The organism is Kocuria sp. GQ42, from assembly GCF_059758435.1.
In genome coordinates this window covers 56,966-113,617 of the sequence record NZ_JCAXEN010000003.1, presented here as the reverse complement: position 1 = coordinate 113,617, position 56,652 = coordinate 56,966, and the positions used below count along the sequence as shown (strand labels likewise).

Below are 56,652 nucleotides of genomic sequence, written 5' to 3'. Positions count from 1 at the left end.
GCCGGTCCTCGGTCCTCGGCGCGCGGGCGCAGGGCGTTGCTGTGCGGGCACCGAGTCGGCGGGGCGGCGCGGTGACCTGTGCGGGGGCGGTGGCTGCATCGGGGCACCCGGGTCTCGAACGGTCCGTGGTCCTGGTATCCACGGCTCGGTGGGCGCATTCTGAACCCAGGTCAGCAGCATGACCGGAGGGAGACCGATACCGATGACGCGTCCACGGCACTCCAACGCCTCGCGCACCCGTGACCTGTGGGCGGATCCGCTGGGGAGGGCGACCACCCGGGCCCTGCAGGGGCTGGTGCTGCTGAGCGCGGGGGCGGTGGTGGTCTACGGGCTGATCCAGCTCAAGCTGCTGGTGATCCCGCTGCTGGTCGCACTGATCCTGGCCGCTGCGCTGCACCCGGTCGTGGCCCTCTTGCACCGGCGGGGCGTGCCCGGGGCGCTGGCGACCTGGATCGTGTTCCTGGCGGCGATCGTGCTCCTGGGCGGGGTGGTCACCGGCATGGTCTTCGCGGTGCGCAACGAATGGAACGAACTGGTGGCCTCCGCGGTGGGCGGGCTGGAACGGCTGCGGGAGTTCATCGTGGCCGGGCCGGTGCCTGTCGGCCAGCAGGCCCTGGACGAGGCCATCACCGCGGTCGTGGACTTCATGGCCAGCCCCCAGTTCGGCGCCGGGGCGCTGCTGGGCATCTCCGCGGCCACCCAGGTGGTCACCGGGACAGTGCTGGTGGCCGTCATCCTCTACTTCTTCCTCCAGGACGGGTCCAGGATCTGGGCGTTCTTCCTGCGTCGTTTCCACGGCGAGACCCTGGAGAAGCTCCTCACCTCGGGCAGCACGACCCTGCACGTGCTGGGGGGCTATGTGCGCGGCACCGCGGTGGTGGCGCTGCTGGAGGCGGTGGTCATCGGGGCCACCCTGCTGGTGCTGGGGGTGCCCCTGGCCCTGCCCCTGTCGGTGCTGATCTTCCTGGGCGGCTTCATCCCCATCGTGGGGGCCGCCCTGATCGGGGGTGTCGCGGCTCTGGTGGCCCTGGTCGCCAACGGCCCCGTGGTGGCGCTGGTCGTCGTGGCGGTGGTGGTGGCCATCAACCAGCTCGACGGCCGGGTGCTCCAGCCGATGGTGCTGGGCCGGGCCCTGAGCCTGCACCCGCTGGTGGTGCTGCTCGCCCTGGCCGCCGGCGGGATCCTCTCCGGCATCGCCGGGGCCGTGCTGGCCGTGCCGCTGACCGCGGTGGGCTGGGCCCTGATCCAGATCTGGTTCCCCGACCCCCGCGCCCCGGAAGCGCCCGCCCGACCAGCCTCGCTCCCCGGGGCTGTGCCGCCGGACCCGCCCGCACCCACCGGCGCTTGAAAAGCGCCGCCGCGCCGCATCTCGGTTCCCGCCGTCACTCGCAGGCCAGGCCCTCAGCCCCGCCCCGGTCCAGCTCCGGCCGGTAGCCGGGCTGGTCCGAGCGCAGGGGCGCCGCACCCGCGGCGCGGACCGCGGCGCAGTCGGCGTAGTGGACCTCCTCCGCCGGTGACGGCCCCGCGGCGGCGTTCCCGGCCGGCGGGACGTCGGTGGGCACGTCCTGGTCCGGGCACCCGGCCAGCACGTCCGCCATGGCGTCCCGCTCGGGAGCCGTCACGAACAGCTCGTAGCGGGTCTTGACCGCGATCTGGGTGGCCACGTACTCGCACCGGAAGGACTCGTTCGGCGGCAGCCACCCGGCGGCGTCGGAGGCGGACTTCTCCCCGTTGGTCGGCCCGTCCACGGCCCGCAGGTTGAGCGGGTCGTTGGCCAGGGCCGTGCGCTCGTCCCGGGTGAGCCGGTCGGCCCCGGAGATCCACGCGTTCTTCAGCGCCACCACGTGGTCGATCTGCACGTCGGCGGAGGTCAGCGGTCCGCGGACGAACTCGATCGTCCGCCCGGTGTAGGGGTCCTCGAGGGTCCCGGAGAGGACCCTGCACCCGTCGTCGTGGAGGACGTCACCGGTCAGGTCCCGGGCCAGGACGTCGTTGCGGGCGTCGCAGCCGTTGCCGTCGGGATCGGCCCAGTCCCCGAACTGGGCGAGCCGGTCGTAGTCCTCCCCGCTGCCGGCGTTCTCGACGGGCAGGGCCGCGAGCGCCCGTGCGGCGGGGGAGGTGGCCTCCACGGCCTGCGGCGTGCAGCCGGTCAGGACGCCCAGGGCGACCGCGAGCGGGACGAGCACGGTCCGCCGGGCACGGGTCTGCGGTGGCTCGAACCTGCGCACGGTGTTCCCTCCGCTCCGGCCGGTGGTGTCGGGACCCCTATTCTCGCAGGTCAGCCGTTCGGGGTAGATTGCGGCACCGGAGGAAGGCAGACATGAGACGGTGCTTCGCCGCGGCCCGCGTGCTGATGGGCCTGGCCCTGGTCGTGGCCGTGGCCGGGCGGCTGCAGGCGTACCTGCGGTTCTGGATCGAGCGCGGGGACCGGGCCATCGCGGTCGACGTCGCCAACTTCTTCAGCTACTTCACCATCCAGACGTCGCTGTTCCACGCCGTGGTTTTCGGGTTCGGCGCGTGGTCGCTGCTCGCACGGCGGGGCGCCGACCCGCCGTGGTTCGGGGCCCTGCGCGCCGCGGCCACGACGTACACCGTCACCACCGGGGTGGTCTACAACGCGCTGCTGCGCGCTCTGCCGCAGGAGGCGGCCCTGGAGCAGCCGTGGGCCAACGAGGTGCTGCACACGATCGTCCCGGTCTACGCGCTGCTGGACTGGCTGCTCGCCCCGGGGCGGAGCCGGATCCGGTGGCGGACGGTCGGCGGGATCGTGGTCTATCCGGTGCTGTGGGCCGGCTACACGCTGGTGCGGGCGCCGTTCGTGCTGGACGAGGGCACCGGCAACCCCTGGTGGTACCCCTATCCGTTCCTGGACCCGCACGAGGCGGCCGGCGGCTACGGGTCCGTGGCGGTCTGGATCGCGGTGCTCGCGTTGGCGATCACGGCGACGGCCTCGGTCCTCGTCGGGTTCTCCCGGCTTCGCACCAGGGCTCCCGCCGACGACGACGGGGCCGAGCGCCGCCGGTGACCGGCCGGGCCGCGCAGGGGCCGCCCGGTCCGGCCCGGGCGGCCCCTGGAGCGCCGTCGTCAGGACGGGGCGCCGGAACGGGTCGTCAGGACCGGTCCTCGAGGGCCGCCACCGCGAGGTCCGGGTGGTCGGAGAAGAGTCCGTCCATGCCGGCCTCCACGAAGGCCCTGATCTCCCCCGCCAGGTCGCCGTGCGCCCGCGGATCGGCGCCGGCGCGGTGCTCGGCGGGGAGGAAGAAGTTCTCCGCCCGGAAGGTCCAGCCGTGGACCTCGAGACCCGCGGCGTGGGCGTCGGCGATCACGGCCGTCGGCTCGCCGAGGGTGTCGTCGGCCTCCCGCGGGATCATGACGTCCTTGCAGGCGCCGAGGATGTCGGCGTAGGACGCGATCTCCGCCAGGCCCTCTGCCGTCGTGAGGTCCGCGTAGCCGCGCGGATCGCCGGCGGCGGCGAGGTCGAACGGCGCGCCCGAGCAGTCGACCAGCTGGGCGAGGCGCACGTCGGTCATCCCGTCGAGCTCGCGCAGGTTGGCGGTCTCGAAGCTCTGGAGGACCACCGGGTCCGTCTCGTCGCCGTAGCCGTCGGCCTCGAGCACCTCGACCGTCCTCTCCTCCAGGGACAGGCCGATCGAGTCGAAGTACGTGGGGTGCTTGAGCTCGGGCGCGATCCCCACCGGCTCGCCGTCGCAGGTGCGCGAGCGGCGGGCGAGGTCCACGACTTCCTCGAACGTCGGGATCGGGTACAGGCCGTCGAAGGCGGTGCCGTCCGGGCGCAGCTCCGGGATGCGCTCCTCCGCGCGCAGGGTGCGCAGCTCGGCCAGCGTGAAGTCCTCGGTGAACCAGCCGGTGACCTCGGCGCCGTCGACCACCTTGGTGGTGCGCCGCTCGGCGAACTCGGGGCGGTCCTCGACGTCCGTGGTGCCGCCGATCTCGTTCTCGTGCCGTGCCACGAGCTCGCCGTCCTTGGTGGGGACGAGGTCGGGTTCGATGACGTCGGCGCACTGGGTGATGGCCAGCTGGTAGGAGGCCAGCGTGTGCTCGGGGCGGTAGCCGGAGGCGCCGCGGTGACCGATCACCTCGGGGCCCGTCCCGGCCGCGGGCTCGAGGCGCTCGCGGTCCAGCACGATGAGCTCGGTGTCGTCCGGGGTTCCCGGGACGCGGGCGTCGTTGCCCGGGTAGTTGTTGTCGTTGCCGACCAGCAGGCGGCCGTCCCGCAGCTGCAGGACCACCTCGACCGACTGCTGGGGGAAGGAGAACTGCTCGCCCACGCCGTAGGCGCCGGGGGAGGTCCCGGTGCCGATGCCGGCCGGGTTGTCGATGGCGAGCAGGTCGGCCACCAGCTCCTTCTCGAGGTGGCCCGAGTCCTCCGTGCGGCGGAGGTCGACGGCGTAGACGCGCTTGGTGACCGCCGCGGGACCGTCGAGGTCGTCGCGCTCGAGGACCAGGAGCCGGTTCTGACCCGTCAGGAACGCGTCGCCCACGAGGTTGGCGTCGGTGTCCGTCTCGTAGTCCCACGTGCGGCCGGTGTACTCCCGCGTCCTCGTGTCGAACTCCAGGACCAGCCGGCGGCGCGGATCGTCGTCGTCGGCGAGGGCGCCCTCCAGGATCGGGTAGAGGTAGCGGCCGTTCCTCGAGCCCGCCATGGCTTCGAAGCCCTTGCTGGCGCCGACGGCGGGCTGCTCCCCGTCCTCGAGGTAGGGGCTCTGCGGCGACTCGAGCGTGCCCGTCCCGCCGTCGCGGACGTCGGCCAGCGGGACGGGCTCCTCGAGCACCACGCCCTCGGCGTCCACGTGCAGCAGGAAGGGCCCGAACTCCTCGCCGATCCAGAAGGTGCCGTCCGGCTGGCGGACCACGGACTCGACGTCGAAGTCGTTGCCGGTCAGCAGCCGCTCCTCGGTGTCCTCGTGCACCACGGGGAAGGGGATGCGGTGGTGCGGGTCCCGCAGCGACACGTGGCCCTGGACCTCGATCTCGCCGCTCCCGCCCTCGGCGGTCTCCCACTGCGGGGCGATGCGGTAGAGCCGCAGCAGGAAGTCGGCGGAGTTCTCCTGGTTGCCGAACCCGTTGTCCGGCATGGCCCAGAACGTGCCGTCGCCGTTGTCGACCATGGCGGAGAAGCCGGGGATCACCTGACCGTCGAAGGGGCCGGTGCGGCCGTTCGCCGGCGTGGCCGCCGCCCCGGAGGGCGGGCCCTCGGCGAGGTGGTCGGCGGAGAGGGTGGCGCGCTGCTCGAGCACGGGCGCGCCGGCGGGCCCGCGGCCCGGATCGCCGCTGTGGGCGAGCGCCCCCGGCGTGGAGGTGAGGAGGACGGCCGCGGCCAGTGCGGCGGCTGCTGCTGGGACTCTGCGCATGCGCCGAGCGTAGGACCGGGGCGTGGCCGGCCGGTGGCATCCGGGGAACATGTCGGCGAACGACGCCGCGCCGCTCGTTCACCCACCGGGCGTCCGCCCACCGCGCTCCGACCTGCGGCTCCGCTCCGGATCCGGGCACGGCGGGCGGCACGCCGGCGCGGTCCGGGTCAGAGCCGCGGCACGCACGGCCCGGCGCCCAGCTTCGCCAGGCCGGCCCGGTCCCCGGCCGAGAGCACCGTGGCCCCGCCCGCCGGGTGCATCATCTGGGTGGGGTCGTCGACGTGGGCGAGCCCCACCACGTGCGCCAGCTCGTGGATGACGGTCGCGCGGACGTGGGCCGCTCCGTCCGGGTGCTCCAGCACCGGCGCCAGACCGGGGGCGTCGAGGGCGACCTGACCGGTGACGTAGGCGAACGGCCCCCCGGGCGCCTGCCGGGCCGTGCTGCCGCCGAGGCCCACCACGTTGCCGGCCAGCCCCGGCACCTCGGTCTCGTCGGACCACGCGATGAGCACGGGCGCCCACTGCCGGCCGTACCGGTCCGGCTGATAGGGCGCGCGCTGCTCGGCGGGCGCCTCCGTCGTCGTCCCCGCGGGGACGAACCGCAGACCGGTGGCCGCGGAGATCTCGGCGACCGCCTCCTCGACGAGCTGCCGGCCGCCCGGCGGGGCGCCGTCCGGGCGCACGACGTAGTGCACCGGACGGCACGGGTCGTAGGCGACCATCGGCTGGGCGGGGTCCGGGGAGTCCATGAAGCGGTGGCCCCCGACGTCCTCGACCACCGGGGGCGCCCCCAGCGGCGCCGGTGCTGCCCCGACCCCGGGCGGGGGCGCCGACGCGTTCGGCAGGTAGGGGCGGATGACCGGCAGCGCGTAGTCCTGGAGGAGCCCGGGCGTGAACCAGAGCATCAGCAGCACCACGACGCCCACGGCCGGGGTCGCCCGCCACGCCGTGCTGCGCCTGCGCGGCGCCCTCGCCCAGCGGCGGGCGGATCCCCTGGCCGCCCGGGCGGCGCGCCGGTCCCGGCGCCGGCGCGCGCCCGGGCCCAGCAGGGCCTCGCGCTGCTGCTCCAGCGTCTCCTCGAGCACCCACTGCGGCGTCCGCCCGCTCGGGGACCGCGGGAGGCGCGCGGCGGCGGCGTGCTCGTCGCGGGTCCGGGGCGACGCTCCCCGCTGCGGCGTGGTGCCACCGGGCTGGTGCATGGTTCCTGGCTTCTGTGCTGGATCGGGCCGTCACCCGGCCCACACTGAAGTGTACGAAAGCAAATGCCTCGGAGGATCCCGCACCTGCCCTGTGATGGGGAATCGCCTGTCCACACTCCTGCCTACACTGGCCCGACGCAGCCCCGATCCGAAGGAGCACCGCAGTGGAGACCACCCCGCACCAGAACGTCACCTTCCCCTCGGCCGGGGGCCGGGCCCACGGCTACCTGGCGCTGCCGGCCGCCGGCCGCGGTCCCGGCGTGCTCGTGATCCAGGAGTGGTGGGGGCTCACCGACCACATCCGGGACGTGGCGGACCGGCTCGCCGCCGAGGGCTTCGTGGCCCTGGCCCCCGACCTCTACGGCGGGTCCATCACCCACGACGGCGAGGAGGCCGCCGAGATGATGTCCCGGCTGCCCGAGGAGGAGGGCGTGCGGCTGCTCGCCGGCTCCGTCGACTTCCTGCTCGGCCACGAGGCGGTCACCAGCTCCACGGCGGGGGCGATCGGCTTCTGCATGGGCGGCGGGTTCGTCCTGGCCCTCGCCGCCGACCAGGGCGAGCGGATCGGCGCCGCGGTGCCGTTCTACGGCGTCGGCCAGGGCGTGCCCGACGCCTGCCACGGGGTGCGCGCCGCGGTGCAGGGCCACTACGGCCGGGAGGACTCGTCCTACCCGGTCGAGAAGGCGCAGGCGCTCGAGGAGCAGCTCCGCCGCGAGTCCTCCGCACCCGTGGTCGAGTTCCACTACTACGACGCCCCGCACGCCTTCCACAACGACCGGAACCGGGCGAACCACCGCCCCGACGCCGCGGCCGCGGCCTGGGAGCGCGCGGTCGCCTTCCTGCGGGAGCACGTCCGCTAGCCGGGGACGACGGCGGTCCCGCCGCCGGGGCCCGGACGGACGCCCAGGCGCCGCCGGTCGCGGTGACAGCTCCGGCACAGCCTGCCGTGCCAGGCTCGGCCCCGGAGCACGCCCGAGACCACCCAGGGAGAACCGATGACGCAGACGACCACCCGGACCATGACGCGCACCGCGACCGCCGTGCTCACCGCGGCACTGGTCGCCCTGGCGGTGGTGCTGCAGCAGCCGGAGCCCCTCACCGCGGCACTGCTCGTCGTCGTCCTCGGCACCGGCTGGGACCTGCGCCTGACCCGGGAACTGGCCCGGGTGCGGGTGCGCCCCTGACCCACCGCCCCGAGCACGCCGGGCGCCCGAGCACCGAGGAGTCCCCATGACCGAGATCTGGCCCGTGGTCCACGCCGAGCGCCGGGCGCTGATCCGGGACCTGGAGGACCTCCCGGCGCAGCAGTGGGCGACCCCCTCGCTGTGCCCGGGCTGGGACGTCCACGACGTCCTGGCCCACCTCGTCGACGACGCGCGGACCACGCGCCTGGGCTTCCTCCGCCGCCTCGCGGCCGCCCGCTTCGACTTCGACCGCTGCAACGCCCGCGGCGTCGCGCGGGAGCGCCGAGCGGACCCGCGGGACACCCTGGCCGCGTTCCGTGCGGTGAGCGCCCGCACCACGAGCGCGCCGGCGGCGCCGGCCACCCGGCTGGTGGAGGCGTTCGTGCACGGGGAGGACATCCGGCGCCCGCTCTCGCTCACCCGGGACCGTCCGGCCGGGCCGGTCGCCGAGGCCCTGCGCCACCAGCTGCGGACCAGCACGAAGCTCGGCGGCGGGAAGGAGCGAGCGGCGGGCCTGCGGCTCGTGGCCACCGACGCCGACCTCGACACCGGAACCGGCCCGGAGGTGCGCGGCGGCGTCCTCGCGCTGCTGCTGGCGGTGTCCGGGCGCCCGGTCGGCCCGGAGGAGCTCACCGGCCCCGGAGCGGCGGCCCTCGCGCGCTGAGCGCTCGCCGTCGCTCACGGCTCCCGATGCGGTCTTGTGACGACCCCGCACTGTGATCCTTGACACCTCGCCCCGGATGTCCCTACTCTCCTAACACGTGTCAGGAACCTGACACGTGTTAGTTCAGCAGAGTGAGGACACGCGGATGACTGCAGCGAGCAGCATGACCCGTCGCGCGCTACTGGGGGTCGGGGGCGTCGCCCTGGCCGGGGCCACCGTCGGGGCGTGGCCGCGCCTGACCGCCTCCGACATCCCCGGTCGCGGGGAGGACGTCCTGACGGTGGCGATCCAGGGCACGTCCCAGGACGCCGCGAAGCGCCAGCAGCTGGTGGACGAGTTCCGGGCCGAGCACCCGGACATCCCGGTGCGGATCCAGGCCGTCCAGAGCGCGGACTGGGGAGACTTCTTCTCCAAGATCCTCACCATGGTCGCGGCCGGCCAGGCGCCGGACCTGGTGTACGTGGCCACGGAGGGCACCCAGCTGTTCGCCGACCGGCTCGCGGTGCCCCTCGACAGCTTCGTCCAGCGGGACGCCGCCACGATGGGCGAGTACTTCCGCGACGTGCACCCCAGCCTCGTCGAGGCCTTCATGTACAAGGGGAACCTGTACCAGCTGCCGCTGGAGTTCAACGCGGCCAACATGTACCTCAACACGGCGGCGCTGCGCCGGGCCGGAGCGGAGCGGCCCGCCGACGACTGGACCAAGGACGACTTCACGGGGCTCATGCGCGCCATGCAGCGCTCCAACGAGGGCTCCTTCCGCCCCTACTACTGGACGAACCGCCTGTTCGGCGGCGTGGTCCCCTGGCTCTACGCCAACGGCACCAGCTTCCTCACCGAGGAGAAGGCGCCGGGCGGCGGATGGCTGTGGAACGGCTTCTACGGGGACCACCCGGCGGGCGCCGACCGCAGCGGCGGCTACCTGTGGACGGGCTCCAACGTCCGGGACGAGCGGGTCACGGAGACGTTCGACTACCTGCGGGAGCTCGTGCAGGAGGGCCTCGGCGTGCGCCCCGAGGAGGGCGGCGGCAACGCCCTGATCGGCCTGTTCGCCTCCAACCGTGTGGGCGCCACCCCGGCCGGCGGGTACTGGGCGCAGGGGCTGAACGAGGCCGGGATGGGGCCGGAGGCCTTCGACGTGCAGTTCTTCCCGCGCTGGCGCACGCAGCGGCACCAGTTCGGCGGCGCCGGCTACGCGCTGATGAAGACCTCGGAGCGCAAGGATCAGGCGTGGGAGTGGATCAAGTTCACGGCCCGCAAGGAGTCGATGCAGCTGGCCACCCCCGACCCGAACACCACGCCGAGCCGGCGCTCCATGGTCACGGCCGACTTCTACCGCGGGGCCGGCCCGGAGCACTGGCAGGTCTTCTACGACACGCTGGACCGCTTCCCCAGCACCGGTCCCATTCCCGCCCCGCCGCAGCAGGCCGCCGTCGAGTCCGCGCTCATGAAGAACGTGGCGGTCGCCATGGGCGGCGGCGCCGGCCAGATGACCTCGGCCCTCGACCGGCTCGACACCGAACTCGCTCTCATCCTCGGGGAGGACTCATGACCACCATCGCACCGGCACCGGACGTCGCCTGCACCACGGTCTCCGCACCGGTGCCGTCGCCGCGGCGGACCCGCTCCCGGGCCGAGAAGTGGATGACCGTCGTCTTCCTGGCCCCGACCGTCATCGGGATGGGCGTCTTCACGGTGCTGCCCATCCTGGCCTCCGTGGTGCTGGCCTTCTTCCAGTGGGACATCATCTCCGCGCCCGAGTTCGTGGGGCTGCGCAACTTCACCGAGCTCGTCACGGACCGGACCGTGCGGGTCTCCTTCCTGAACACGATCGTGTTCGTGGTGGTCGCGGTGGCCCTGCAGCTGTCCCTCGCGATGACCCTGGCGGTGCTGGTGCAGGGGAGGATGCCGGCCTGGTTGCGGCTGTTCTTCCGCTCCACGTTCTTCTTCCCGCTGATCCTCTCCGCGGCCAGCGTCTCGATCTTCATGCGCTACATGTTCAACGAGCAGTTCGGCGTCGTGAACTGGCTCCTCACCAATGTCGGCCTGCCCGCGGTGCCCTGGCTGACCACCACGACCGGGGCCTCGCTCGTGGTGGTGCTCGTCTACGTGTGGCAGAACTTCGGCTTCACGTTCCTGATCCTGCTCGGCGGGATCGCGTCCATCCCCAAGGAGCTCTACGAGGCGGCCGACCTCGACGGCGCCAAGGGCTGGTCCAAGTTCCGCAACGTGACCCTGCCCCTGGTCAGCCCGACCCTCCTGGTCGCGTCCGTGACGGCGATCATCACGGCGCTGCAGGTCTTCGACCAGCCCTACGTGCTCACCCGCGGCGGCCCCGGGGACTCGACCCGCTCCGCCGTGATGGTCGTCTACCAGACGGCGTTCCAGCAGCTGGAGTTCGGCAAGGCGTCCGCCATCGGGCTCGTGCTGATGGTGCTCATCATGCTCGTCACCCTGGCGCAGTTCCGCCTCTCCCGGCGCTACGTCCACTACCAGTGAGCTCTCCCGACCGACGAAGGACCACCTCATGTCTGCACCCGCTCACACCCCGTCCCGGACGGCCGGCTCCGCGCCCCGCCGTCGTCGGCGCCGGGGGCTGCCCACCCCGGGACGCGTCGCCGGCTTCCTCTTCCTGCTGGTCGCCGCCGTCGCGGTCCTGGGACCCGTCATGTGGACCCTGTCGACGTCGCTGCGCAGCCCCAGCGAGGCCTTCGACCTCCCGCCGAAGTTCTTCCCGACCGACCCGGACACCACGGCCTACGCCGAGGTCGCCCGGCAGATCGACCTGGTGCGGCTCGTCCTCAACAGCGCGCTGGTCACCGCCCTCATCGCCGCCGGGCAGATGCTGACGGCGGCCATGGCCGGGTACGTCTTCGCCCGCATGCGCTTCCGGGGCTCCGGGCTGATGTTCGGCGTGGTCCTGGCCACCATGATGGTCCCGGTCCAGGTGACGATCGTGCCCGTGTTCATGCTGGTCCGCGGCATGGGCCTGGCCGACACCCTCCTGGCGCTGATCATCCCGGCCATCCCCACCGCGTTCGGCACGTTCCTGATGCGCCAGTACTTCATGGGGCTGCCGAACGACTTCGCGGAGGCCGCCGCCCTGGACGGCGCGAGCCCCTGGCGGACCTTCTTCTCCATCTACGCGCCGCTGTCCCTGCCGGGCATGGCCATCGTGGGCATCCTGGCGTTCAACTACCACTGGAACGAGTTCTTCCGGCCACTCATCCTGACCATCTCGGAGCAGAACTTCACCCTCCCCCTGGGCCTCGTGTCCCTGCAGGGGAACCTGGGTACGGGCTCCATCTCCGTGGTCCTGGCCGGCGTCGTGATCTCCATGATCCCCGCACTCATCGTCTTCGTCTTCGGGCAGCGCTATCTGCGCGAGGGCCTCACCGCAGGAAGCAGCAAATGACCCTCTCTCCCAGCACCGCCTCCGCCGTCCTGCCCACCGGCCGGGCCTTCCCCCGCACCCACCCCCGGCCGGCCCGGGGCTGGCTCAACGACCCCAACGGGCTGTGCCGGGTCGACGGCACCTGGCACGTGTTCTTCCAGTACAACCCCGGCTCCGCGCGCCACGACGCCATCCAGTGGGGGCACCTGTCCTCACCGGACCTGGTGACGTGGCAGGAGGAGCCGGTGGCCCTGCGCCCGCAGCAGCACGGCCCCGACGCGTTCGGCTGCTGGTCCGGGGTGCTCACCGTCGACGAGGGGCGCCCGGTGGCGGTCTACAGCGGTGTCGAGGCCGGCGACGACCGGTCTCGCGTGACGCTGGCCACCGGCTCGGAGGACCTGCGGTCCTGGCGGCAGGAGGGCGTCACGGCGGCGGAGATGCCCGAGGACCCCGACGTCGTCGCGGTGCGCGACCCGTTCCTCTTCCGCTGGGCGGGGCAGCGGTACGCCCTGCAGGGCGCGGGGCTGGCCGACGGTCGGGCGGCGATCCTGCTCTACGACGCCGCCGACCTGGAGCACTGGTCCTACCTGGGCGTGTGGCTGACCTCCGACGACCCCGTGCTCAGCGCTGACCTCGGGGCCTCGATCTGGGAGTGCCCCCAGCTCTTCGAGGTGGTCGAGGGCGAGGTGTCCCGCTGGGTGCTGATCGTCTCCCGGTGGATGCGCCAGGAGGACGGATCGGGCCGGCTGCAGGACGTGCGCTACGTCGTCGGGCGCATGGACGAGGACCCCGACGACGACGGGGGCCGGGCCCGGGGAGCCGTCCCCCGCTTCTCCCCCGAGGCCTGTGGCGCCGTGGACACGGGGCCGGCCTTCTACGCGCCCCAGGTGCTGGCGCTGGGGGACCGCACCCTGCTGTGGGGCTGGTCGTGGGAGACGCGGCCGGAGGAGGTCAGCGACGAGGAGGGGTGGGCCGGTCTGCTCACCTGGCCGCGCGAGCTCCGCCTGGACGGCGACGTCCTCGTCCCGGCACCCGCCGCCGAGTGCGCGGGGCACCGGCGCGAGCCCCTCGAGCTGACGTCCGCGGACGGGACGGTCGAGCTGCCGGACGCCGCCGAGCTCCGCGCCACGGGCCCGGACGCCGCCGTGCGCCTGCTGCTGCGCGGTCCCGCCGGCGAGCGCGAGATCTGGTCGGGGCGCGCGGCGACGGTCGTGGTCGACGGATCCCTGGTGGAGGTCTACGCGCAGGACGGGCCCTCCCACACCCTCCGGGCCTATCCGCAGGACGGCGAGACCTGGTGCGCGGCGGTCGAGCCGGGCGCGGTCACCGGGTGGGCGCTGGGCCCGTCGACGCCCTGACGATCAGGGGGCAGTCGATGCGCTCCACCGCGGGCGGGACCTCGAGGCCGTGGAGCTGCTCCAGGAGCAGCTCCACGGCGCGCGCCCCGATCCGCAGGTGCGGCAGGGCGACGGTCGTCAGCGCGGGGACGAGCTGGTCGGCCACGCTCTGCTGGTCGTCGACCCCCACGAGGGAGAGGTCCTCCGGGACCCGCAGGCCGGACGCCGCCGCGCAGAGCAGCACGCCCGTGGCGGTGCGGTCGTTGGACGCGAGGACCGCCGTCGGCGGCTCGGGCAGGGCGAGCAGCCGCTGCGCCGCCCGGTAGCCGTCCTGGATCTCCCAGCCGGTCGGCTCGACCGTGAGCCGCAGGCCCTCGCGGCCGAACTCCTCGCAGGCCGCCTCGAAGCCCTGCCGGCGCAGCGGCGTGGCCGGCGAGTCGGACGTGCCGGTCAGCAGGGCGATCCGGCGGTGCCCCAGACCCAGCACGTGCTCCGTGGCGCGGCGCATCCCGGTCACCTCGTCCGGGATCACCGCGGCGAGCCGTTCCTGCGGGTCGTAGCAGTTGGCGAGCACCGCGGGGCGGTGCAGCAGCGGCTCGGGGGGGTCCAGCTCCACGAGGCCGCCCGTGGCGTAGACCAGCCCGTCGACGTGCCGGTGGATCAGGGCCTCGGCGAGCTCGAGGTCGCGCCCCGGCACCCCCTCCGTGTCGGCCACGGTCAGCACGTAGCCCGCCGGGCGGGCGACGGAACCGGCGCCGCTGATGATCCGGCCGGCGAAGGGACTGGTCACGATCTCGTCGGTGATCACGCCGATGGTGTTGGTGCGCTGGCTCTGCAGGGCGACCGCCACCGCGTTCGGCACGTAGCCCAGCCGCTGCACGGCCTCCCGGATCCGCTGCTGGGCGGTGGGCGAGACGTTGCCGTCGGCGTTGTTGTTGAGGACCATCGAGACCGCGCTCCGGGAGACCCCGGCCTCGCGCGCGACATCGGCGGCAGTGGGGTTGCGGGCCATGTTCCTCCGGCGGTAGCACCGGTCTCGAACCGGGTCGGTGTGCGGTCCCCAGTCTATCGGGGAGGTCCCGTCCGGGGCCGGGGACTCAGCGGACGAGGGTGAAGAGGATGCCGCTGATGGCCACGAGCCCGGCGACGGTCACGAACACATTGGAGAGCTGCCCCCGGTAGGGCGCCAGCGCCGGGATCCGGCGCACGGCGTACATCGGCATGAGGTACAGGATCACGGCGATGACGGGTCCGGCCAGGGACTCGATGAGGGACAGGATGCTCGGGTTGAGCACCGCGGCCGCCCACGTGGTGAGGAAGATGAAGACCGCGATCCCCCGGCGCAGCGTCCGGTCCTGCGGCTGCCGGATCCGGGCGGGGAGCATGCTGCGCACGATGCCGGCCGCGCCCTCGCTGGCGCCCAGGTAGTGGCCGAAGAACGAGGAGACGATCGCCACGATCGCCACGGCGGGGCCGAGGTAGCCGATCCAGGGGTTGTCCTGCACGTTGGCCAGGTGGGAGAGCACCGGGAGGTTGGCCTCCCGGGCCTCCTGCAGCCCGGTGGTGCCCAGGGACAGGACGCAGGACCAGACGAAGCCCATGGTGAACAGCACCAGCAGGACCGTGGTGCGGCGCAGCACGCGGGACGCCGCCGCGGGCGCGCCCGGCCCGTGCTCGCGCTGCATCGCCAGGGAGAACTGCGAGATCGCGGGGGAGTGGTTGAACGCGAACACCAGCACCGGGATGATCAGCCACACCGACAGCGTGAGCTCGCCGGCGGACGGCACCACGGCGAGGTCGCCCACCTGCCAGGTGGGGACGAGGTACACCGTCACCCCCAGCAGGGCGAGGATCAGCGGGTAGACCAGCCACCGGGTCACCGCTAGCATGAGGCGCTGGCCGGCGACCATGACCAGCATCATCAGGGCGATCAGCACCCCGGAGAGCAGCACGCGGGGCACCTGCGGCAGGCCCAGCTGGTTGACCAGCAGGCTCTCGACCGTGTTGGTGATGCCCACCCCGTAGATCAGGACGATGGGGTAGATCGCGAGGAAGTACAGGACGGTGATCACCCGCCCGGCGCCGTCCCCGAAGTAGTCGCGGGCCACGACCGTGATGTCCTCGCCCTTCCGCGGCGAGGCGCAGACGAAGCGTGCGAGGGCCCGGTGGGACAGGTAGGTCATCGGTCCGATGAGGACGGTCACCACGAGCAGCGGCCACAGGCCGCCGGCCCCCGCGTTGATCGGGAGGAAGAGGATGCCCGCGCCGATGGCGGTGCCGAACAGGCCGAGCATCCAGCCGGTGTCGACCGCGGAGGGCCGGCTCCGGGCACCTGGTGCCGTGGCCGAGCGGTCCGGGGCGGGGTTCGTGGTCGTCGGGGAGGGAACAGGTTCTGCGTCGGCGGAGATCGTCCGCGGGGCAGGGGAGCGCGACATGGTGGTCCTCGCTGGGTGCACATGGGGGTGGACCTCAGGGACGATACCAGCCGGACCTCGTCCCTCCGGGCCTCCGGCGGCGTCACTGCCGGGCAGCGGCACCCGCGCCCCGGAACCGCCACCGGGACGACGGCCCGGCGCGGCCGGCGTGCCGGGCCGCCGCCGCGCCGGTGGGTCAGGACCGGCACCTCAGAGCCGGCGGGTCAGTGCTGCCGCAGGGGGCGTCCCACGATCCCGGTGGACACCGCGAAGTACGCGGCCGCCGCGAACAGCAGCGTGGCCCACCCGTAGGCCTGGGACCCCAGGGCCAGGACGGCGCCGTTGGCGACGAACAGCATGACGGCCGCGACCGTCAGCCACTGCGCCACCTGATTTCCGCGAACCTCTCGAACCCCTGCCACTGTCATCCCCTTCGTCGATCGCCTCCCGCCTGCGACCGCAGCCGGGATGAGGCCAAGTTAGGTGCCTTTCGGGACATATGTCAGTCGACTTAAGTCCAGACCTCGTGGGGACCGCGCCAACATCGCGCCTGGTCAGGGGCAACAGGCGAACATGACGAAAGATGGCGCGGCCGGCGCCCAAGCGAAGGAGCCGGCACGGGAAGGGGCGGGGACGTGGTGTCCACGTCCCCGCCCCGGGTCCCTCCGGTGTGCTGCCGCCTACGGCGCCGCGGGCACCGCCCCGGCGTCGGCGCCCGGCACGGCCTGCCCGGCGGCCGCGCCGGCGCCCGGCTGGACGGTGTCGGTCTGCCCGCTCTCCGACTCCTGGCCGCTCGTGTCCGGGAGGGTGCCGCCGGTCGTGGTGTCGTCCTCGGTCACCGCTCCGTCCGTGGGGGCGATCTCGCCCGGAACGACTCCACCCGGTGCCACGGTGACCTCCGCGTCGGGGACGGTCCCCTCGGCGGGGGCCACCTCGCCGGTGCCGACGGCCGGGTCCTCGGCCGGGGCGGGGGTGACGTCGCTGCGCACGGACACCGACTCGCTGCCGGTCACGGTGCGCTGGATCGTGCCCGTGCCCCCGGAGAGCTCGGTGCCGGTGAGCGCCTGGATGCCGAAGATCGCCGCGACCGCGAGGCCGAGGACGGCGCCGGTGGTGACCAGGATGGGCTTCAGGCGCGGGCGCAGGGCGCTCCAGCGGCTGCCGGCGGCCACGGCGGTGCTGCCGTCCGACTCGGAGGCGTCCAGGCCGGGGCGGGCGAGCACGTGCTGGGCCACGGTGGTCTTCACCTTCTTCAGGCCCCGGCGGCTCTTCTCGAGCGAGGCCGAGTAGAGCACGATGGCGATGCCGGAGACGATGCTGGTCAGTGCGGCGCCGAGGACGGTGCCGACGACGCTGAGGTGGCCGCCGATCACGGACATGGTCGCGGCGGTGGCGGCGCCGGCGAGCAGGCCCGGGATGTTCAGGGCCGGGCTCTTCTTCTCGGGCTGCTCCTCGGCCGGTGTCTGCGGATGGTCCTCGGCCGCGGGGGCCTCGGTGCGTGGTCTTTCCAGAGTCATGCTGTCCTGCTTCGGTTGCGGGGAAGGGGGTGCTGATCCCCGCGACGATGCTCGGGCCAGCCTTCCCCATTATCCGGACTGACCTGGGAAAGCACAGGCCGAGTGGGAACTCTCACACCTCGCGGTCCCCTGTGCGCGCAACGTGACGTCAAAGGCCCAGGTCACCGTCCGGTCCGCTCCGGGCGCCCGGACCGCCGGCCACCGGGGGTCACCCGGCCGCCGTGGCCGGGCCGTCACACCCGCGGCCCCGGAGCACGGGTGAGCTGAGTGCGGTCATCATGGAGGGGCGGGGTCGCTCGGCCTCACCCGGCCAGGGCTGGCAGACGGTATCGGGAGGAACGCATGATCACGAACGTGGCGGCAGCGGTGCTGTACGTGGGCGACCAGGACGAGGCCCTGGCGTTCTACCGGGACACCCTGGGGTTCGATGTCGTGACGGACGCAGACATGGGCGGGGGCGCTCGCTGGATCGAGGTCAGGCCCCGCGGTGCGCAGACGTCGATCGTCCTGTCGGCGGCCTCCGCTTCCGGCAAGAACCCCGGCGAGGGCGCCTACCTGACCTTCACCGCCGACGACGTCGCGGCGACCGTGGCGGAGCTGCGCTCCAGGGGTGCCACGGTGTCCGATCCGGTCAGCGAGCCGTGGGGGACCTACGCCACGGTCGACGCGCCGGACGGACACCGGCTGCAGTTCCACGGACCCCCGGGGCGCTGACGGGGGCGGTCCAGTCTCAGTGCAGCGGCAGCCGCATGAGCACGCGCGGGAATCCGTTGAGGACCGAGGTGGTGTCGGCGGCCTTGGTGAAGCCGGCGCGCTCGAACATGGCGCGGGTGCCGACATAGGCCATCGTGGTGTCGACCTTTTTGTCCCCGTTGTCCACCGGGTAGCCCTCGACGGCCGGCGCGCCGTGGCCGCGGGCGTGCTCCACGGCGCCCTCGAGCAGAGCCTGGGCCACACCCCGGCCCCGTTGCCCGCCGCGCACCCGGAAGCACCACACGGCCCAGACCGGGAGGTCGTCGACGTGGGGGATGCGCCTGCTGTGGGCGAAGGAGTGCAGCTCGGCCCGCGGGGCCACGCCGCACCAGCCGACCACCGCCCCGCCGTCGTAGGCGAGGACGCCCGGTGGGATCGGCCGGGCGCACAGCTCCTGGACCCTCTGCGCCCGTTCCCGGCCGGTCAGCGCGCGGTTCTCCTTGGAGGGGAGCCGGTAGGTGAGGCACCAGCAGACCGCCGAGTCGGGGTTGCGGGGGCCCAGGACGGTGGCGACGTCGTCGAACCTCTCGCTCGTCGCCGGTCGGATCGTGAACGCGGTGGAAGTCATGGTCGTTCCTCGTTGCTGGGCGGAGTGGCGCCGGCCGTGCTCCTCACCCTAGGGAGAGCCCGCCGTCCGGACCACCCTACGGGCGGCGGTCCCAGGTCAGGACCACGTGGTCGCCCTCGAACGTGCTGACGTCCGTCAGGTCGAACCGGGCGGGTGAGAACTCCCCAGCGTCGAAGGCCGGCCGCCCGGCCCCGGCGAGCACCGGGTAGAGCTTGACGACCACCCGGTCGATCTCCGGGAGCACCGCCGCGGCCAGCGACGCACCGCCGACGAGACAGACGTCGAACGGCGAGTCCTCGGCCTTGAGCGAGCGCACGAGCCCGACCGGGTTCTCGCGCACGACCGTCACCTCCGGGGTGAGCTCCTCCTGCGTGGTCGACACGACGTACTGGCGCAGGTGCGCGTACGGACTGACCACACCGATCGCCAGGGCCGGTTCGTAGGTGCGCCGGCCCATGACCACGGTGTCGAAGTGCCGGTGGGGCACGTCGTCGATGCCGAGGTGGGTGCGGACGTGGGTCGGGAGGGTCTCGGGGAACTCCTCGCCCAGCCAGGCGCCGTAGGCGTCGGAGAGCGGGAAGAAGTCGGTCTCGTCGTGCGGACCGGCGATCCGGCCGTCGATCGAGACGCCGATGAAGTAGGTCAGTCGTCGCATGCTCCCATTCTCGACCGGTGCGCCGGGCGACGTCACGGGAGCACCGGACGACGACGGGCGCGGTGCCGCGCGGTCACCGCCGAGGGGCGGCGCCGGGGCCCAGTTCACCGACCGCGCCGGACACGGTCGAAGGTCTCCCGGGCGACATCCCACGTGGTCTTGCCGACGTCGAAGTGGTCGGTGAGCATGTACACCCCGATCCAGCGCTGGTACGTCCAGGCGCGGTCGAGGAGGCCGGGGTCCCTCGGCCCGGTGTAGCGCTCGTGCACCGCGCGGACGAAGTCCTCGCCGTACTCGTGCAGCTCCGCGAAGTCCACGGCCGGGTCACCGCGGCACATGTCGCTGAAGTCGATCACGCCGAGCCGGGCGTCGTCGTCGTCCCAGAGCAGGTGCCGGCTGTAGACGTCGTTGTGGACGACCACCTCCGGGAGGTCGGCGGCGAGGAGCGCGTCGACCTCGGTCAGGATCCGTTCCACCTCGTCCAGCTCGGCCGGGGTCAGCGCGGCGGGCAGGTGCGCGGCGGCCGCGCTGCGGACGTCGTCCTGGTCCTCGGCCAGGAAGGACGCCGGCACCTGCTCCAGCGGCGTGCCGGGGACGGGTGCGGTGTGCAGGGCCGAGAGGAAACCGGCCAGCTGGTCCACGAGCGCGTCGCGCGCCGTTCCGTCCAGGGAGGCCAGCACCTCCGGCTGGAGCGTGCGGCCGGGCAGGAGCGGGTACCCGGCGAACGAGCCGTCCGGCGCCACGCGGTCGTAGCGCGGGATCCGCACCGGCAGTCGCGGGGCGAGGTGGTCCAGGACCGCGACCTCCCGGCCGAGCGCCTGCGCGTAGGGCGCCTCCTGCGGGAAGCGGAACACGAGGGCCTCGTCCAGGACGACGACGACGTGGTCCCAGCCCTCGGTGATCCGCCGCGCCCTCGACCACGTCAGCCCGGGGAACGCCGCGGCGATCCGCTCCAGCTCGTCCATGCCGGTCCTCCGTCCTCCTCCGGATCCGTCCGGCGCGGGCTGGCCTCCGAGCGATGGTGCCGGTGCCGAGCGCGTGGGTCAGGTGCGGTAGCAGTAGGAGTCGGAGGACGCGTCCCCGCCCTGCAGCCGGATCTGGTGGACGCGCAGACCGCGGAAGTCCTCCTGGGAGAGGAAGAAGTCCTCGTCGATCGACAGACCGCCGGTGTCGGTGTCGGCGTCGATCTTGGCCATCCAGGCCCCGATCCCGTGGGGGTAGAACTGGTCGTCCCAGGCCCCGTAGAGGGAGTTGGTCACGTAGACCCGCTGGCCGTCGCGGCTGGTCTCCACCATCTGCGGGCCTCCGCCGAGCCATGTGCCCGGGGCGGAGGGGTGGGCGGCGCGGTCCCCGATCCCGCCCAGACGGACCGATCCGGTCTCGCGCGGGTGGGCCGGATCGGAGACGTCGTACTGCTTGAGCTCCCCGGTGCCCCAGCAGGAGACGTAGAGCCAGCGGTCGTCCACGGACAGGGAGATGTCGGTGACCAGCGGCGGCACCGCCCCGAACGGGCGCAGCAACTCCGGCAACTTGTCCGCGTCGAGGGGTTCGGCCGGGATGGAGACGACCTTCTCCGCCGTCCACTCCCCGGTGCCGGTGCGGTGCCAGTGGAAGATCGAGGCCGAGAGGTCCTGCGTGGAGATCGCCGTGTCCACCAGCCCCCAGGTCGCCTCCGGATCGTGCGCCGGTCGCAGCTCGAGGGCCATCTGGTGCTCGGGCCCCAGCTCCACGCGCTGCAGGTGCTTGCCGGCGGCGAGGTCCCAGAAGTGCAGGGCGTGGCCGTACTCCTGGTTGAGCAGCTGCTCGGCGACCACGCCGTTCTCCACCATCGCCGGGGTGCCCCACTCGCTGGTGACCAGGGTGTTGTGCATCAGGTGCCACCAGGCGTCGTAGGCCAGGTGCTGGGGGCCGCGGTCGGTCTCCCACCGCCCGACCACGTCGAAGGTGTCGTGGTCGAGCACGGCGATCCCGCCTGGCCCGCCATCCCCGGACGCCGCCCCCAGGCAGGAGAGGTAGACCCCGTCCGGGCCGCAGTGCAGGGTGTGCGGGCGGGAGTACCCGGCCTTCTCGGCCAGCTCCTGCGCCGTGATGGTCTTGATCACCCGCGGGGCGCGGGGGTCGGGGTGAGTGTCGGCGACGTGCACGTTGGAGGACCGCAGCCCGGGCATCAGCAGGTACCGGCGGGACAGACCGGTCATGTCGTGCCCTTCGTGCATGAAGGCGCTGCTGCAGGCGTTCCAGCCGAAGTGGTGCAGCTCGTCCCCGGTGGTGGGCATGTCCTCCCACCCGACCACCGTGCCGTAGGAGGCCGAATCCGGGTCGAGGTCCACGACGGTCAGCGCGTCGGGGCGCTCAGCAGCGCGGTCGAAGGCGACCACGTACGCCAGCTTCTCCCGCGGGGCGGCGATGGCCTCGGCCGGGGAGCGGTAGAACGTGGGGTCGGTCGGCGAGGACGCGGCGGCATCGGTCCCCTCCGCGTGGCCGCCGCCGGGCCCGGAGTGGTGGTGGTCGTGGCCGTGGTGTCTCATCGGAACTCCCCAGTGCTGGGCAGGTGCAGCACCATTTTCCCACCCCGCCCGCGAGCAGGCCAGAGCGCGCGGAGGGCATTCGGGCCGCGCACTGCACAGCGGGACATCAGAGGTCTTCATGAAGGGATGTTGCTCGGCCCTGCCCGCCGGACGGCGCCGACCGCATATGGTGCCTGCACTAGGACAAATATTCGATGTTGCAGGGAGTTGACGGCAATGGCGCCGAAAACTGTATTTCTGGCGTTCGCGGAGCAGGACGAGCTGTTCCGGAACCTGTTCACCGCGCAGTGGGACCGGGCCGGGGACCAGGCGCGGTTCGTGGAGCCGCCCGGGGACGGGACGGGCGCGGACGAGTGGAAGCAGGACGTGCGGGAGCGGATCCGCCGCAGCGACGGTGTGATCGCGCTGATCGGCGGCGGCACGCCGGAATCGGACGCGGCGCGGTGGCAGATCCGGTGCGCGGTGGCCGAGGAGAAGCCGCTGCTGGGCCTGTGGGTGGAGCCCGAGGCGCGGAGGAAGCCGACCGAGATGGGCCCGGCGCGCTGCGAGACCTGGACGTGGGAGAACATCGGGAACTTCCTCGACCGCCTGTAGCTCGGCCGCCTGCAGCTCGACTGCCCGGGTCATGTCCCGGGACCGGGACCCGCCGACCACAGGAGGAGCCGTGCGCGGATCGGCCGTCGTCATCGGTGCGGGCATCGCCGGCCTGGCCACCGCCCGCGGCCTGCTCGGCGCGGGCTGGTCCGTCCGGGTGCTCGAGCGGTCCTCGGGCCTGCCCGGCACCGGCACGGCGCTGGGCATGTGGCCCGAGGCGATGCGGGCCCTGGACCGGCTGGGGATGGGCGAGCAGGTCCGGGCCGCCTCCGTGGAGCAGCGGGGTGCGCGGCTCCTCCGGCCGGACGGCACCGAGATCGCCCACCTCGGCCCCGGGCGCACGGCCCGGCTGGTGCCCCGGCCCGCGCTCCTGGCGGCGCTGGCCGAGGGCCTGCCGCCGGACGTCATCGCGTGGAACGCCCCGGTGACGGACCGCGGCGCCCTGCCCGCGGCCGAGGTCGTCGTCGCGGCGGACGGCGTCCACAGCCCCGTCCGCGCCGCGCTCTTCGGTGTCGCCCCGCGGCCGCTGGGCACGGTCGCCCTCCGCGGCACCGTCCCGGGGCCGGCGGACGGCGCCACGGAGACCTGGGGGCCGGCGCGGCTCTTCGGGATCACCCCGCACGACGCCGAGCACACCAACTGGTTCGCGAGCGTCCGCGCCGACGTGCTCGCCGCCGCCGCGTCCGAGCGCGACGACGCCCAGGCTCTTCACCGCCTCTACGGCAACTGGCACCCGGAGGTGCGGCGCGTCCTGGTCGCCCTCGGGGACACCTCGATCGACCGGCGCACGCTGCTCGACGTGCCCCCGCTGCCGTCCTACGTCCGGGGGAACACCGTGCTCCTCGGCGACGCCGCCCACGGCATGGCACCCAATCTCGGCCGGGGTGCCTGCGAGGCCCTCGTCGACGCCACGGCGCTCGTCGAGGCGCTGGGCGCGGCCTCCGACGTGCCCGGCGCCCTGCACCGGTACGACGCGGCGCGCCGCCGGCCCACCGTCCGCACGGTGCGCCTGGCCCGTCTGGCGAATCGCGTGGGCACGGCGCGGCACGGGCTGGCCGTGCGCAACGCCGCGGTCGCCGCCGCGGCACGCCTGAGCTAGCGCGGGCGGGGCTCAGCTGCGGACTGCCGGGGCGTCACGAACGAGGGCGACCCCCAGGACCATCGTGGGGAGAACCGTGCGATCGGCCTGCGATGCACCCTGTGCGGCGCCCCAGGCGTGGGTCTTTGTGGGGACAGAGGGGCCAAATAGTGACTCCGGAGTAGCCAGTAGGCTGATGTAAACGGATCGACTGTGCTTCGCCCCCCCACTCAGGAAGCGAGACGACGATGACCACCTCCGAGATCCTGCAGGACGCCAAGAACCTGGTGGAGACCCGCTCCCCGGCCGGGGTGCGCGTGGACCGCTTCGAGATCGTCGACGAGGTCGCCGAGCTCTCCCTGTCCTTCCGGGCCGAGGCGCTGGACAACGTCCTGGCCTCCGAACTGGCCGCCACCGGCGGGCCCGCCGACTGGGGCGACCCTCGGGCGCCGATGGACGAAGGCTCCCCGACCTGGGCCTACGCCGGAGGGATCGCCGCCCTGCTGCACCACGGCTACTTCAACCAGACGATCCTCACCCAGCACGAAGCGGCGCTGCTCCGGATCCTCGCGGCGCACGGTCATCCCGGAACACCGGTGACCGCCACGGCCACCTACAGCGCGGCGGAGCTCATGCCCCACTACCGCCGGCTCAAGGTCGAGCACCTCAAGCACCTGAGCACTCCCCAGGGGTGAGCAGCCCTCCCCGCACGGGCCGGTCGTCGCCGACGGCCGGCCCGTGCGTCACGGTGCGGGGGACGACGACGCGGCGTCGGCCTCGGCCACGCGCTTGAGCCGCTGCAGGCTCTCCCGCAGTCCTTCGCGCATCGTGGTCATCCGCTCCCGGTCCCGGCCCAGGGTGCCGATGATGAACCAGCCGATGCGGCCGACCGGGCGGGCGATCTCGTAGGACTCCGTCACCCGGGTGCCGGCGCCCTCCGGCTCGAACCGGTAGCGCCACACGAGGGTGCCGGCGAAGCGCTCGGTGCGGGCGAAGGCGAACTCCCGGCCGGGCTCGGCGGCCATGACGATCGGCGTGTTGTGCCACGGGAACCGGGAGTCGGGCGGCACCCGGTTGCGGGCCCGGAAGCGTGCGCCGACGCGGGGTCCGCCGTCGTCGAGCCAGACGACCTCGTCGACCTCGGGACTGTACTCGGGGGTGCGGGTGACGTCGGCGACGAGGTCGTAGACCGTCCGCGGCGGCGCCTCGACGTGGATGGAGTCCTCGGCGCGGCCCAGTGTCTGCATGATGGTCCTCCGTGCGGTGTCCGCGTGGCGGGGGCCCGGGCACCCCGGGGGAGCGACGGGCCGGGTGCTCCCACGGTAGGACCCCGGTGCGGCGGGGCTGTCCGGGCGAGACCGGATCGTTGCTCGCCGCGGCTGCGTGTCGCCGGCGGACTGCCGCCGGTGCCCGTCCCACCGGACGGGCGCCCGCACCGGCCCATGAATTCGCACAAGCGGTGCTGTGTCCCGGCTCAGCCGCGGCACAGCACCCGTTCCTAGCGTGGAGGCCGACAACGACCCGTACCGATGGAGGACCCATGGACCGCAGCACCCCGCACGAGACGGCGCTCAGCTACGAGGGCCGCCGGCTGCCGCGCCCCGAGGAGGAGGTGGTCGACCAGGGGCTGGGCTTCGACATCGGCACCCTGATGAACCGGCGGAAGGTGCTGACGGTCTTCGGTCTCGGCGCCTCGGCCTTCGGGCTCGCGGCCTGCGGGGCCGGAGCGGGCGGCAGCGGCGCGAGCGCGTCGTCGTCGGCCTCCACGTCTCCTTCGCCCTCGGCCACGGCCCTGGCGGTGGACGAGATCCCTGACGAGACCGCCGGGCCCTACCCCGGGGACGGCTCCAACGGTCCCGACGTGCTCGAGCAGAGCGGGATCGTGCGCAGCGACCTCCGCTCCAGCTTCGGGGACGCCGGCGGGACCGCCGAGGGCGTGCCCATGACGCTGGAGCTGACCATCGCCGATCTCGCCGACGGCGGGGTGCCGTTCGCGGGGGTGGCCGTCTACGTCTGGCACTGCGACCGGGAGGGCCGCTACTCCATGTACAGCGAGGGCGTCACCGAGGAGAACTACCTGCGCGGGGTGCAGATCGCCGACGACGACGGGAAGGTGCGCTTCACCAGCATCTTCCCGGCCTGCTACACGGGCCGGTGGCCGCACATCCACTTCGAGGTCTACCCGGACCAGGCGTCCATCACCGACTCCACCACCGCGATCTCCACCTCGCAGGTCGCCCTGCCGAAGAACGCCTGCGACGCCGTCTATGCCACCACCGGCTACGAGTCCTCCGTCAGCAACCTGGCCCAGCTCACCCTGGCGAGCGACAACGTCTTCGGCGACGACGGCGGGGCCAGCCAGCTGGGTGCCGTCACCGGCAGCGTCGCCCAGGGCTACACCGTCACTCTGACCGCCGGGGTGGACACGACCACCACGCCCACCGGCGGCGGCATGGCGGGAGGGCCGGCCGGGCCGCCCCCGTCCCGCTGAGCGATCCAGCGGTCGGTCTGCTTCTGGGCATCCGCTGGCAGACGGGATCAGGTCCCGGGAGGCCGGTACGTGATCTGCTCGGCCCGGCGCAGGGCCTCCAGCGTGTCCTCGACGCTCATGAGCACCGTGGTCTCCCGGGAGCTCAGGGCTCCACCACCGCTGATGGCCAGGACGACCGCGGCCATGGACACGTTGTCGGGCGCCTCCCACAGGTTGTAGCCGTCGTGCTCGCCGAACGCGTACCAGAAGCCGTGCAGCTTGCCGCCGACGGATTCGATGTAGTCCTGGGCGGCCTGACGACGGTCCTCCGGGTGGGCGATCAACCGCGCCCAGGTCTCCGGGGTGTAGCTGAACTTGGACAGGTAGAGCGGCATCGTCTCGTCCCCTCGTGTGGTGGTGTCCGTCCGGCCGGTTCCGAGCAGGCGTGTGCTGACCGTAGGCCCCCGCAGGGGTGCACTCCAGGGGATCGCCCGGATCGTCGCCGGCCCGTGACTCATGTCGCCTCCGTGTCGGTGGAGGCGGCGTCCGCTCAGGCCGGGGCGCCGTCCCGGGCTCGGTCCGTCCACGGGCCGTCGCCGAGCTTCGCGTACGAGGCGGCGACGATCTGCTCGAGGACGTCCAGGTCCACCGCGTCGAGATCCTTGAGGTAGAGGCAGCCCACTCCGGTGGTGTGCGGGCCCAGGCGCGCCAGGTTCTCCCGGTGGGCGTCGACGCCGTCGTACACGTAGACCGTCGTCGCGGCCTTCCGGGCGGCGAAGCCCGCCGCGGGGGCGTCGCCCTCGTGCCCGCTCGCGTACTTGTAGTGGTACTGGCCGAAACCCACGATGGTGCCCCACATCTCCGCCGGCTGACCGGTGACCCGGGTGAACAGGGGAAGGAGGCGCTCGGCGTCCGCCCGCCGCTTCGCCGGCGTGACCCCGGCGAGGTACTCCTCGACCGGCTGACCTGTCTTCTCCACGGTGGGCTCCTCGGGGTCGCTGGGACGTCGATCGTCTCAGGCCCCAGGGTCCTCGGCCGGTCCGACACGGCAGGGCGGGGCCTGGGCGGGTATTGGTCCACGCCCTGGGCCAGCGCGATGCGGACTCCGCTCGGATCCCGGGCGACGACGACGCCGGCCGGTCACCGACGGCTCAGGCGCGGCGTCCGAGGCGTGCGGCGAAGTCGTCCAGGGCGGACGAGGTGTGGTCGGAACGTTGGTCACCCCGTCGTCTTATCCAATTCTGTCTGAATAACGTTGTACAAGAGGCGGGAAAGACCCCGATTCACAGTGCGGTCACGCCTGGTCACCGCCATCGGGGCGCTGACGACGGGACCGACAGAGAGGTGATCCTGAGTTCCGACACCGACACCGGCCCCCACCTCCGGACAATCCGAGGTTGCGCCTTCCAGGTCGCGTCCTCCCGAGCTAGGATGGAAGCACTAGATCCCCCTCGCCTCTCCACGATGCGCACCTGGGGGATTTTTTCTGTTCGGAACTAGGATCAGTTCCGTGTCCAGAGGCCGCATTCCGCCCAGCCCCCGCTCGCGGGGAGACGCCCACTACGCCAAGCCGGCGCTGCCGCACGCCGAACTGGCGAAACAGTGGTCGGACAGGGGCATGGCAGTACCCGACCCAGATCGTGCCCTGCGCTATCTGCGGCACATCGGCTACTACAGGCTCTCGCCGTACACGATCCCGTTTCAGTTCCGCGACGGATCGCACCGTTTTCGGCCCGGAACGACCTTTGACGACATCCTCGACCTGTACGTGTTCGACCGACAACTGCGCCTCTTGGTACTCGACGCCCTGGAACGGGTGGAGGTCGCAGTGCGTGCCGGCCTGACCGACATCATGTCCGAGAGGGCAGGTGGCCCCCACTGGTACGTCGATCCCATGCACTTCACCAGTCGTTCAAAGCATGACCGCCTGCTCAGCGAGATTCGCGACGAATGCGCTCAGCAACTACGGCGACAGCCAGAGCCGGCCGGGGACGCCATGACCTATCCTTCGGCGCTGGAGCACTATCTCATCACCTACGGATTCCCTGAGCTGCCGCCGTCCTGGGTGATGGTCGAGATGCTGACGATCGGGCAGCTGAGCCACCTGTACTCGAACATCTCCCCCCGCAGCGCCAGGACGGCCATCGCCCGTTCGCTCGGTCTGAACGAGGCGGTCCTGACCTCGTGGTTGAAGACCTATGTGCGCGTCCGCAACGTGTGCGCTCACCATGGACGGCTGTGGAACGTGGGCCTCGGTGTCTACCCCGCGATACCTGCCGATGCCTCGATCACCTGGCTGGTCGATCGCACAGTCCTGGACGAAGTCGACGCGCGGCGCCACCGCCTCTACCCGGTGCTCGTGTCACTCCAGACCGTCCTCTCGACGGTGTCGCCGCGCAGCACCTGGGCGCAGCGGCTTGTTCAGTTGCTCGAGCAGCACACACGGGTACCGCTCCCCGCGATGGGCATGTTCGACGGTTGGTCGGAGGACCCGTTCTGGACTGCTCACCTCGGGAGGTGACGCAATCACTGGGCCTTCGGCCCTATCCACGGCAAAGCGGCCATTCTCGACTGCCAGGTCGAAGCTGACGACAACACGGCAAGGTTCCGCTGAACCATGGATGCGGTTCGGGCGGAGACCGACTGGCGATTGGGGTGTCCTGCGACCTGCAGCCAGGGGATCAGCAGGGCTTGAAGAACTTCCCGCCCGGGGCGTAGCAGCGCGGCCCGGTGTAGCCGGGGATGTCCGCGTAGTAGCCGGACGGGGCCTGATTGACGATGTTGGCGCCCGGGTTCGGGGCGGGCTTCGGCGCAGGGGCGGGAGCCGGAGCGGGTCTCGGGACGGGAGCGGGAGCGGGAGCAGGCGCCCGGTTCGGTGCGGGAGCCGGTGCTGGCGCGGGCACGACTGCCCGACGCGCGGCGTCGGCCGCTGCCTGTCGCCCCGTTTCCGCCTGGCGGTCGAGCTCGGCCTGCCGGGCGGACTCCGCCTGACGTGCCGCGTCGGCTTCCGCCTGGCGGCGCTGGTCCTCGGCCGCCCTGCGCTCCGCAGCCTTGGCCTCCGCCGCGCGGCGCTGCTCCGCGGCACGCTCCTGGAGAGCCGCGACGTCCTGGCGGACGCCCGAGATCCCGCTCGTGAGCGACGGCAGTCCGACCAGGTGACGGACGTGCGGGTGCGCGTCGCCGTCGACCGCGTCGAGGGCCTCCAGGAACGCGACGGCGGCCGCGACCTCCCCGGCCGCATCGGCGAGGTCCGCCGGCGCGGCGTCGGCGAGCGCGCTCGTCGCCTGCTGCACCTGCGCAGGGATGGTGCAGCCCTGGGTCGGGTCGAGCAGGCCGGTCTGCTGCGCCTCGGCCTCGGCGAAGGCCTCCTCGACGGGCGGCAGGAACCGGCCGTTCGGCGCGATGTAGAGCGGTGCGCCCAGGCCCTGGCGGGCGATCTCGGCGTTGACCAGCGTGCCGTCCTCCAGGAAGACCCCGGCCAGGGTGCGGTCGTAGCGGTCGGTGCGCTCCTGGTCGTACTCCAGGCCCACCACGGTGCCCGGCGGCAGGAGCTCCTCCAGCAGGGCGGTCGCCTCCGGGCCGAGGCACTCGACGACCTCGTTCGGGTCCTTGGTCTCCGGGGTGTCGATGTTGAGCAGCCGCACCCGCATCACCTCGCCGTCCCGCTGGACGTCGACGGTGTCGCCGTCGATCACCCGCTCCACCACGGCGCGCTCGCCGCGCAGTTCCGGGGCGGCGGAGGTCTCGGTGGAGGCGGCGTTCGACGACGACGTCGTGCCGCTGGAGACCGCCGGCCCGCCGCAGCCGGCCAGGAGCAGGAGGACGAGCGCGGAGGCGCCCAGGCGGAGAGAAACGGGGGAGGGGGCCACGGGAGTCTTGTCAGGAAAGCGTCAGTTCTCCTCCAGCCTATGGATGCATCTGCAATCACCGGGAAGGCTCGTGTCCCCAGTTCTGCGGCAGCAGGCTCAGTACAGGTAGTCCGGGGCCGGCGCGAGGCCGAAGAACTCCTCCATGGTGTCGGTGTCCAGCTTCGGGCCCTTCCAGGCAGTCTGCTCGGCCTTCAGCCGCATCTCGTCCGCGAGTTCCGGACCGACGTAGCGCAGGTGCCACGGTTCGTACTTGTACCCGGTGACGTCCTGCTCGTCCTTGGGGTAGCGGATGATGAACCCGTACTCGTATGCGTGCTCGGCGACCCAGGCCCCGACCGGGGTGCCCTCGAAGCAGTCCTGCAGCGCGCACGCCCCGGAGGAGTTGCCCACGTCCATGGCCAGCCCGGTCTGGTGCTCGCTGTGCCCGGGCCGGGCGGCGATGGTGTCAGCGGTCTCCTGCCCGTACTGCTGCACGTAGCTGTCGTAGAGACTGGCCTGGTGGTCGTAGGAGCGGTACCCACTGATGGCCACGATGTTCACCCGGTCCGCCTTGGCCGCCTTGACCATCTGCTGGTAGGCCAGGGCGGCCTCGTTGCGCAGCTGCTCCGTCTTGATCCGGGTCAGGGGTTTCGGTACATAACTGGGCGGGTCCAGCGGTCGGTGCTTGTTCACCACCACCGTCGGACTCCACGCCGAGTCGATGTCGTAGGTCGTCGTCGTCCCGCCGGCGACTGCCGTCGGCGCCACGAACCCCACCGTCAGAGCTGCCACCGCCGCTGCACTGCCGAGTCGGCCAAGAAATCGCATCATGTCCACGCCCCCACGTGTTCGGAAAAGACCAGCGTCAGCCTAGCCACGACCCTTCACCGCACGGGCTGTGTGACGGGGGATGTCCGGCCGGCGGCGTCAGGGGCGGGTGGCTGCCGCACCGGCATACTCTGTGCAAAAGTGAACCCTTTCGTCGAAGCGGTGCCTTCGCTGATCGTCAGCGAGACGTCCGCTCCGCCCCTGTTCGAAAGCTGACGACCATGCCGCCCTCCGCCGACTCTGTACCCCCGCCGCCCATCCGCACCACGGGATTCGCCGCCTTCCGGCTGCTCGGGCCGCCGGCGGAGGCGCGGGCTCCGACGCCGGAGTCGAGTCTGGCGAACCGACGAGCCGGGCAGGCGGTGATGGCCGAGACGCTGCGGATCCATGACGGAGATCCGCCCCGGTCGTGGTGGCGACGTCTGGTCGGAGCCAACCCGCTCAGCGCCGACAGCCGGCCCTGGTTCCAGGGGGCGCTGGGGGAGATCGCGGTTGGGCAAATCCTCGACCGCCTGGGTCCGGAGTGGACGGTGCTCCACGCCGTTCCGGTCGGCGCCGGGGTGTCGGACATCGACCACGTGCTGATCGGTCCGGCAGGCGTGTTCACGCTCAACACGAAGAACCACGCGGGCAGAAATGTCTGGATCGGCGAGCGCGCGATACTGATCGACGGGCACAAGCAGCACTACCTGCCCCACGCCCGGCATGAGGCGGCCCGAGCTGCGAAGCGGCTGAGCGCGGCGGTGGGGGAGCCGGTGTCGGTCACCCCGGTGCTGGTGCTGATCGAACCGGGAAAGCTGACGATCAAACAGCGTCCCGCCGACGTCAAAGTTGTCACCGATCGTGAGCTGCTGCGCTGGCTGAAGCGTCGTCGTCCCGCCCTGGCTCCTGAGCGGGTCGCCCGGATCGCTGCCGCAGCCGTGGTTCCGGGGACGTGGCACCACCATCCCGCGCCGCCCGAGGACCCGGTCGCGCTGCAGGAGCGCTTCGCCGAACTCCGGTCCTCCGTGAGTCGCGCGCAACGCCGGCGCGGACTGTGGGGCCTCGGGCTGCTCATCGGTGCCGGTGCAGCCCTCGTCAGCCACGGTCCGGACGTCCTGACGGCGCTGCTCAACGCCGGACTGTCATGAGTGACAGGGCGGCGGACGGGCACGCAGCACGGCGCGGGTGACGAGGCGCCCTTCCAGCCTTCGTGAGCTCTGGCGTGGAGATCCACTCGATCCGGTCTCACCCACGTCAAATGTCGGCGGCTTTGCGGGGGAGGCGGTTCCCCTCTTGCCGGTGCCTGTTCCGAAGCGCACAGTTTAGGCATGAGAACGACGACGCCGTTGTTCGTGGTGGCGGTGGTGATCGCGGCCCTGGCCCAGCTGGTGGTCGGGTTCTTCTACATGGCCAGCGGTCTGATGGCTCCGCTGTGGGCCATCGTGCTCCTGGGCGTGTGGTGGGTGCTCCTGACCTACGTCGGGGTGCGGCTGGTGCAGCGCCGGTCCTATCTGGTGCTGCTGGTCCCCGTGGTGGCCGTCGCGACGTGGTTCGGTGTCATGACGTTCGGGGAAGCGGTCCTCGGCTGGACTCCCTGAGGCTCATCAGTCCGTGCCGCCTACGCGGCCGGAGGATTCACGCCCCTGCCCACGGTGTTCTGCGGCCGGTTGTTGTAGCGCCTGTCGGGGTAATGCCCTCGTCCGGCAGGAGGCGCTGAACCTGCCTGCCGGACGAGGACACCTCCCAGTCGCACTTCACGAGCAGGTTGCGGGCCCGGGCAGGGGCCGTACGTTCCTCGGGATGTCGTCAGCCACGGCGGCCTGCCGGCCAGACGACGGGGCGACGCCGTTAGACGGACTCGCCGGGTGACCGGCGCCCATGCGCGGGGCCACGTCGCCCAGGAAGGCCAGGCTGCGTCGTAGCGTGTGGGCCCAGCCGTCCCAGCCGAGGTGGCGCCACGGCACCCGCTCCTCCGGGGGTGCGGCCAGGCGACCGATCACTGTGTACACCGACAGCACAGCGGCTGCGGCCAGCACCAGGAACACGAACGAGATCATGATGAGCTCCTTGCCTGCGGTGTGCCGGCTGATCCGGCTCACTCTCACGCTGACAAGCCTCGTCGCCTGGAACCTGTCGCACGAGTGGCAGAAATGACTACCTCCGGTCGTTTTCTGCCAAGTCTGTCGGCGCCTTGTCGCGGAGTCCTGGATGAGCGGAACGCTTGCTCGCGACCATGACCATGACCATGACCATGACCATGACCATGACTGAGCATCTCAGACGCGCTCTCGCGGCCGAGGTACTCAGGAGGCGGTGCTCAGGAGGTCGTCGCGAAGCGTCGGCGGTATTGCTGGGGGCTGAGCCGGCGGATCCGGGTGAAGTGGTGGCGCAGCGTGGCCGCGTTGCCGAAGCCCACGTCCGCGGCGATGCGCTCGACGGGCAGGTCGGTCTCCTCGAGGAGCTGCTCGGCCCGGTGCAGACGCCGTGCGGTGATCCAGGCGTGCGGGGTGGTGCCGGTCTCGTCGCGGAAGCGGCGGGCGAAGGTGCGCGGGGACATCGCGGCGCGCCGGGCCAGGGCGTCGACGTCGAGCGGCTCGTCGAGGTGTCCCACGATCCAGGTGAGCAGCGGGTCCAGCGTCTCGGCCCGGCGCTCAGGGACCGGGTCCTTGATGAACTGGGCCTGACCGCCCTGGCGCTGCGGTGGCACCACCATGCGCCGTGCCACGGTGTTGGCCGCCGCCGAGCCGAACTCCTGGCGCCACAGGTGGAGGCAGGCGTCGAGACCCGCGGCGGTGCCGGCGCTGGTGAGGATGCTGCCGTCCTCCACGTAGAGGACCTCGGGCACCACGTGGGCGGCGGGGAACCGCTCGGCCAGCTCCGCGGTGTGCATCCAGTGGGTGGTGCAGCGGCGGCCGTCGAGCAGTCCGGCGACACCCAGGACGAAGGCGCCCGAGCAGATGGACAGGAGCCGGGCGCCACGGTCGTGGGCCGCGCGCAGCGCGTGGATCACCTCGGCCGGGACCGGGATGTCCCGGGACATGGCCGGGAGGACCACGAGATCCGCGGCGGCCACCCGGTCGAGGCCGTGCTGGACCGCCACGTCGAAGCCGGCGATCGTGCGGACCGGTCGCCCGTCGGGGCTGCACACGGCGAAGTCCATGACGGGCAGGCCGTCGCCCGAGCGGTCGATCGCCCAGGCTTCGCAGGCCACCCCGAGCTCGAAGGGGGAGACCTCGTCGAACACGATGACGGCCACGTTGCTGATCATGGGTCCATGCTTCCAGCCCCATGGCAGGAAGTCGACGACAGTGTGAAAAGTGTCAGTCGCGGCAGGACCGGCCGGAGAGGAGAATCGAGGCCAGCAGCACCGAGGCGCGGACGGCGGGAAGAGGACGATGGGCCATGGAGCGCACGGGCGAGGGCGGGCGTCGGAAGGTGGCGGTCCTGGGGGCGACCGGGCAGCTGGGCGCACGGGTGGTGACACATTTGCGCGAGCGCGGCGTCGACGTCGTCGAGGTGTCTCGTGGGCAGGGCGTCGACGTCTACTCCGGTGGAGGCCTGGACGCCGCGTTCGAGGGGGTCTCCACCGTGGTGGACTGCCTCCACCTGGCGACGCTGTCCCGCAAGCGCGCCGTCGACTTCTTCACCACCACCGCACGCAACGTGGTGGCGGCGGCACAGCGGGCAGGGGTGTCCCGGATTGTGTGCGTCACGATCCTCAACGCCCGGGAGCCCCAGGTGCACCGGTGGATGGGCTACTACGCGGGCAAGGCCGCGCAGGAGCAGACCTACCGTGCCGGGCCCGTCCCGGTCACGTTCGTGGCCTCGGCGCAGTGGTACGAACTGGCCGAGACCCTGCTGTCGCAGATGCGCATCGGCCCGTTCTCCGCGGTGCCGGGAATGCGCTCCCGGCCGCTGGCCGCCGACGAGGCCGCCGCATTCGTCGCCGACCGTGCCCTGGAGTCCGGCGGCACGATGACCTCCGACGACGCCGTCATTGTGGGGCCTGAGGTCCGCGACATGGCGGAGCTGGCCCGTGTGATCGAACAGCGCCGAGGTGGTCACGGGAAGGTCCTCCGGGTGCCGGTGTCCTTCACGGCGCTGGGCAACGGAGGCCTCCTGCCCCGCGGCGACTTCACGACCGCCCCGACCCGGTTCGAGGAATGGCTCCGCGGCACCTCGTGAGGGGTGGTCGCCGGAGTCACCGCCGCGGCCGTCCTGCCGGGGACGTGGCCCCGGAATCCCGCGCCGCTCGAGGTGGAACCGACAGTCCAGCTACTACTTGATCGGTGTCGGCGGCCGTTCCCCGGCCAGCACGGCGAGCACGTTCTCGGCGGCGAGCACCGCCATCGCGGTGCGCGTCTCCACGGTGGCGGAGCCCAGGTGCGGCACCAGCACCACGTTGTCGAGCTCCAGCAGCTCGGGATGCACCTGCGGCTCGTGCTCGAAGACGTCCAGCCCGGCACCCGCGATCCGGCCCTCGCGCAGCGCGGCCGCGAGCGCCGCTTCGTCGACGATCGGCCCTCGCGCGGTGTTGACGAGGTACGCCGAGTCCTTCATCGCCGCCAGCTGCTCGGCGCCGATCAGATGGTGCGTGGCGGGCCCGTAGGGGCAGTGCAACGACACGACGTCGGAGACGGCCAGCAGCTCGTCGAGATCTACGCGCCGGGCGCCCAGCTCGGCGGCGATCCGGGGATCGATCTCGCTGCGCGACTGGTAGACGATCTCCATGCCGAAGGCCTTGGCCCGGCGCGCGGTCGCCTGACCGATGCCGCCCATGCCGACGACGCCGAGGGTCTTGCCCTGCAGGCCGCTGCCGAGCAGGAAGAACATGCCCCACTTCCAGTCCTGGCCGGAGCGGATGAGCCGTTCCCCCTCGCCGAGCCGGCGGGTCGCCATGAGGATCAGACCGAAGGCGATGTCGGCGGTGGCGTCCGTGAGCACGCCGGGTGTGTTGGTGGCCACGACGTCGCGTTCGCTGCAGGCGGGCACGTCGATGTTGTCATAGCCGACGGCGACGTTTGCGACCACTTTCAGCTGCGGGCCGGCGGCGTCGAGCAGCTCGGCGTCGATGCGCTCGGTGAGCAGGCTCACGACGGCATCCGCCCCGGCCACTCGGCGCAGGAGCTTTTCGCGACCGATCGGCTCCGGATCCGGCCACATCTCGACCTCGTGGGCGGCGCGGAGCTTCTCGATCGCGGCATCGGGCACGCGTCCCGTGACGACGACCCGGCTCATGCCGTCTCGATCCACTCGCGCAGGCGGCCGAGGCCGTCGCGGATGTCGGCGACGTCGATGCCCGAGTAGGCGAGCCGGATGTACTGCCGATCCTCGTCCGGCTGGCGCCGGCCGAAGTGCTCACGAGTGCAGAAGGAGACGCCGGTCTGGTGCAGCGCTGCCGTGGCGAAGTCACCGACTGCCGTGTAGCCCATGCTCTCCATGGTCCGTGTGACGTCGGGGAACAGGTAGAAGGTCGACTGCGGTACGGCCACGTGCATGCCGGGGATGGCGTTCACGAGCTCACATGCGGCATCCCGGCGCTCGCGCAGGATGTCGAGCGTCTGCTGCACGGGTTCCTGGGGGCCGCGGAGCGCTTCGATGCCGGCCCACTGCACGTAGTGCGTGGTGCACGACTCGTCGTTGGTGTTGAGCGTGCCGAACACCGTGGCGATCTCTGGTGGCGCGACGGCGCAGCCGAGGCGTGAGCCGGTCATGGCGAACTTCTTGCTGAACGTGTAGAGGATGACGGTGCGCTCGGCCATGCCGGGGAGCGACGCGATCGAGCTCGAGACCCCCTCGTAGCGCGTCTCGAAGTAGGCCTCGTCGGAGAGCACCCAGAGATCGTGCTCCTGGGCGAGCTGCGCGACGGCCTCGCGCTCGGCCGCCGTCGACTCGGCCGAGATGGGGTTCTGCAGGTCGTTGTAGATGATGGCGACCGTGCTTGGGGTGATCGCGGCGCGCACTTGGTCGAGGTCGATCGCGAAGCCGTCCTCCGTGGGGAGATAGCGGTACGGCACGGCCGTGCCCCCGAGATACTCGATCTGCGACTCGTAGATCGGGAAGCCGGGATTTGGATAGAGCACCTCGTCGCCGGGATTCATGACCGTCTGCAGGAACTTCGTGATGACGGGCTTGCCGCCCGTCATCACGACGATGTTCTCGGGGCTGAGGCCGATGCCACGGCGCGAGCCGATGTCCTCGGCGAGGGCCTCGCGCAGCTGCGGGATGCCGGGGCCGGGGCAGTAGCCCGTGTGACCGTCGGCGATGGCCCGGTCCATCGCCTCGATGATGTGCGGGGCCGTCGGGATGTTGATGTCGCCGAGGTGGAAGGGGTAAACGCGGTTCCCCTTCGCCGTCCAGGCGGCCGCGGCCTGGGCGACGCTGAAGGCGGTTTCAGTGCCCAGCCGTTCGAGCCGGTGCGCGAGTTGGCGCATGCTGTCCCACTCCTCATCGAGTTGGCGATCGATCCTCCGGCGGATCCGGGTCGAGCCTACGAGCCATGCATCTGGCTGGGAAGGGTGATCCGCAGATGGATTTGCACCGTGGACATCGCCGCGAGGACTCCCGCGTCCAGAGGTCGTGCTCGTGGGATGCGGGAGTGCGGTTCCCGGCGGGACGGCCGGGAACCGCACTCCCCGCTCACGTGCGTGGGGTCAGCGCAAGCGGAGGTACACGGGACCGGAGCCGACGTTGACGGTCTGGATGACCGTCTGGTTGCCGTTCCAGCCGCCGTGGACGGCCTTGCCGCCGCCGATGTACACGGCGATGTGGGCGAAGCCCATGCCGCCGTTGGCGTAGTAGACCAGGTCACCGGGCTGGGCCTGGGCGGCGGAGACCCGGGTGCCGAGCTTCAGGTAGGAGGCCGGCCACCCGTGGTGGTTGATCCCGGCCGCGCGCAGGGACTTGGTGACCAGGGCGGTGCAGTCCTGGCCCACGCCGAGCTGGTTCTTGGCGGCGGCGGCGATGGTCGCGGCCTTGCCGGACTGGGACTGGATGTTGACGAGCTGCTGGGGGGCTGCGGCGGGGGCGGCCTGGGCCGGGGCCACGCTGCTGAGCGCCAGGGCGCCGCCGGCAACCGTCAGGATCGCGGTGCGTCCGAGACGGAACGAGCTCTGGGCGCGGTGGCGGGGCATGCGGGACTGGAAAATGGGCATGAGTGATGTCCTCCCTCTTGCCTGCGAGGTGAGCTGTCGGATGCGGGTGGGAGACACCCGGTCGTCAGGATGGGGGCCCTGACGACTTAACCCCTAGGTCCCGGGGGAGGGACCGTTCATGGTTCCCCCGCTTCTGCCGAGCGATATGTCTGGGGGCCCCGGGCACCGGCAGAATTCGGCGATGTGCACGGGGATACCGATCGGTGAGGCGACCGGCACGGAGAGAACACTAATCGAAAGATAACGGAAAAGTCTCGCTTTGATCACGGGCGTGTCTCGGCTTCTGTATCGGCCCAGCAGTGCACCCCTGCACTCAGACCGGGTTGCTTGGTGAGGGGAGCCCATGGAGGCCCTCAGGAAGCTCAACTCAGGACGAAAGTGGTCTTGACCTGGGGCTCAGCCCAGGTCATGTCCGCGGGCGAGCACGCCCCTGCCTTGGAGCGGAGTGTGCGGGGACGACACCCGTGCCATGGTGCGACAGCTCGTGGGAAAAGCTCCACAAAACCTTATCGTCGACACGCGGTCCTTTCCCTCCGGGGTGGCGCGGGTGATTTCCCTTGTGCGTTCCGGGGTTCAGTCAGGAATTCACAAAAGGGAAATTCTCTTGATGTGGTGATTGCCCGGCGTGGGCCGGGTTTCTTTCCGGGCGCTTCCGGGGTGCGTGCTCTGCATCCTGCACCGCGTATGCAACGGGGCGGTGCTCCAAGAGCCTTCCCTCAGGGGCGCCCACTTCTCATCCTGTCTTCGACAGCGGGGGCCGCCCCGGGCCTGGCCGGCCGGCGAAGGCTTGGACGATGTCGAGCCAGGCGTCGGCGTCGGGGCCCTCTGCGACGAGGCTCCCGTCCTGTCGGTGCCGCCGCCGGGTGGCGAGCAGGGCGAAGTCCAGCGCCGGGTCGTGGACGCGCTGAGCCGCCTCGGTCGGCCCCCAAGTCCAGGTCTCGCCCTCGTGGGTGAGCTCGACGCGGAACGGTTCGGTCGGCGGGGACAGCCGGCGCTGCCGGTAGGCGTAGTCGCGGGTGGCCACGCCCAGGTGGGCGACGTGCCGCAGCCGGTGCGAGGCGACCGGGGGCACTCCGAGGGCGTCGCGGACGTCCTGGCCGTGGGCAAAGGTCTCCATGATCCGGGCGCTGGCCATCATGGGCGCGCCCATGGGTGGGCCGATTCACGGGATGCGCTTGCCCTCCGGCACGGCGGCGAGCCGCTCGAGCACGCGGCGTCGGCTGTCCTGCCAGGACGCCAGGATCTCAACCGGGGGTCGTGCCGCGCCCTGCTCGGCGCCGCGGTCGACGACGTCGGCCTCCGCCGCGTACCGCTCCCTCAGCTGCGCGAAGACCTCCGGCTCCTCGAGGGCGGTCAGCACGGTCCGCTCCGTACAGCTGAGGTGGGCGACCTGGTGGCGGATCGTCCACCCCTCCGCCGGTGTGGGGTGGTCCCAGTCCTCGGCGGACAGCGGCCGCAGCGTCTCCTCGAGCAGGTCCCCCTCCTGGCACAGGTCGGCCAGCAGGACGGCTGGGTCGGGGTGGGTCATCGGCTCATCCCGGTGCGCAGCTCCTTCTCGGGGATCCTGTCGGTTGCCCTTCGCAACAGTTCTTCGGCGGACTCTACGCCGGCGGCACCTTGTGCGAGCCGCCAAGTGCTCGCGGCACCAAGTGCGCGGCTATTCGATTTGCGGCAGCAAACATGTCTTCTGGGTGCGGGTGATAGAGGCAAAAACGTTGGGGTGCAGGTCACTGCCCCCGTTTCGACAGCCGCCGTCATGTCAGAAGGCTCGAGTCGGGTTCTTCCACACGGCCCCGTCGTCGGTGAGTTCGTACAGGCCCGCGTCCAGCGCTCGGTGGTGATTGGGGCACAGAAGCCGTCCATTGGCGAGGTCGGACGGACCACCCTCGCTGTCCGGAACGACGTGAGCGGCCTCCAGAATGAACGTTTCCTCCAGCCCGCAGACAGCGCACTCTGCTGGATAGTGCCGCAAAAGCAGCCTACGGAAGGCCTGCTGGTGCAGCCGGCGTCTGCTGAGGCGTTGGGTATAGCGGGCCTCGATTGCCGAGGCCACTCGTTCGACCGGTCGATGGGACGCCCACAGAAGCTCCAGATCGTCGGCGACATCGGGAGTGAGAAGTACGCCTCCGCCTTGGAAGGTCCAGCCGCTGTCCGGGATTTCTTCCTTGAGCACCTCCCGAGGAAGCACCTCCTGCGGGCCGAGCAGGGTGTCCCAGGCGACATCGACGAACGGGGTCTGCTCCTGCCGTTCCGTGTCCCAGTGGTCCCCGTACTCGATCTCGCTAAGGGCGATTCCTGAGGCGATCATGCCGAGGGGCTTCGTCCCGACCTTGAGGAGGAACACCCGGTCCCCGGGATGCACACCGGACGTGCGGCTCCCTGTCGACCACCTGTCCGGAGCCCGCCCCTGTTCGGCGATGAGTTGCTGCACTCGATCGCGCTCGTTCTGCGACCATTCCCAACTGCCGGGATTCCACAGGAGCACGAAGGTTGACGGAGGACGGGGAGAGTCCCCGCGTGGGTCTCCTCCGACCACATTGAATCCCAGATCCGTCAGTTTGCGCGCCGTCGTGTTCAGGCCTCCGTTGAACATCTCATGACGCAGAGGTCGGCCGTGCTGGTACCCGAAAGCGGCCCCCAGCAGCGCTTTGGAGTCGTAGCGTCTGCCCTCGTAATCCACGAAATAGGTGCTGGATCGGCCAAAACCGTAGTTCTTGAGGAACTGATCTCGCCCGAGATCGTCGAACTCCCGCATGGCCGCCAGGACGGCTTCCGGATCGGTGAGGTCACTCAGCTTCATGCTATGCACCCTAGGCCACGGAACTGTCACGGCCAGGCGCGGCTCTACAGGCGCGGGCCAGTCAGCGAGTGACCGACACATGTCCTCTGACAAGACACAATGGTTCCCATGACCGAATCCGATGACGTGACAACCAGTCGTTCCCGCGTGACCCTTCCGTCCGCGCAGAAAATGTACTGGGCGGCGGAGCAGTGGCGGAACCGTTCGCTGATCGACGATCGCAGCCTCTTCAGCGGGGAACTGATCAACGGTGCAGTTGCGGCGCAGGAACTGGTCGAGGCGTTCGTCGAGCAACCTGATTTGGGCGCCGGAACCTTCTACGAAAAGCTCGAGACCCAGCTGGCCACCGTAAGCACGGACGCTGTACAGCTCTCCGCCGAACTGATGTACGTGTACTACCTCATCGTCACCACAAGGGCTGCCCGGGCGAAGACGAAGCGCGAACAGATTCAGATGATCCTCAACTACCGTGACGCCGGTACCTCGGATCTGCCGGAGGAGTTCGCCGAGGCGCTCGCCGGCGGTGTCGCTCATCCGGGAACCGGGTACAACACCTATCGCTGGAAGATGTTCGCCTACCTCATCCGGGTCTACGAAGCTGCGAAGAAGCTACCTCGCACGGAGCGCTCTACGGTCTTCACCGACTGGAATGCCTTCCAGCGCTTCATGGGCGGCCTCGACGACCAGTCCGTGTGGAGCCAGCGTTTCGCCCTCGAGCACATGCTCTTTCCCGACTACGCGCCGGCCATCACGAGCCGGGACGACCGCCGAATGCTCCGCGAGTTCTTCGCGGAACGGCTAGGTGCAGAGTTCGAGGTCGCCGAGATCGTGCGGCGGCTCGAGCCGAACGCCTGGTTCGGGGACCGCGCGTACACGGACCTGTATCGGACGCCCTACCGGGAGCTATGGCAGCAGGCCAACCCGAAGATGGAAACCTATGTCTCCTGGGCGCGGCGTTTCGCTGACGTGCTGGAGCAGCCTCGCGCCGTGTGGGAAGATCGTGCGCTCCGAGCCGCGGGGGCTCTGCGAGCGGCAACCGGCGGGGCGCCGGTGGGCGGGCCGCTGCGTGCAGCGCTAGCCGACCTGAACCCGGGGCTCGAATCAGCCGTGTCGACCATTGTTTCCTGGGCGGAGAACGACGACGCCGCCGCCCGGCACGCCCTGACCGCTTTCGCGGATCACCGCGGCGGCGAGGCGATCGATCGCTTTCTGGAGCGGGTGCCCGTCGACGTGTTGCCGAGTGGCAGGGCCCAGATGGCACTCGCCTCGGCGCTGCTCATGGCGCAGGGCGCCGAGGAGTTCCCCCTCTGGCCGTTCGAGGCCGCCGATACGTCCCACCGCCTCGCCAACGGCTACTCGGGTCAGGACGCCTCCACCGTGGGGGAACGGTACGTCCTCTACCTCGAGCGACTCGACGCCACCCGCGTTGGCCTCGGAACACCGGAGCATCTCTGGCGCACCCGTCTGGACGCCGCCGTGCTGGCCGATCTACTCGTCCGGACCCACCGCCCTGAAGGGTGGGAGGACGCCGAGTGGCGTGCCTTCGACGCCTGGCGCACTGGCAAGACCGTCGCACTGGCCACGCATGACAGCGGTCCGGCGGCTGCAGTGGTCACCGCCCCGGCGGTGATTCCGGAAGCGGAGGTGCCGTCGTCGGGCTCCCTCGAGGACCTCGCGGCCGCACTGTCCCTGGACGAGGAGGGGGCCGAGTGGCTCGAGGAGACCCTCGAGCTGCTCCAGCTGAAGCATCAGATCATCCTGCAGGGCCCTCCGGGCACCGGGAAGACCTACGTGGCGCGCAAGCTCGCGGAGTTCCTCGCCGGCAACCCAAAGCGCGTGATGCTCACGCAGTTCCATCCGGGGACGAGCTACGAGGACTTCGTGCAGGGACTACGGCCGGACCCGGAGAACCCGACGTCGTTTCGGGTGGTCGACGGCCCGTTGCTCCGCATCGCCAAGGAGGCGCGGGCGCACCCGGATGACACCTACGTCCTCCTCGTTGACGAGATCAACCGCGGCAACGTCCCAGCGGTGTTCGGGGAGCTCTACTACCTGCTCGAGTACCGCGACCAGGAAGTCACGCTGACCTACGGACAGGGCTTCAGCCTGCCGAGGAACCTGTTCCTCATCGGCACCATGAACACCGCCGACCGCTCCATCACCGCGCTGGACTCAGCGCTGCGCCGGCGCTTCTACGTCCGGGACCTGCGGCCGGGAGAGACACCGGTGGACGGCATGCTCCGGAACCACCTCGCCCAGCACGACGCCGAGCTGGAGTGGCTCGCCGAACTTCTCGACCGGGCGAACGGCATCATCAGGGACAAGGACCAGCACGTCGGACCCAGCCACTTCATGGGTGCGCAGATGGACGAGACCCGAGCCCGGCGAGCCTGGGACTACACCGTGATGCCGACTCTGCGAGAGGTCTTCTACCGCCGACCAGAACTTCTGGACCAGCTCGAGTTCGCGACCCTGAAGGCGGCCGTGACGCACAGGGCGGGCGATGCTGCAGCTGACTGAGTGGGAGACCTCCGGACCCCTTATCTTGAGTTCCGCCCAGCGGCACGTGCTGGAGACTCGCTTCGAGGCCGTGGTCCGCGCGACCGGCTACGGCGACGAGGTCACCTTACGTCCCGGCGGCGTGGTGGGCAGCGTGACCGTCAGTGGCGTCCCGATCGTAGTACGGCCCAAGATCCCGATCGACCGGGTGCTGTTCATGACCGCCTACGCCGCGGACCCGTTCCGGTGGGAGGAGAGCTGGTCGGCCATCGCCGGCGTCGACGACCTCGAGGACGGCATGGCCGCCCTCTTCGTCGCCGCGTGCCGTCGGACACTGCAGCGCGGACTGCTGCGCTCGTACCGGACCGTCGACGCCGACCTGCCGATGGTGAAGGGTCGAGTGCGGTGGAACGTCCAAGCGCGACGACTTGCGCCGCTACCCGTCGCGTCCCGTTTCCAGGTGCACGACGACGACATCACAGAAAACCGGATCCTCCGCGAGGCACTCACAGTGCTGCGCCACAGTCGTCTGACGGATCCGGCGCTCGCGGCCGGTGTGGACCGGCTGTGGCACAGCCTCGAGCACGTCCGGCCGCTGAGGGAACCCCTCTCTGGTCTGGACGCGATCACCTGGACCCGGCAGAACGAGCACTACCGTCAGGTTCTCGGCTTGGCACGGGTGGTGCTGGAGAACTCCATGGCCGATCTCACCGGTGGAACCGTGGGCACGGTCGGCTTCACGCTCCGCCTGCACGACATCTTCGAGCGCTTCGTGCGCACGGCCCTCCGTGAGGCCGTCGCCCTCACGGAGACTGAGTTCCCCGATAGCTGGCGGGGGAAAGGGCTGTCACTGGCCGAGAGCGGGCAGGTCCCGCTGGTGCCGGACCTCGGTGTGCGGGTCGGCGGACAGTGGCGCTTCGTGGGCGACGTGAAGTACAAGCGCGACGACGGGTCTGGTCATGAAGGTGACCTGTACCAGCTCCTGGCCTATGCCACCGCGACGGGGCTTCCGGAGGCCACACTGATCTACGCGCAGGGGCCTCGGGCGCGGATTGTGCATGAGGTGCGACACGCCCAGAAACGGCTGTACGTGCGGCATCTTGAGCTCTCAGCCTCACCGCAAGAAGTGCTGAATCAGGTCCACGCATTAGCTGAGCGGGTGAATACATGTCAGGAGATTGAGCTGCCGACCGACGCCTGGTTCCAAGAGATGTGATCTGGCGCCATAAATGCGACTCGAGTCGCCGTTCGGTGGGGCGAGTGATGGTTACGACGAGGCCACGGAATATCGTGTGCTGAAGGACATCGGACGGTAAGCGCGAGGACCCCCATCCCGAAAAAGCGCCTTCCCTCCCGCAGGTGCCCGCCCCGTCCTCATCGGGTGCCGCTCCACTCCTCCCGACCGTCAGGAACCGGCTATGAACGACGAAATCTACTTGATCAGCGACGACCATGGCTTTGCAGTCATCGGGAATCCGGGGGCTGTCGAACGTTTCCTCGTCTCTGAGGGTTTGCCGTCGAAGGATCTTGGACTGCAACGGCTGGGGTCTGCCCTGAGCACCGGCGCCGGAGTGGCACACGCAGGTTCCGAGATCGCAGCCAACTCGGGCCGATGGGTGAAACTCACTGAGAAGTCCGCGCAGGACCTGAAGAAGTACAAGCTGATGAAGGGTTCTGAGATGGGTGTCAGCCGTGCAGTGCTGACAGAGAACGGAAAGATCAGCGGATTGCTGGAAGTCGTGAGGACACCCGGGTCGCTTCTGGCCAACCCGGCGCTCCTGGCCGGTGCCGCCGGGATCATGGCGCAGCTCGCCATGCAGCAGACTATGGACGAGATCACCGACTATCTCGCCACGATCGACGAGAAGGTCGATGACGTGCTGCGGGCCCAGAAGGACGCTGTGCTGGCGGACATGATCGGCCTGGACTTTGTGATCGAGGAGGCCATGCTGATCCGGGAGCAGGTGGGACGGGTTTCCGAGGTCACCTGGTCGAAAGTGCAGGCCACGTCCGTGACGATCGCCCGTACCCAGGCGTATGCATTGCGTCAGCTCGACGCCCTCGCGGAGAAGATGGAGCGCAAGACGAAGCTCGGGGAACTCGCCAAGACGTCAAAGGAGGCCGAGACCAGAACCCGGGAGTGGCTCGCCGTTCTGGCCCGGTGCTTCCAGTTGCAGGATGCACTCGCCGTACTCGAGCTCGACCGCGTACTGGACGCGTCCCCGGAGGAATTGGACCGTCACCGGCTTGCCCTTCGGGCTGCGCGGGATAACCGGAGGGACCTCATCTCCCGGAGCACCGAGCGCCTGATGGCTCGCATGGACGCGGCAGCAGGGACGGCCAATACCAAGGTGCTGCTGCACCCGAGGGACTCGCGATCCGTGGTGCAGGCGAGCAACGATGTCGCCATCGCTGTGTTGGACTTCCACAGGCGCCTCGGGATCGAACGCGACCGAGAGTCCTTGGAGGCGAGGCGATGGGTGGCCGCGGCCGCGGACGTGAGAGACAGGGTCCTGGAGACAGGGGCCGAGGGGGTCGGCACCGTGAAGAGCGTCGGCAGTGACACCTACGACCGGGCGAGGGCGGCGACGGGCAAGTTCTCCAGCAGGATCACCGAGAGGACGGGCCGCCGGCGCAGCAACGACGAGGAAGGCGCCGAGCAGGACTGATCGAGTGTCGGCCGTTAGCGCCGCCGAAGTCCCGCTCGCTTAATTGGGTGTCGTGGCGCTTCTGAAGATGAGTTGTGCATCACTCGTTGTACTCGTCTATAGAGTCGGTGTGCTGGGGGCAGTACGCGCGTACAGCCGTGGGCAGAAGGGCCCCTGCTGCACCACCGCCTTGAGGCTGATCGCTGTAATGAAGAATTAGATCCACTGCTACTTCAGCCACAGGTAAACCATTGTCGAGTTTGGCGCATGTCATCTTGGCGTTGGACAGGATTTCAGCGTCCGACAAGCCGGAATTTCCGACAGCCGCCTGGGCTCGCTGGGCCTCGACGAAGTTGCGGTCGAGTATGTCCGACGTGGCATGGGGACCCTCGCCCCAGAACTCCATGCTGGGCATCGTCATCTCGTTGAGCTTGTCATCATCGTGGTGTTCCGGGCAGAGGTAGTCCTCTGCGCCGAGGGACGCGTTGATCGATGCCGAAGCCCAGTCAGCTCGGGCAGGATCGAAGTAGGCCATCATGAGTTCCCGGTCGATCAAAGAGGGATCAGCGCCGTCGTCATACCGGTCGCAGTACTGCATTCCTTCCGCAATCAGCTTGTCGTCGGTGTAGTCGGCGAAGTAATCCGTCGTTCCTCGTACGTAGTCCACGTACTCGGTGTGCGAGGTGGGTGGTTCAGATGCCGTTGCAGTGGGCGCGGGCGTGATGTCAGCGGCGGCCTCATTAGTGCGGGGCTCCGGGACGTCTTCTGCGCCGACGGTCAGCCCGACGAAAAAAAGCGCCACAAGAAGGAGCGTCACCAAGGCCGCAGCCCCACCGAGGACGGCAATGATGGTGGCTCGTTTGCTGCGCCTAGCGGCATCGGCAGGGTGGGGCATCGGCCCGAGAGCTGGTTCTCCGTACTCGGGAACCCAGAATTGCCATCCCTCTGGCGCGGGACCCCAAGCCGGGTCTGGTGACCAACCAGAGGGAGGTGTCCAGCCTTCTGGAGGCTGAGGCCAGTTGGGAGGTGCATTGAACTTCACGATGCCGTCCAGAACTACGAGGGGGGTGCTTGCATGAGCAAACATAAACTACGTCTGAGTAATACTCATGCTCTACCAGGTCACAAATGTGAAACTTGCTGTGATGAAGGGAAGCGAAGGTGGACATCCTCGCCTGATGTTCTGCTGATCCTGTGCTCGGGGCCCCTAAAACCCCGACGTGGGGGAAGCAGTCTTCCCGCGACGCCGGGCGATAAGTTGGAGCCTAGGCCAGACACTCCCACCCCCCAGCGAGGACTGATGACGATCACCCCCGAGAAAACCCAGTCCGCCCCCATGGTTCCGGGAGTCATCGTGGTAATCCGTGATGAGGAGTGGATGGTCACCAAGACCGAGCAGTCCGAGGACGGCTGGCTCGTCCACGTGCGGGGTCTCAGCGAGCTGGTGAAGGACACCACCGCTGTCTTCTACGACGCCCTGGACGACATCCAGGTGATGGATCCCACCCAGGCCACGGTCGTCGCGGACACCAGCCCGCACTACCGCAAGGCCCGGCTGTGGATCGAGTCGACTCTGCGCAAGACCCCGTTGCCGCTCTACGACCCGCACCTCGAAGTCTCCACGAGGATGCTGGCCGACCCGCTGGAGTACCAGCGCGCCGCCGTAAAGAAGGCCTTGGCCACCGACAACCTCCGCCCCCGGATGCTCATCGCCGACGCCGTGGGCCTCGGCAAGACGCTCGAGATCGGCATGATCCTCTCTGAGCTCACCCGGCGTGGCCGCGGCGACCGCATCCTCGTGGTCACGCCCCGCCACGTCCTTGAGCAGATGCAGCACGAGCTGTGGTGCCGCTTCGCGCTGCCCTTCGTGCGGCTCGATTCCGTGGGTATTCAGCGGGTGCGGCAGAAGCTGCCGGCCACGCGCAACCCGTTCACCTACTACAAGCGGGCGATCATCTCGATCGACACCCTCAAGTCGGCCCGGTACAAGGCCCACCTGGAGAAGGTGCGCTGGGACGCCGTCGTCATCGACGAGTCCCACAACGTCACCAACGCGGCCACGCAGAACAACGAACTCGCCCGCATCCTGGCGCCGAACACCGAGACGCTGATCCTCGCCTCGGCAACCCCGCACAACGGCGACGGCAAGTCCTTCGCCGAGTTGCTGCGCCTGCTCGACCCCACGGTGGTGCGGCCCGACGGGACGTTCTCCGCCAAGGACGTGGACCGGCTCATCATCCGGCGGCACCGGCACAGCCCCGAGGTGGCCCGCGAGGTCGGCGGCGATTGGGCCGAGCGCAGGGAACCCAACAACATCCACGTCCCGGCCTCCCCGGAGGAGGACGCCGTCGCCCAGGAGCTGGCGGACACCTGGCTGTACCCGCTCAGCGGCACGTCGCCGTCCGCCAGCAACGGGGACCGCAGCCTCTTCCCGTGGACGCTGGCCAAGGCGTTCCTGTCCTCCCCGGCCGCCCTGGGCGCCACGGTCCGCAACCGCCTCAAGAACGTGAAGGGCGACGACGAGCGCGACGCACTCGAGCGACTCGGGGCACTGACCGAGCAGGTGACGCCGAAGCGCTCGGCCAAGTACCTGAAACTGGTTGAGTACCTGAGGGGCATCGGGGTCGCCAAGGGCTCGGACATGCGCGCGGTGGTGTTCTCCGAGCGCGTGGACACCCTCGGCTGGCTGAAGGAGCACCTGCCCAAGGACCTCGGGATGCCCGTCAAGAACTTTGCGGTCCTGCACGGCGGGATCTCGGACGTCGAGCAGCAGCAGATCGTGGACGATTTCAAGCGGGCCGGCTCGGACGTGCGGGTGCTCATCACCGGCGACGTCGCCTCCGAGGGCGTGAACCTGCACTCCCAGTGCCACGAGCTGATCCACTACGACATCCCGTGGAGCCTGATCCGCATCGAGCAGCGCAACGGGCGCATCGACCGCTACGGGCAGAAGTTCCCGCCGCAGATCACCACTCTCCTGCTCGAGCCGGACCACGACCGGTTCTCCGGCGACCTGCGCGTGCTGTCCCGGCTCATGGAGCGCGAGCACGAGGCCCACGGCACCCTGCACGACGTCGCTTCCCTCATGGGCGCCTACTCCGAGGCCAAGGAGGAGACCGCCCTCCGGCAGGTGCTCGCCGGCCAGAAGGCGTTCGACGACGTCGTGCGCTCGCCCGAGGAGGTCCAGGCGCACGCCAAGGCCGTCGCCGCGGAGGCGGAGAACGAGCTGGCCGACTTCGACGAGCTCCTCGAGATCCTCGGCGAGACCGAGGCCGACACATCGGAGACTGCGACGGAGCCGCAGAGCACCCGCGGCCTCTACGCGAACGAGCTCGACTACCTGGAGGACGCCCTCCGCGAAGCCTTCGGTGCGCCCGAGGAGTCCCCGGCCCGCGGCGGGGTGAACTGGCAGGTGCACCGTGACCACGGTGTCGCCGAGCTGGACCCGCCCGCGGACCTCAAGCAGCGGCTGTCGTACCTGCCGCAGAGCTACGTGGCCGACCGCAAGGTCGCCGACCACCTCAAGCTCGCCACGACCTACCACGTGGGTAAGGGCGAGCTGGAGAACGCCAAGCAGGGGAAGTCGACCAGCACGTGGCCCGAAGCGCACTTCCTCGGACCGCTGCACCCGGTGACCGAGTGGGCCTCGGACCGCGCGCTGTCCTCGATGGCCCGCCAGGAGATCCCCGCCGTCCGAGCGGACGTGGAGGACCCCACGGTGCTGCTCATGGGCACGCTCATGAACAAGCGCGGCCAGGTGGTCTCCCGGGCGTTTCTCGCCGCCACTTTCGAGATGCCGATGTTCCCCGAGATGGAGACCATCGAGGACCTCAGCGCATGGCTCCGGAACGTCGGCTTCACGGAGAGCGCCGTCAACCCCGGCCCTCTCGCAAACGCGGCGGTGCTGCAGGAGCTCATCGCCCCGGCGGTACGGCATGCGGAACGGCTGCTGGCCGAGACCACGAAGGTGGCCGCACAGGACGCCCAGGAACGCATCGAGCGGTGGAGCTCCCGGGCGGACACCTGGCAGCAGCTGGCCTTCGAGGTGGCGCAGCGCGCCGAGGTCAAACGCCTGACCAGCCGCGTGAGCGAGGAGCAGAAGCTCGCGGACATGCTCGCCCCCGACCAGCGGCTGCTGCGGCCCCTCCTGGTTCTCGCCCCGCAGGACACCCCCGTGGCCGCACCCCAGCACGAAGCACAGACCCTGGAACAGGAGACCGCCTGACATGGCAGCGTACGACTCGATCGTGGTGGTGGAGGACTGGGTCAGTGAGCACTACCTGACCACGGACTCCACGAAGGCGTCCTTCAAGGCCAAGGTCGCAGACCGCGCCAAGGACTGGAAGGCCGAGGAAGGCGAAGGACAGGAGACCGTCCGGTCCCGCTTCTCCGCCGCGCGCACCCAGCTCATCACCGCTCTGTCCGCCTTCGGGGACGCGGAGGACGCCGAGGACACCGGCCGCTCCCTCGAGGACACCGCGGCGCCGGCATACCAACTCGTCCGGACGGTCCTCGACTACCGCGGGCTCGCCCAGGGGCAGACCTACACCCGCGGCAGCGGCGAGCTGCAGCTGGAGGCGTGGCGTGCGGGGGAGGGCGACGTCGTCGTCCTGGAAGCCCGCCCCGCCGGCTCCCTGGAGGACGTCGTCTCCTCGGACTCGCGGCTCCTCGGCACCGTGGTGCAGGACAGCAAGCCCGTCCAGCTGTCGACGCCCAAGGTGGTCTCGGAGCTCTACGCCGCGGACGAGCCGCCGGCGTTCATCGTGGTGCTCGCCGGCCGCTGGTTCGTGCTCACCGAGCGCGAGCGCTGGGAGGAGGGCCGCTACCTGGCGGTCGACCTGCTGCTCGTGGCCGAGCGCAACGACACCACCCGTGACGGCGAGGTCGATCGAGCACTGGCGGTCACCGCCCGGGAGTCCGTGGTCCAGCAGGCCGACGGCACCGTGTGGTGGAACGAGGTGCTCGAGGACTCCGTCAAGCACACGGTGGGCGTCTCCTCCGAACTGCGCGAAGGTGTGCGAGCGTCCATCGAGATCCTCGCCAACGAGGTCCTCGAGCGCCGCACGAGGGAAGGACTGAGCAACGACGGCATCGATGGCCAGGATCTGGCCCGCCAGTCCCTGCGCTACCTGTACCGGATCCTGTTCCTGCTCTACGCCGAGGCGTCCCCGGAGATGGGTGTGCTCCCCGTGGGCGACGAGAACTACACCGAGGGCTACGGCCTCGACCGGCTCCGCGAGCTGGTGCTGACGGACCTCGGCACGCCCAAGGCCCACCACGGCACGCACCTCTACCGCTCGCTGGACGTCCTCTTCCGGCTGGTCAACAACGGCCACCGGCCGAAGAACCAGCAGCCCGATGCGGACATCTCCCGTGCTCCAGGGCTGACCTTCAGCAACCTCTCCGCGGACCTCTTCCTCCCCCGTGCCACCGCCCTCATCGACCAGGTCAGCTTGGGCAACCTGGCCCTACAACAGGTACTGCAGAAGCTCCTGCTGAGCAAGGAGGGCCGAGGGAAGGACCGCGGTTTCATCTCCTATGCGGAGCTGGGCATCAACCAGCTGGGCTCCGTCTATGAGGGCCTGATGTCCTACACGGGCTTCGTCGCGCAGGAGGACCTGCACGAGGTCGCCAAGGACGGCAACGCCACCAAGGGCTCCTGGGTGGTCCCCGTGACGCGCTCGGAGGACATCGCCGCCAAGGACTTCGTGACGCGCGAGGACTTGGACACCGGGGAAATCAAGCCCGTGGTGCACCACCAGGGCAGTTTCGTCTTCCGTCTGGCCGGCCGGGAGCGCCAGCAGTCGGCGTCCTACTACACGCCCGAGGTCATGACGAAGTTCGTGGTCTCCCAGGCCATTGAGGAGCTCCGCGAGTCCGGTGCCATCACCGATGCGGAGAGCGTGCTCCACCTGTCCGTCTGCGAGCCGGCCCTGGGCTCCGGGGCGTTCGCCGTGGAGGCCGTCCGGCAGCTCGCCGACGAGTACCTCGCCCTCCGCCAGAGGGAACTGGGCCAGCAGATCGAGCCTGAGGATATGCCCAGGGAGCGTCAGCGCGTGAAGGCATACCTCGCCCTGCACAACGTCTACGGCGTGGACCTCAACGCCACCGCCGTGGAGCTGGCCGAGGTCTCCCTGTGGCTGGACACCATGGTGAAGGATCTAGAAGCGCCGTGGTTCGGCCTGCACTTGCGTCGCGGCAACTCCTTGATCGGTGCCCGCCGCGCCACCTACAGCGAGAAGCAGGTCGCCTCCAAGAGCTGGCTCAAGGAAGCCCCGCGCGAAGATCCACTGAGCGGCTTGGCCGAAGCCATTGCGAAAGACGACGTAGATCCCGCCGTTGCGGGGCGAATCCACCATTTCCTGCTCCCCGCCGAAGGGTGGGGTGCTGCCGCCGACGCCAAAGACGTCAAGGATCTGGCTGGCCCCGCACAGGCCGCTCTCAAGGAATGGCGGAAGGCAGTACGGACGAAGTTCACCAAAAAGGATGTCACTCGTCTGCAAGGTCTAGCTCAACGGGTAGAGCGGCTGTGGCAGCTGGCGTTGGTCCGCCTGCAAATCGCCGAGGATCAGATTCGCCGCGACATCCCGATTTGGGGCCGTGGATCAGAGCAGCTTTCAACGGACATGGTGACTCGGGAGGAGATTGAGACCACCCTCAACGATCCGAATGGCGCCTACCAGCGCCTGCGCCGTGTAATGGATGCCTGGAACGCTCTGTGGTTCTGGCCGCTCACGGAGGCTCCGGTCACCGTGGATGGGCATAAGGTAAAACCGCCCAGCATTGACACCTGGCTAGAGGCCCTCGAAGGTATCTTGGGCGTTGCTCCGGAGCGGACCCGTAAAAGTAGGAGCCTAGTAGCCCGTCAGACCGAAGGCCAAACTGTGCTTGGACGAGATTTGTCATGGGCGCAATTGAATACGGCTGAGGATTGGGACCGTGTGGCAAACCAAGTTCGTTCCATCCAAATCATTAAAAATGAGCACCATTGGCTGGGTGTGTGTGAACGAGTGGCCGCGCAACAGGGATTCTTCCACTGGAGTCTAGATTTCGCCTCCATCTTCGCGACCGGAGGCTTCGATTTGCAGGTGGGAAACCCTCCATGGGTTCGCCCAGATTGGGACGAGTCGATGTTCTATGCTGAATTTGACCCGTGGTGGCACTTATCTGGCAAGCAGACGCAGAGCGAAAAAAACGCTCGCATCAGTGAGGCTAACCGTGATTTGGATCACGCGGACCTACTTCAAGAACTCGCTGTGGGTATAAGTGGCCAACGGGCGTTCGTAGCTGACGTTTCGACGTACCCCGTGATCTCCGCGTTGCGCCCAGATCTATATCGGGGATTCATGGAGCAAACTTGGCGTACATCTTCACCCCAAGGAATCATTGCCCTAATTCACCCTGAGTCGCATTTTGTCGAGAAGAAGGCCTCATTACTTCGCTCCGAATCTTATCGAAGGTTGCGTCGGCATTGGCAATTTATTAACGAGTTAAGACTTTTTGAAATCCAAAATCAGCGGCGTTATGGAGTCCATGTATACGGTGCTCAAAAGGAGAGCCCTGACTTCTTGATGGCGTCTTCAATTTACCGGCCGGAGACAATAGTTAGATCGCTTGTTCACGACGGCGCCGGTCCCTCTCCGGGATTGAAGGACGATGAGGGAAATTGGGACTTGCGTCCCCACAGGGATCGAATCCTCAGAATTACGAGAGACGAGCTCCGAGTGTGGGCCGACATTATAGACGAACCGGGCACCCCCTGGGTTGAGGCAAGAATGGCTTTCGTTGTCAATAAAGACAGCGCCGCTGTTCTTTCCAAAATAGTCGCCTCGTCGCGCGTGCGAGAATTAGGCGTGCAAACCAGCATTGGTTGGATCGAAACCGATGACAGGAAGAGGGGATACTTTGAAATTGGTTCGGCCGTCCCCCAGTCGTGGGATCAGGTCATCCTTCAGGGGCCTCACATTGGTGTTGTAGATTCCTTTTACAAAGAACCTAATCCGAGTATGCTAAGCCAGCGAGACTGGAAGGAGGTTGATCATGAGGCTCTGGGGCAGAATTATATTCCTCGCACAAATTATCAGCCAAACCTTCAGTCGGGATTCGATGCGGCCTATCCAAAGTGGCGGCTTGACGATGGACAAATTGTATCACCTAGGGAATTCGCAAGAATTTGTTGGCGTTCAATGGCTGCCCCAACTGGGGTGAGGACGCTATTTCCAGCGCTGATCCCTGCGGGGGCCACCCATGTTCACGCCATGCGTTCCTTGGCTTGGGCGGATAAATCTCATGGCGAGGAACTTTTGGGTCTTCTGGGCATCTTGTCCTCCCTCGTTGCTGACTTTCAGGTAAGATCATCTGTCGGATCTGAGATTAGTGCAACATTGATTGGCACGCTTCCGGCTCCCTTGGGCCATCCTCTAATTCAAGAGATTGCTCTGCGCGTCGCGGGACTGACGTTATTGACGGAGGAAATGCGCGCAGCTGAAGAATTTAGTGCATATTCAAATGTTGCGCCTCTAAGAAGAGATAGTGATCGACGGAGGGCAATTGTTGAGATTGATGCAATCGTTGCCATTATGCTAGGCATAACTGTAGATGAGCTATGTACCATTTATCGAACTCAATTCCCGGTGCTGCGAGGGTACGAAAAAAGGGACCTTTACGACGCCAGTGGTCGCAAGGTGGCAGAACCTGTCGCAAAGCTTTACCGCACACGTGGTGAGAAGCTGCGCTCAGAGGAGCGTTCCTGGGCGCACCCCCAGTCAGGCGTGGAGTATATTTTCGAATTCCCCTTCCGCACCCTTGACCGCGAGGAGGACATGCGCGCCGCTTACGCTCACTTCGAGCAGGTCCTCGCTGAGCGGCAGGGACAGGAAGCACTGGCTGAGGTGACCCTTGGCTGAGCTGCTTCCCACCCTGACCGCGCAAAGCCTGCAACAGGGACTGACGGACTATCTGTCCACCACGTTCTCCCTGACTGATCTCGAGGCCCGCGGCGCGTTCAAGGACTTCCTCGCCGATGAGCATCATGGATTGTTTCAGGGACCGTTCGTGCGGACGCGGCTGCCGTTCCAGGCCGCTGCCGGGAGCTGGCGGAAGTCGCTGAACTGGTTGCCGTCCCGATTCACGCCCTACGGACATCAGGCGGCGGCCTTCTTGAGGCTGACCTCGAAGCCAGCCGTGGCATCGTCATCAGAATTCCGGCGGCCGGAGCCCACGCTGGTGGTGACGGGCACCGGGTCGGGGAAGACCGAGGCCTTCCTCATGCCGCTGATCGACCACGTACTCCGGGCGAAGGCGCACGGCATCGAGGGGGTCAAGGCGCTGATCCTCTACCCGATGAACGCCCTGGCGAACGATCAGGCAGCCCGCCTCGCCAAGCTTATCGCGGAGAACCAGGAGCTGTCCGGTGTCCGTGCGGCTGTCTACACGGGGCAGGAGACCAAAAAACGGACCAAGGTCAGTGCGGACAGCCTCATCACCGACCGCGAGGTTATCCGTGAGGACCCGCCGGACATTCTCCTCACCAACTACAAGATGCTGGACATGCTTCTGCTTCGTCCCGCTGATGCAGTCATGTGGCAGCGCTCCAGCACGTCCCTGCAGTACGTGGTCCTTGATGAGTTCCACACCTATGACGGTGCGCAGGGCACCGACGTGGCCATGTTGCTTCGAAGGCTCGGCCTCGCGCTGAAGGCCGGCTGGCCGGAGGACCTTTCTGACGCTCCCTTCGGTCTTACTGAGGAGGATCGCGAACGCCCGCTGGGTCGGGTCACTCCCGTGGCGACGTCGGCGACCCTCGGGGCCAAGGGCGATCCTTCCACGATGCTCGAGTTCGCCCGGACCGTCTTCGGCGAGACCTTCCCCGCCGATGCGGTGATCACGGAGTCTCGGGAGCTAGTGGAGGAGTGGTGCGCCGTCAGCGCGGCCACAACCTCGCCCGACTCGCGCGCTGTGCTCTCCGACATCGCGGGGCGCATCGAGGAGGTCAACGCGGCCGTGGCCGCGGCGATTGAGGGCGAGGAAAACCCGGTCGAGGCCGTCGTCCCGATCCTGACGCGTGATGTATTCGGGTTGCAGATTGGCGGGACCTCCAAGGACGACCTGCCGCTGGACGCCGTCCGGGCGCATCCGTTGATCCGATCGGTGCTCGAGCACACCCAAGACGCCATATCTCTGCGGGGCCTCGCTGACAATGTCTTTCCTGGCACAGTGGCCCCGCGGCTGGATCGCGAGGCGGTGCAGGAATTCCTCAGCCACACGATCGCGTTCCTTTCCCACCTCCGCTTCCTGCACGGACGCTCCGCGCCCACGGTCGAGACGCACCTGTGGACCCGCGAGCTGACCCGCATCGACAAGGCCGTCGACGCGACGTCCCGCTTCCGCTGGGGCGACGACGGCGTTGCCAACGCCGCCGAGGACGGCACCGACACCCAGGCGCTGTGGCTGCCGGCGATCTTCTGCCGCCACTGCGGCCGCTCGGGGTGGGGGACGGTCCTCAAGCCCACGGGCGAGGACCTCGACGCCGACCTCAGCGGCATCCGGCGCGCGGCTGCCCACGACGACCCCCGATTTCGCCCACTGATCTACGCGCAGGCCGAGGCCGAGCGCGTCGGTGCCTCTGTTCATGAGGGAGATCCCGGGGAAAACTCCCTTCCGGGGCTGCGCTGGTTCGACGCCCGCAACCGCACCCTGCTTGCCGAGGCACCGGACCCGGACAGCGAGGCCGTCCTCGACGGCGAGATCCTGCCCGTTCTGACCCTCGTGGGTCCCGATGTGGACGACCAATCCAAGGACGACACCTGCCCGGTGTGCTCCACCCGGGACAGCATCCGCTTCCTCGGCTCCGCCGTTGCCACGATGCTCTCGGTGACCATCTCCAACCTGTTCAGCGCCCCCGGCCTGGACGCGGGGGAGAAGAAGGCGCTCGTCTTCACCGACAGCGTCCAGGACGCGGCCCACCGCGCCGGCTTCGTCCAGGCGCGGTCGCACGTCCTCACCTTGCGCACGGCACTGCACCGAGCACTCGGCGAGGGCGCCACCACGCTCCGGGAACTGGTGGACCGCTTGGTCCGCCAGGCCGTGGACGGCGACGAGCGCTACCAGCTGATCCCACCCGAGCTCGCGGACCGCAAGGAGTTCAGGCCGTTCTGGGAAAAGGCG

Annotated in this window: 47 protein-coding genes, 1 pseudogene and 1 riboswitch (1 of these 49 running past the window's edge); of the genes and pseudogenes, 24 read left to right on the top strand and 24 right to left on the bottom strand. The window is 69.8% G+C overall.

What is annotated here, in order from left to right; all coding sequences use genetic code 11:
• Positions 1-202: 202 nt before the first annotated feature.
• Complete coding sequence (locus tag AC6CH6_RS08395) at positions 203-1,348, top strand: AI-2E family transporter (RefSeq protein WP_126349629.1); 1,146 nt, start codon at positions 203-205, stop codon at positions 1,346-1,348.
• 34 nt (positions 1,349-1,382) lie between these two features.
• On the opposite strand, the gene AC6CH6_RS08390 is transcribed toward AC6CH6_RS08395, so the two are convergent.
• Positions 1,383-2,228 carry a GmrSD restriction endonuclease domain-containing protein gene (locus tag AC6CH6_RS08390; protein ID WP_498254794.1) on the bottom strand — a complete coding sequence of 282 codons (846 nt, stop codon included), beginning with the start codon at positions 2,226-2,228 and terminating at the stop codon, positions 1,383-1,385.
• A gap of 92 nt (positions 2,229-2,320) precedes the next feature.
• On the opposite strand from AC6CH6_RS08390, the gene AC6CH6_RS08385 reads away from it, so the two are divergent.
• Positions 2,321-3,025: a Pr6Pr family membrane protein gene (locus tag AC6CH6_RS08385; protein WP_176337065.1), complete on the top strand. Its 705-nt coding sequence runs from the start codon at positions 2,321-2,323 to the stop codon at positions 3,023-3,025.
• Between the two features lie 85 nt (positions 3,026-3,110).
• Here the strand turns inward: AC6CH6_RS08385 and AC6CH6_RS08380 are convergent, their stop codons facing one another.
• Together AC6CH6_RS08380 and AC6CH6_RS08375 are read right to left on the bottom strand one after the other, a co-directional pair.
• Positions 3,111-5,372, bottom strand: coding sequence for an esterase-like activity of phytase family protein (locus tag AC6CH6_RS08380; protein ID WP_498254793.1), 2,262 nt, complete (start codon positions 5,370-5,372; stop codon positions 3,111-3,113).
• A gap of 167 nt (positions 5,373-5,539) precedes the next feature.
• Positions 5,540-6,571, bottom strand: a complete 1,032-nt coding sequence (locus AC6CH6_RS08375; protein WP_498254792.1) for a zinc metalloprotease — start codon at positions 6,569-6,571, stop codon at positions 5,540-5,542.
• Between the two features lie 164 nt (positions 6,572-6,735).
• Between AC6CH6_RS08375 and AC6CH6_RS08370 the strand changes: the two genes are divergently transcribed.
• The 7 genes from AC6CH6_RS08370 (at position 6,736) to AC6CH6_RS08340 (ending at position 13,171) form a co-directional block, all read left to right on the top strand.
• Positions 6,736-7,431 carry a dienelactone hydrolase family protein gene (locus AC6CH6_RS08370; RefSeq protein WP_115163325.1) on the top strand — a complete coding sequence of 232 codons (696 nt, stop codon included), beginning with the start codon at positions 6,736-6,738 and terminating at the stop codon, positions 7,429-7,431.
• A 135-nt stretch (positions 7,432-7,566) separates the two neighbouring features.
• On the top strand, positions 7,567-7,755 hold the full coding sequence (locus AC6CH6_RS08365) for a hypothetical protein (RefSeq protein WP_017834960.1): 189 nt from the start codon (positions 7,567-7,569) through the stop codon (positions 7,753-7,755).
• A gap of 46 nt (positions 7,756-7,801) precedes the next feature.
• On the top strand, positions 7,802-8,419 hold the full coding sequence (locus tag AC6CH6_RS08360) for a maleylpyruvate isomerase family mycothiol-dependent enzyme (protein WP_498254791.1): 618 nt from the start codon (positions 7,802-7,804) through the stop codon (positions 8,417-8,419).
• Between the two features lie 145 nt (positions 8,420-8,564).
• Positions 8,565-9,971 (top strand): extracellular solute-binding protein, encoded by a 1,407-nt coding sequence (locus AC6CH6_RS08355; RefSeq protein ID WP_498254790.1) that lies wholly within the window; start codon positions 8,565-8,567, stop codon positions 9,969-9,971.
• Entirely contained in the window at positions 9,968-10,918 is a 951-nt protein-coding gene (locus AC6CH6_RS08350; RefSeq protein WP_498254789.1) for a carbohydrate ABC transporter permease, read from the top strand. The genes AC6CH6_RS08355 and AC6CH6_RS08350 overlap by 4 nt, the downstream gene beginning before the upstream one ends.
• Before the next feature lie 28 nt (positions 10,919-10,946).
• Positions 10,947-11,834, top strand: coding sequence for a carbohydrate ABC transporter permease (locus AC6CH6_RS08345; RefSeq protein WP_017834956.1), 888 nt, complete (start codon positions 10,947-10,949; stop codon positions 11,832-11,834).
• Positions 11,831-13,171: a glycoside hydrolase family 32 protein gene (locus AC6CH6_RS08340; protein WP_498254788.1), complete on the top strand. Its 1,341-nt coding sequence runs from the start codon at positions 11,831-11,833 to the stop codon at positions 13,169-13,171. Before AC6CH6_RS08345 ends, AC6CH6_RS08340 begins: the two co-directional genes overlap by 4 nt.
• Here AC6CH6_RS08340 and AC6CH6_RS08335 read toward each other — a convergent pair.
• From AC6CH6_RS08335 to AC6CH6_RS08320, 4 genes are all read right to left on the bottom strand, one after another.
• Positions 13,137-14,162, bottom strand: a complete 1,026-nt coding sequence (locus AC6CH6_RS08335) for a LacI family DNA-binding transcriptional regulator (RefSeq protein WP_176337061.1) — start codon at positions 14,160-14,162, stop codon at positions 13,137-13,139. The genes AC6CH6_RS08340 and AC6CH6_RS08335 overlap by 35 nt on opposite strands.
• A gap of 85 nt (positions 14,163-14,247) precedes the next feature.
• Entirely contained in the window at positions 14,248-15,585 is a 1,338-nt protein-coding gene (locus tag AC6CH6_RS08330; RefSeq protein WP_498254787.1) for an SLC5/6 family protein, read from the bottom strand.
• 203 nt (positions 15,586-15,788) lie between these two features.
• A complete protein-coding gene (locus AC6CH6_RS08325) occupies positions 15,789-15,953 on the bottom strand; it encodes a hypothetical protein (protein WP_017834952.1) in 165 nt (54 codons plus the stop codon).
• Positions 15,954-16,244: 291 nt separating this feature from the next.
• Positions 16,245-17,081 carry a hypothetical protein gene (locus AC6CH6_RS08320; RefSeq protein ID WP_498254786.1) on the bottom strand — a complete coding sequence of 279 codons (837 nt, stop codon included), beginning with the start codon at positions 17,079-17,081 and terminating at the stop codon, positions 16,245-16,247.
• 342 nt (positions 17,082-17,423) lie between these two features.
• Here AC6CH6_RS08320 and AC6CH6_RS08315 point away from each other — a divergent pair, with 342 nt between their 5' ends.
• The gene (locus AC6CH6_RS08315; protein WP_498254785.1) at positions 17,424-17,795 is read left to right on the top strand and encodes a VOC family protein; all 372 of its coding nucleotides are present in this window, start codon (positions 17,424-17,426) and stop codon (positions 17,793-17,795) included.
• Positions 17,796-17,811: 16 nt separating this feature from the next.
• On the opposite strand, the gene AC6CH6_RS08310 is transcribed toward AC6CH6_RS08315, so the two are convergent.
• The 4 genes from AC6CH6_RS08310 to AC6CH6_RS08295 form a co-directional block, all read right to left on the bottom strand.
• Positions 17,812-18,402 (bottom strand): GNAT family N-acetyltransferase, encoded by a 591-nt coding sequence (locus tag AC6CH6_RS08310; RefSeq protein WP_498254784.1) that lies wholly within the window; start codon positions 18,400-18,402, stop codon positions 17,812-17,814.
• 76 nt (positions 18,403-18,478) lie between these two features.
• Positions 18,479-19,057, bottom strand: coding sequence for a dihydrofolate reductase family protein (locus AC6CH6_RS08305; RefSeq protein WP_498254783.1), 579 nt, complete (start codon positions 19,055-19,057; stop codon positions 18,479-18,481).
• A gap of 104 nt (positions 19,058-19,161) precedes the next feature.
• The gene (locus AC6CH6_RS08300) at positions 19,162-20,022 is read right to left on the bottom strand and encodes a phosphotransferase family protein (RefSeq protein WP_498254782.1); all 861 of its coding nucleotides are present in this window, start codon (positions 20,020-20,022) and stop codon (positions 19,162-19,164) included.
• Positions 20,023-20,100: 78 nt separating this feature from the next.
• Complete coding sequence (locus tag AC6CH6_RS08295) at positions 20,101-21,585, bottom strand: selenium-binding protein SBP56-related protein (RefSeq protein ID WP_498254781.1); 1,485 nt, start codon at positions 21,583-21,585, stop codon at positions 20,101-20,103.
• 216 nt (positions 21,586-21,801) lie between these two features.
• On the opposite strand from AC6CH6_RS08295, the gene AC6CH6_RS08290 reads away from it, so the two are divergent.
• From AC6CH6_RS08290 to AC6CH6_RS08280, 3 genes are all read left to right on the top strand, one after another.
• Positions 21,802-22,179, top strand: a complete 378-nt coding sequence (locus tag AC6CH6_RS08290) for a TIR domain-containing protein (RefSeq protein ID WP_498254780.1) — start codon at positions 21,802-21,804, stop codon at positions 22,177-22,179.
• A 70-nt stretch (positions 22,180-22,249) separates the two neighbouring features.
• Positions 22,250-23,278, top strand: coding sequence for an FAD-dependent oxidoreductase (locus AC6CH6_RS08285; protein ID WP_498254779.1), 1,029 nt, complete (start codon positions 22,250-22,252; stop codon positions 23,276-23,278).
• A gap of 227 nt (positions 23,279-23,505) precedes the next feature.
• Complete coding sequence (locus AC6CH6_RS08280) at positions 23,506-23,952, top strand: hypothetical protein (protein WP_498254778.1); 447 nt, start codon at positions 23,506-23,508, stop codon at positions 23,950-23,952.
• A gap of 48 nt (positions 23,953-24,000) precedes the next feature.
• Here AC6CH6_RS08280 and AC6CH6_RS08275 read toward each other — a convergent pair whose 3' ends face one another.
• Complete coding sequence (locus AC6CH6_RS08275) at positions 24,001-24,504, bottom strand: SRPBCC family protein (protein WP_498254777.1); 504 nt, start codon at positions 24,502-24,504, stop codon at positions 24,001-24,003.
• 293 nt (positions 24,505-24,797) lie between these two features.
• Here AC6CH6_RS08275 and AC6CH6_RS08270 point away from each other — a divergent pair, with 293 nt between their 5' ends.
• Positions 24,798-25,748 carry an intradiol ring-cleavage dioxygenase gene (locus AC6CH6_RS08270; protein WP_498254776.1) on the top strand — a complete coding sequence of 317 codons (951 nt, stop codon included), beginning with the start codon at positions 24,798-24,800 and terminating at the stop codon, positions 25,746-25,748.
• Positions 25,749-25,795: 47 nt separating this feature from the next.
• Here the strand turns inward: AC6CH6_RS08270 and AC6CH6_RS08265 are convergent, their stop codons facing one another.
• On the bottom strand, positions 25,796-26,122 hold the full coding sequence (locus AC6CH6_RS08265; RefSeq protein WP_017834933.1) for a GYD domain-containing protein: 327 nt from the start codon (positions 26,120-26,122) through the stop codon (positions 25,796-25,798).
• Positions 26,123-26,277: 155 nt separating this feature from the next.
• Entirely contained in the window at positions 26,278-26,706 is a 429-nt protein-coding gene (locus AC6CH6_RS08260; RefSeq protein ID WP_498254775.1) for a DUF1801 domain-containing protein, read from the bottom strand.
• A gap of 531 nt (positions 26,707-27,237) precedes the next feature.
• Between AC6CH6_RS08260 and AC6CH6_RS08255 the strand changes: the two genes are divergently transcribed.
• A complete protein-coding gene (locus AC6CH6_RS08255) occupies positions 27,238-28,248 on the top strand; it encodes an Abi family protein (protein ID WP_498254774.1) in 1,011 nt (336 codons plus the stop codon).
• A gap of 160 nt (positions 28,249-28,408) precedes the next feature.
• Here AC6CH6_RS08255 and AC6CH6_RS08250 read toward each other — a convergent pair whose 3' ends face one another.
• Both AC6CH6_RS08250 and AC6CH6_RS08245 read right to left on the bottom strand, forming a co-directional pair.
• A complete protein-coding gene (locus AC6CH6_RS08250; RefSeq protein ID WP_498254773.1) occupies positions 28,409-29,596 on the bottom strand; it encodes a thermonuclease family protein in 1,188 nt (395 codons plus the stop codon).
• 96 nt (positions 29,597-29,692) lie between these two features.
• Positions 29,693-30,367 (bottom strand): M15 family metallopeptidase, encoded by a 675-nt coding sequence (locus tag AC6CH6_RS08245; RefSeq protein ID WP_498254772.1) that lies wholly within the window; start codon positions 30,365-30,367, stop codon positions 29,693-29,695.
• A 401-nt stretch (positions 30,368-30,768) separates the two neighbouring features.
• Here AC6CH6_RS08245 and AC6CH6_RS08240 point away from each other — a divergent pair, with 401 nt between their 5' ends.
• Together AC6CH6_RS08240 and AC6CH6_RS08235 are read left to right on the top strand one after the other, a co-directional pair.
• Positions 30,769-31,533 carry a nuclease-related domain-containing protein gene (locus tag AC6CH6_RS08240; protein WP_498254771.1) on the top strand — a complete coding sequence of 255 codons (765 nt, stop codon included), beginning with the start codon at positions 30,769-30,771 and terminating at the stop codon, positions 31,531-31,533.
• A 180-nt stretch (positions 31,534-31,713) separates the two neighbouring features.
• Entirely contained in the window at positions 31,714-31,983 is a 270-nt protein-coding gene (locus tag AC6CH6_RS08235; protein ID WP_498254770.1) for a hypothetical protein, read from the top strand.
• A 156-nt stretch (positions 31,984-32,139) separates the two neighbouring features.
• Here AC6CH6_RS08235 and AC6CH6_RS08230 read toward each other — a convergent pair whose 3' ends face one another.
• The gene (locus AC6CH6_RS08230) at positions 32,140-32,442 is read right to left on the bottom strand and encodes a hypothetical protein (RefSeq protein WP_498254769.1); all 303 of its coding nucleotides are present in this window, start codon (positions 32,440-32,442) and stop codon (positions 32,140-32,142) included.
• Positions 32,443-32,702: 260 nt separating this feature from the next.
• On the bottom strand, positions 32,703-33,653 hold the full coding sequence (locus AC6CH6_RS08225; protein WP_498254768.1) for a helix-turn-helix domain-containing protein: 951 nt from the start codon (positions 33,651-33,653) through the stop codon (positions 32,703-32,705).
• Positions 33,654-33,787: 134 nt separating this feature from the next.
• Here AC6CH6_RS08225 and AC6CH6_RS08220 point away from each other — a divergent pair, with 134 nt between their 5' ends.
• Positions 33,788-34,570 (top strand): SDR family oxidoreductase, encoded by a 783-nt coding sequence (locus tag AC6CH6_RS08220; protein ID WP_498254767.1) that lies wholly within the window; start codon positions 33,788-33,790, stop codon positions 34,568-34,570.
• A gap of 93 nt (positions 34,571-34,663) precedes the next feature.
• On the opposite strand, the gene AC6CH6_RS08215 is transcribed toward AC6CH6_RS08220, so the two are convergent.
• The 5 genes and pseudogenes from AC6CH6_RS08215 to AC6CH6_RS08195 all read right to left on the bottom strand — a co-directional run bounded on the left by AC6CH6_RS08215 (position 34,664) and on the right by AC6CH6_RS08195 (position 40,339).
• Positions 34,664-35,623 carry a 2-hydroxyacid dehydrogenase gene (locus tag AC6CH6_RS08215; RefSeq protein ID WP_498254766.1) on the bottom strand — a complete coding sequence of 320 codons (960 nt, stop codon included), beginning with the start codon at positions 35,621-35,623 and terminating at the stop codon, positions 34,664-34,666.
• The gene (locus AC6CH6_RS08210) at positions 35,620-36,819 is read right to left on the bottom strand and encodes a pyridoxal phosphate-dependent aminotransferase (protein ID WP_498254765.1); all 1,200 of its coding nucleotides are present in this window, start codon (positions 36,817-36,819) and stop codon (positions 35,620-35,622) included. Before AC6CH6_RS08210 ends, AC6CH6_RS08215 begins: the two co-directional genes overlap by 4 nt.
• A 219-nt stretch (positions 36,820-37,038) precedes the next feature.
• Positions 37,039-37,539 (bottom strand): NlpC/P60 family protein, encoded by a 501-nt coding sequence (locus AC6CH6_RS08205; RefSeq protein WP_498254764.1) that lies wholly within the window; start codon positions 37,537-37,539, stop codon positions 37,039-37,041.
• A 5-nt stretch (positions 37,540-37,544) separates the two neighbouring features.
• A riboswitch (cyclic di-AMP (ydaO/yuaA leader) is annotated at positions 37,545-37,730 on the bottom strand.
• A gap of 542 nt (positions 37,731-38,272) precedes the next feature.
• A pseudogene (locus AC6CH6_RS08200) lies at positions 38,273-39,067 on the bottom strand (TIGR03084 family metal-binding protein).
• Positions 39,068-39,298: 231 nt separating this feature from the next.
• On the bottom strand, positions 39,299-40,339 hold the full coding sequence (locus tag AC6CH6_RS08195) for an HNH endonuclease (protein WP_498254763.1): 1,041 nt from the start codon (positions 40,337-40,339) through the stop codon (positions 39,299-39,301).
• Positions 40,340-40,447: 108 nt separating this feature from the next.
• Here AC6CH6_RS08195 and AC6CH6_RS08190 point away from each other — a divergent pair, with 108 nt between their 5' ends.
• The 3 genes from AC6CH6_RS08190 (at position 40,448) to AC6CH6_RS08180 (ending at position 45,507) form a co-directional block, all read left to right on the top strand.
• Positions 40,448-42,859, top strand: coding sequence for an McrB family protein (locus AC6CH6_RS08190; RefSeq protein WP_498254762.1), 2,412 nt, complete (start codon positions 40,448-40,450; stop codon positions 42,857-42,859).
• The gene (locus tag AC6CH6_RS08185) at positions 42,843-44,054 is read left to right on the top strand and encodes an McrC family protein (RefSeq protein ID WP_498254761.1); all 1,212 of its coding nucleotides are present in this window, start codon (positions 42,843-42,845) and stop codon (positions 44,052-44,054) included. Before AC6CH6_RS08190 ends, AC6CH6_RS08185 begins: the two co-directional genes overlap by 17 nt.
• A 202-nt stretch (positions 44,055-44,256) precedes the next feature.
• Complete coding sequence (locus AC6CH6_RS08180) at positions 44,257-45,507, top strand: hypothetical protein (protein WP_498254760.1); 1,251 nt, start codon at positions 44,257-44,259, stop codon at positions 45,505-45,507.
• 79 nt (positions 45,508-45,586) lie between these two features.
• Here the strand turns inward: AC6CH6_RS08180 and AC6CH6_RS08175 are convergent, their stop codons facing one another.
• Positions 45,587-46,381 carry a DUF732 domain-containing protein gene (locus AC6CH6_RS08175; protein WP_498254759.1) on the bottom strand — a complete coding sequence of 265 codons (795 nt, stop codon included), beginning with the start codon at positions 46,379-46,381 and terminating at the stop codon, positions 45,587-45,589.
• Positions 46,382-46,864: 483 nt separating this feature from the next.
• On the opposite strand from AC6CH6_RS08175, the gene AC6CH6_RS08170 reads away from it, so the two are divergent.
• The 3 genes in view from AC6CH6_RS08170 to AC6CH6_RS08160 are tightly spaced (at most 1 nt apart) and all read left to right on the top strand, a layout consistent with a single transcriptional unit that may run on beyond the window.
• Positions 46,865-49,711, top strand: a complete 2,847-nt coding sequence (locus tag AC6CH6_RS08170) for a helicase-related protein (RefSeq protein WP_498254758.1) — start codon at positions 46,865-46,867, stop codon at positions 49,709-49,711.
• A gap of 1 nt (position 49,712) precedes the next feature.
• Complete coding sequence (locus AC6CH6_RS08165; protein ID WP_498254757.1) at positions 49,713-54,392, top strand: Eco57I restriction-modification methylase domain-containing protein; 4,680 nt, start codon at positions 49,713-49,715, stop codon at positions 54,390-54,392.
• Positions 54,385-56,652, top strand: the 5' portion of a protein-coding gene (locus AC6CH6_RS08160) for a DEAD/DEAH box helicase (RefSeq protein ID WP_498254756.1). Its footprint extends 4,113 nt past the window's final position; only the first 2,268 of its 6,381 coding nucleotides appear in the window; its start codon is at positions 54,385-54,387; its stop codon lies off the right edge, out of view. The genes AC6CH6_RS08165 and AC6CH6_RS08160 overlap by 8 nt, the downstream gene beginning before the upstream one ends.

Coding starts and splice junctions, on each gene's coding strand:
- AC6CH6_RS08195 (WP_498254763.1), bottom strand. CDS start 40,339: ATGAAGCTGAGTGACCTCACCGATCCGGAAGCCGTCCTGGCGGCCATG.
- AC6CH6_RS08180 (WP_498254760.1), top strand. CDS start 44,257: ATGAACGACGAAATCTACTTGATCAGCGACGACCATGGCTTTGCAGTC.
- AC6CH6_RS08375 (WP_498254792.1), bottom strand. CDS start 6,571: ATGCACCAGCCCGGTGGCACCACGCCGCAGCGGGGAGCGTCGCCCCGG.
- AC6CH6_RS08235 (WP_498254770.1), top strand. CDS start 31,714: ATGAGAACGACGACGCCGTTGTTCGTGGTGGCGGTGGTGATCGCGGCC.
- AC6CH6_RS08215 (WP_498254766.1), bottom strand. CDS start 35,623: ATGAGCCGGGTCGTCGTCACGGGACGCGTGCCCGATGCCGCGATCGAG.
- AC6CH6_RS08230 (WP_498254769.1), bottom strand. CDS start 32,442: ATGATCTCGTTCGTGTTCCTGGTGCTGGCCGCAGCCGCTGTGCTGTCG.
- AC6CH6_RS08305 (WP_498254783.1), bottom strand. CDS start 19,057: ATGCGACGACTGACCTACTTCATCGGCGTCTCGATCGACGGCCGGATC.
- AC6CH6_RS08330 (WP_498254787.1), bottom strand. CDS start 15,585: ATGTCGCGCTCCCCTGCCCCGCGGACGATCTCCGCCGACGCAGAACCT.
- AC6CH6_RS08210 (WP_498254765.1), bottom strand. CDS start 36,819: ATGCGCCAACTCGCGCACCGGCTCGAACGGCTGGGCACTGAAACCGCC.
- AC6CH6_RS08295 (WP_498254781.1), bottom strand. CDS start 21,585: ATGAGACACCACGGCCACGACCACCACCACTCCGGGCCCGGCGGCGGC.
- AC6CH6_RS08335 (WP_176337061.1), bottom strand. CDS start 14,162: ATGGCCCGCAACCCCACTGCCGCCGATGTCGCGCGCGAGGCCGGGGTC.
- AC6CH6_RS08340 (WP_498254788.1), top strand. CDS start 11,831: ATGACCCTCTCTCCCAGCACCGCCTCCGCCGTCCTGCCCACCGGCCGG.
- AC6CH6_RS08385 (WP_176337065.1), top strand. CDS start 2,321: ATGAGACGGTGCTTCGCCGCGGCCCGCGTGCTGATGGGCCTGGCCCTG.
- AC6CH6_RS08395 (WP_126349629.1), top strand. CDS start 203: ATGACGCGTCCACGGCACTCCAACGCCTCGCGCACCCGTGACCTGTGG.
- AC6CH6_RS08220 (WP_498254767.1), top strand. CDS start 33,788: ATGGAGCGCACGGGCGAGGGCGGGCGTCGGAAGGTGGCGGTCCTGGGG.
- AC6CH6_RS08290 (WP_498254780.1), top strand. CDS start 21,802: ATGGCGCCGAAAACTGTATTTCTGGCGTTCGCGGAGCAGGACGAGCTG.
- AC6CH6_RS08275 (WP_498254777.1), bottom strand. CDS start 24,504: ATGCAGACACTGGGCCGCGCCGAGGACTCCATCCACGTCGAGGCGCCG.
- AC6CH6_RS08355 (WP_498254790.1), top strand. CDS start 8,565: ATGACTGCAGCGAGCAGCATGACCCGTCGCGCGCTACTGGGGGTCGGG.
- AC6CH6_RS08165 (WP_498254757.1), top strand. CDS start 49,713: ATGGCAGCGTACGACTCGATCGTGGTGGTGGAGGACTGGGTCAGTGAG.
- AC6CH6_RS08320 (WP_498254786.1), bottom strand. CDS start 17,081: ATGACTCTGGAAAGACCACGCACCGAGGCCCCCGCGGCCGAGGACCAT.
- AC6CH6_RS08170 (WP_498254758.1), top strand. CDS start 46,865: ATGGTCACCAAGACCGAGCAGTCCGAGGACGGCTGGCTCGTCCACGTG.
- AC6CH6_RS08350 (WP_498254789.1), top strand. CDS start 9,968: ATGACCACCATCGCACCGGCACCGGACGTCGCCTGCACCACGGTCTCC.
- AC6CH6_RS08310 (WP_498254784.1), bottom strand. CDS start 18,402: ATGACTTCCACCGCGTTCACGATCCGACCGGCGACGAGCGAGAGGTTC.
- AC6CH6_RS08185 (WP_498254761.1), top strand. CDS start 42,843: ATGCTGCAGCTGACTGAGTGGGAGACCTCCGGACCCCTTATCTTGAGT.
- AC6CH6_RS08280 (WP_498254778.1), top strand. CDS start 23,506: ATGACCACCTCCGAGATCCTGCAGGACGCCAAGAACCTGGTGGAGACC.
- AC6CH6_RS08225 (WP_498254768.1), bottom strand. CDS start 33,653: ATGATCAGCAACGTGGCCGTCATCGTGTTCGACGAGGTCTCCCCCTTC.
- AC6CH6_RS08205 (WP_498254764.1), bottom strand. CDS start 37,539: ATGCCCATTTTCCAGTCCCGCATGCCCCGCCACCGCGCCCAGAGCTCG.
- AC6CH6_RS08315 (WP_498254785.1), top strand. CDS start 17,424: ATGATCACGAACGTGGCGGCAGCGGTGCTGTACGTGGGCGACCAGGAC.
- AC6CH6_RS08270 (WP_498254776.1), top strand. CDS start 24,798: ATGGACCGCAGCACCCCGCACGAGACGGCGCTCAGCTACGAGGGCCGC.
- AC6CH6_RS08380 (WP_498254793.1), bottom strand. CDS start 5,372: ATGCGCAGAGTCCCAGCAGCAGCCGCCGCACTGGCCGCGGCCGTCCTC.
- AC6CH6_RS08265 (WP_017834933.1), bottom strand. CDS start 26,122: ATGCCGCTCTACCTGTCCAAGTTCAGCTACACCCCGGAGACCTGGGCG.
- AC6CH6_RS08365 (WP_017834960.1), top strand. CDS start 7,567: ATGACGCAGACGACCACCCGGACCATGACGCGCACCGCGACCGCCGTG.
- AC6CH6_RS08175 (WP_498254759.1), bottom strand. CDS start 46,381: ATGCCCCACCCTGCCGATGCCGCTAGGCGCAGCAAACGAGCCACCATC.
- AC6CH6_RS08360 (WP_498254791.1), top strand. CDS start 7,802: ATGACCGAGATCTGGCCCGTGGTCCACGCCGAGCGCCGGGCGCTGATC.
- AC6CH6_RS08190 (WP_498254762.1), top strand. CDS start 40,448: ATGACCGAATCCGATGACGTGACAACCAGTCGTTCCCGCGTGACCCTT.
- AC6CH6_RS08300 (WP_498254782.1), bottom strand. CDS start 20,022: ATGGACGAGCTGGAGCGGATCGCCGCGGCGTTCCCCGGGCTGACGTGG.
- AC6CH6_RS08345 (WP_017834956.1), top strand. CDS start 10,947: ATGTCTGCACCCGCTCACACCCCGTCCCGGACGGCCGGCTCCGCGCCC.
- AC6CH6_RS08240 (WP_498254771.1), top strand. CDS start 30,769: ATGGCCGAGACGCTGCGGATCCATGACGGAGATCCGCCCCGGTCGTGG.